Raw genomic sequence first — 53,767 nt, 5'->3', positions numbered from 1 at the left:
TGAGCTGTTTGTGAAGGTATATATTAAAGATTCTGGACGAGGGATTCCAGAGGAAGCACTTCCGCTCATCTTTGATCGATTCTATATGGTGGAAAAAGCGCGGAGCAGTGCCCTTAAAGGGAATGGACTAGGACTTTCCATTGTAATGAAGATTCTGAAAATACATGATTGTAATATTGATGTAGAGAGCAAAGTAGGAGAAGGTACTCAGTTTATTGTAACCATCCCAAGAACCTAAATCACATGCTAAATAAGTCCATAGAAATAGATAAGGCTGATAGCTCTCGCGAGAGAGCTGTCGGTCTTTTTTTATAAATATGATCTGACAAATTTACACGTAATATTAAGTCATATGAATAGTTAAGGACTGAATCAAAATATAAACTCTGAGAACAATTAAGAGAAGCAATTACATAAAATTCTTGCGTCTTCCTATCTAGATCATTATAATATAAGCGTTCGCTTATATAAGCATTGGAGGGAGGGGAAGAAGAAATGGATTCACTTACGAATATTGCTGATGACTTGAAGCTACTAGGAGATAAGACACGTCTCGCTATGCTTTCTCTTCTGAAGGAAAGGGAATGGTGCGTGTGTGAATTTGTTGATATTTTTGATATATCCCAGCCGGCGATTAGTCAGCATTTACGAAAACTGAAGAGTAGAGGGATCGTAAGGGAAAGCAAACGAGGACAGTGGGTACATTATTCGTTAAATGTAGAGGATAAACCGCATCTTAGAGCTGTTCTTCAAGAGATGCCTAGTTCTGAATCAATATTGGCTGCTCTGAATAAAGAACTTAAAGCAACGTGCTGCGACTAAAATTATTTTGTGGATTTTTTTAGACTATATATAACTATATAGTTATATGGTGATGTGTTATTCGTAGATTATAGGGGTGTTGAGAAAGATGTGGTTGTACAGTTCAGGGGGGATGGCAACGTGGCCCTTCTAGCCATACTTATATTTATAGTAACTTTAATCTTTGTGATCTGGCAGCCTCGAAATTTATCGATTGGATGGTCAGCCTGCGGCGGGGCTATCATCGCTTTATTAGTAGGTGTCGTCAGCTTTAATGATGCGCTCGAAGTAACACAGATGGTGTGGAATGCTACTTTGGCGTTTGTCGCAATTATCTTAATTTCATTAATTCTAGACAGTATCGGATTTTTTGAATGGGCTGCGTTACATATGGCGCGGGCGGCACGGGGGAACGGAACACGAATGTTTGTGTATGTTATCGTTCTTGGTGCATTGGTTTCTGCTTTTTTTGCGAACGATGGAGCGGCCCTTATTCTTACGCCTATTGTGCTTGCGATGGTAAGGGCGCTGAATTTTGATGAGAAAAAAGTATTTCCGTTCATTATCGCCAGTGGTTTTATAGCGGATACCACCTCATTGCCACTTGTGGTTAGCAATCTTGTGAATATCGTATCGGCCGACTTTTTTGGGATTACCTTTATGGAGTATGCAGGGAAGATGATCGTACCTACGTTATTCTCTTTGGTGGCGAGTATCGTGGTGCTCTATATTTTTTTTCGCAAAAGTATTCCGAAGCAATTTAATGACTCTCAGCTAAAAGAACCGCAAGAGGCTATCAAGGATAAGAAATTGTTCCGACTGTCATGGATGGTACTGGCTATTCTTCTAATAGGATATTTCGTCAGTGGATTTTTGAATATTCCAGTATCAGTGATTGCGGGAATTATTGCAATTTTGTTCCTGCTCCTTGCGAGAAGAAGCCCTTACGTCAAGGTGAAAGAAGTGATTACAGGAGCTCCTTGGGCAATTGTGTTCTTCTCTATCGGAATGTATGTCGTGGTATATGGACTTCGGAATGCGGGTCTAACAGATTTACTTGCTAAAGCGATTGGCGTAATTGCTGATCAGGGTCTGTTTGCTGCAACCATGGGGATGGGCTTCATTGCCGCATTGATCTCATCGATGATGAACAATTTGCCTACTGTAATGATTGACGCACTCGCAATTGATGCAACGCATACAACCGGAATCATTAAAGAAGCTTTAATATATGCGAATGTTATAGGTTCGGATTTAGGTCCTAAAATCACTCCAATTGGTTCATTAGCCACGCTGCTGTGGCTGCATGTACTGTCGGCTAAAGGTGTGAAGATATCCTGGGGAACGTATTTTAAGACAGGGATTATATTGACCATCCCGACGTTGTTTATTACGCTTCTAGGTCTTTATTTGTGGTTATTGGTTACCTAATTTGAAAAGGGGAAGATCATGATGAACAAAAAAACCATTTATTTTTTATGCACAGGAAACTCTTGTCGGAGTCAGATGGCCGAAGGCTGGGCTAAGCGATATTTAGGGAAGGAATGGGACGTGTATAGCGCTGGAATTGAAGCCCATGGTCTAAACCCAAAAGCTGTACAAGCCATGAGCGAAGTAGGAATTGATATCACCGGACAGACCTCGGATATGATTGATTCTAATCTGCTGAATAACGCTGATCTAGTCGTTACCTTATGCGGGGATGCTGCGGATAAATGTCCAACGACACCTCCGAAGGTGATACGGGAACACTGGGGCTTCGATGATCCGGCAAAAGCGCAAGGCACCGATGAAGAGAAGTGGGCAGTGTTCCAGCGTGTGCGTGACCAGATAGAGGAAAGAATCAAACAATTTGCGGAGTCTGGCGAATAGTTATTAGATGAAGCTTTCTTTTTAAGAAAATACAAGAAAGTATAAGTTTCACCCGATACCTTATCCTTATATTTCTCGCAAAAACGCTTACCGCCCTTTGGGGACACCGGAGGCGTTTTTGCTTGGCTTAGGGTATTTTACTACGGGCCATTTCACCTCCCTTAAGGCGTCTATAACCTCTCGTCCAACGTCTAGGTTACTTTGAACCAATTCATGAGGAGTGAGTGCCATCCATTGGTTTAGAGAAACGTCAGCAAAGCGGTCACTCTTAAACATTTCAAGAAACCATAAGGAATCTTCGCCTGTATTTTGAATATAATGTCCGAAAGCAAAAGGAACATACCCTACATCGCCTGCTCTGTAATTAAACGTTCGTGCTACACCGTTTCCGGCAAATACAGTCATTCGTCCTTTTCCGGTAAGATAATATTGCCATTCATCGTTATTTGGATGCCAGTGCAGCTCTCTCATCCCTCCGGGTTCAATTTCTACCAATGCGGCAGCTACGGTTTTGGAGATGGGAAAGTTACTGGAATCGACAATTCTGACGCTCCCGCCGGGAGTCTTCAGCGGAGGTTGAGCCAATAAGGAATGTTTAAAGGTTTGTGGGATCTCTCCGTATGGAGATTCTACCTTCTGACTTTGCAATGAACCCGGAACCTGATCCTGATAAATATAGACCTGTTCGGTGGGAATAGAGTCAAATGCAGCGGCAGGCACCCCAAAGTTAGCCGAAAGCACTTCTTTCGGAGTATGGGCAAACCAATCGGAAATGGACAAGGTGTTTAGATCAGAGAAACTTCCATCGTCGAATACAAGCAGAAACTCACAGCCTTCTTCAAGACCCTGTATTGAGTGGGGAATACCCGGAGGGAAATACCAAAGATCGCCTGGTCCCACATCGGCGATGAAGTTTCGGCCATTCTGATCCACGGCAGTAATTCGAGCTCGACCTAGCAGCATATAGGACCATTCTGCTTGTTGGTGCCAATGGAGTTCGCGTACTCCACCGGGGGTAAGGCTCATATTTACGCCAGCTAGTGTAGTGGCGATGGGGAGGTCCCTGACCGTCACCTCTCTCGACCAGCCGCCATGATTAAGCTGCATATGCGCATCAGAGAAAGAGAATTTTAAATTGGGGACAAGACCGGCATCGGTCACGGGAGGGACAAACATATCCGGATTCTCCAAATCCCGCATAATATCACGCGGTCCTTTATCTAATCCCCCTGCGCCATCGCTTCGAATGGGCTGGGGGATATTTGTCTTTCTTGGTGAATCCTGTCCAGCATCGGTCATCCATCGCACTCCTTTCTTGATTCTAAATAACTCAATGAAAATATATGCAGAATCCTGTCTTTTATGATGAATAACAAAAGTGGAACAAGTTGACATGCGCCAAGTGATCATTGATTATTACTTATATAGATTGAGGATCTAAACGGAGTAGAGAGGGAGAGGGGTTTAAGATGAATCATGTTAAGGAGTCCTTACAACGACTAGGAAAAATAAGAGCTTATGTCATCGGTCTGTTAGTGATCATGTTCGCCGCAGGTTCAGCGGTTACACCTACATCGGTGTCGGCGGCTGTCCAGTTAGGGACTCAGGTAATGCCACTGTCATACGGGGGGTATTACGTCCTTTTTCCGGGTAAACTCGCTCCTTATTTTAAATCAGGTAAATTAATGGTGCCGATTCGGGCTTTTTCGAGTGCGATTGGTGCAGATTTGCTCTATGACGCACTAACGAATAGTGTTACGGTTTCACTGCTTGACCGGTCGGTTGGGAAGATTAAAGCAGGACAGCTAGAGGCAGAATTTAATGGGGAGACAGAAGATTCATTAGGGATTGCCCCGGAGATCAAGGATGGAATCCTATTTGTTCCAGCATCTCCTATCCTAGAGGGTTTAAAGACATTTCGCTGGGAAACCCAATTCAATAACGTGAATAAACTAACCCTAGGCATTGGTGCGAGAAAAGGGGAGGAATGGGCGAAGCCTGAGGCAGATCGAGCGCTTGCTCCTTACCCAGTGGAAACAACAGCACATCCATATCCTCTATATCCCTGTACGCTGACACAGACTCCATCCGGGAAAGAATACAAACTAACCTTAGGTGTGCAAAATACCTCCGGCTTCGTCATCCCTAAAGGGAATGCGGAACTGGAGCTGGTGAGTGTGGACAGCAAAGGCAATTCTTACTACCAAACGTTAAAAGGACCTGATTCGTTAACCTCCAAAGCGGGATTATTGTCATTTTCCGTTTCCATTCCGGCAGAGGCCGAATACGTCCTTTTCAGGTCACGCACATTGAGAGCGGAATAAGTATCATAGGTGTTCTAACAAGATATACAGAGAGCAGGTTAAGAAATAGATGACAGGTAACGAAGGGCAGCACTATCGCTTCAGTGAAGCACCCATTTGGGAATTACAGCGGGCTTATTATGAAGAAAAGGGTTTAAAGGCTTGGAATAATGATCAGGTTCCGCAGTATATTACGAGTAATCCTATGATTGCGACTGCATATGCGGAAATGATCTTCGGATTCCTGCAAGATCGGGCTGGACAAGGACATCTCTCTGAAATAGTCACTATACTGGAATTGGGAGCGGGAGCGGGGCGGTTAGCGTTCCATATCCTTAAGAAGCTATGCGAAATCAAAGATTATGCGGGGACTCCGCTTCCTCCATTTCGTTATGTGATGAGTGATTTACCCGTTAAAAATATAACCAGCTGGCAGCAGCACCCAAGCTTACTTCCATTCGTAGAGCAGGGTATACTGGATTTCGCACGTTTTGATGCTGTACAGGATACTGAACTGTATTTAGTGCACGCTAAGCTCAGCATCAAACCTGGTGATTTACAGCAGCCGCTGCTGCTTGTGGCGAATTATTTTTTTGACAGTATCCCGCAGGAATTGATTTATGTGGATGAAGGTAAAATATTTGAATGTGAGATGTCGATTCAGTATTCTGAGGATGCAGATTCGGATAACCCCTCAGAGGTACTCGGTACAATTATCCCGCAATATCATTATCGTCGTGCGGCTGATTACGAAGCGGAAACTTATCCCTATCACGATGTTATAAAGCTCTATCAGCAGAAGCTGGAGGATTCGCATATTTTGTTTCCAGTGGTGGGGCTTACTTGTCTGGAGCGGCTAGCTAAGTTATCTACAGGAGGGTTTGTACTTCTTACAGCGGATAAGGGTGATCACCGAATAGAGAATTGGGAATTTGCGGAGCCGCCTATGCTAATTCATCATGGTAGCTTCTCCTTAACAGCGAACTATCATGCGATTCAGCATACGTTGGAGCAACGAGGAGCGCATTCCTTATTTACCTCACATCATTATAAAAACTTGAACATCGGATGTATTCTTATGCTGGAATCGCCGATGAGCTATACGAACACTCGGTTAGGCTACAAGCGGTTTATAGAGCGTTTTGGCCCGGATGATTTCTTCAGTATGAAGGAATGGATGGATCAGCAAATAGATACGATGGGACTTCAGCAGATTTTGGCTTTTTGGCGCTTAGGTGGGTATGATGCAGAATGGTTTATCCATAGTGCTGAACAGATTTCGGAGCTGCTGCCGGATGCCAGTGATGAAGAAATGCTGGATCTTCAGCGAGGGATTCAGCTCATGTGGACAGGTTATTATCCGATGGAACAGAGCTATGACCTCTCACTGGATGCTGGGTTACTGCTGTATGAAATGGATAAGTTCGAGGAGGCGTTAGTCTACTTAGAGCGGTCTATGCATGCCAATGCGGAAGAACCATTAGCATCGGTGCTCTATAGCATGGCGATTTGTAACTATGAGCTTGGAGCTGAAGGGGCTGCAATGGAATACGCGCGTAGAGCTTTGGCCGTAGAGCCGGATAATGAAGTGGTGCTGGAACTGATAACAGCTCTGAGCGAGGAATAGATTGTAAGCAGACAGAAGAGAAAGCACATCATTTACACAGGACCATCTATTTGGTATCCTATACAAAATAATTAAACGCGATGACGAGAAGAGTAAATAAAATCATTCCTTCACAGAGAGCTCTGGATGATGAGAACGGGGTAAGGAGGATTTTATCGAAACAAGCCTCTGAGCGGCATGTCGGAACCGGGTGACGGGGATGGTATGACGGGAGCTCCTGTTATAGAGCTAGAGTATAAGCACTGCGAAAGATGCATTGCCGTACTTGATGAGATTAATATGGCGACATATTAATGAACCTGGGGTGGTACCGCGAGAATTTCGTCCCCAAGACCATAAGTCTTGGAGGTGAGGTTCTTTTTATTTTGCAGATAAACAAGGCGGATATCACTAATATACAGGAGGTAACAACAATGAATAAGCCATCAGAAGTAGTGGCAGAAAGTTACATCGACAGATTTATTCAAGAAGAGCTTGAGGCTGAAACTTACAGTAGAGACATTTGTACCAGATTTCCACCGGAACCTAACGGATATTTGCATATTGGCAGTGCGTATGCCATTGACACGAATTATACAACTGCAAAAAAGTATGGCGGAAAGTTCCACTTGCGTTTCGATGACACGAATCCTTTAAAAGAGGATCTGGAATATGTAAATGCCATCATCGAAGATATTGAATGGATGGGCTACTCACCGGACCATATTTTCTATGGATCAGACTATTCAGAAAAAATTTACAATAGCGCAGTAAAGCTAATCCGAAAAGGAAAAGCCTATGTCTGCGATTTATCACCTGAAGAGGTGACAGCATATAGAGGGACGCTTACAGAGCCGGGAAGGAACAGTCCCTATCGGGAGCGTTCTGTGGAAGAAAATATGAAGTTATTCGCAGAGATGAGGGATGGCGTTTATCCTACGGGTGCCAGAGTATTACGCGCCAAAATAGATATGCGCTCACCGAATATCAACTTGCGTGATCCGGTGATTTATAGAATTATCCATGCGGAACATTATAGAACAGGCAACGATTGGTGCGTCTATCCGATGTATGATTTTCCCTGATAATACTAAGAGGAAATATAGTTCTACCCACAATCTACCCACATTATATGTTTTCCATAAACCTCTCGAACCGTAAAGGGGCTTCCTTTTTTCTTTTCTTGGTTACATGTGTATATATATCTCTAGTTATCTGGTCATTCTTATGGCCAAGTCTTTTCTGAATTACTTCTAAATCTTCTCCCGCTTCAGCCAAGAGAGAAGCGTGTGTATGTCGTAAAGAATGCGGGGTAAGCGTTTCGGATAACCCAGTCATTAAGAGATACTTTTTCATTCCTCGCTGAGCAACTTCATGAATCATAGGATAGCCAGGCTTATACTGATCATTTACAAATATGAATCCGCCCTTTGTATAGTATTTTTGTCTTTCTGCCATCATAAGTTGTTTTTGCCAAAGGGACTGACTATCTAAAACCTCAACTACCTTTTTACTTATTTCAACTTCACGAATAGATGATCTAGTTTTCGGGGTATTTAGTATATAATTTTCAACACCTTCCCTTACATAAAGCGTCTTGGTAATAGATATATAGTTTTCTATTTTGTTAATATCTCTCCATTTCAACGCACACGCCTCCCCAATTCGGAGTCCTGTGTAAGCTAGCAAGAAAAACAATGCATATTCCTGGACAGTTCCATTTTCCTTAACCGTTTCTAGAAATTCCAAAAGTTCATTCTTTTCGAGATACTTAGGCAAAGAGGTTCCTGATTCTAACTGATCAACAGTTTGCTGGAATGAGGGCAGTCTTGCACTGGCTGCTGGACTCGACTTTAAAATTTCTTGTTCCACTGCTGTATCGAATAACATTTTACACGAAATATGAACGAGATTAATTGTGTTATAGGATAATTTTTTTGATTTTAGATCATCTAACATGCTTTGGTATTGTTTTTTTGTTATATCGCACAATCTTATATGAGCGAAGTATTTTGTAGCTTTAAGAAGATTTACTTTCCTTAAGAAGACTGTCGAGTTTTTTACATTTCCATGCGCTTCATACATTTTCAACCACTCGTCAACATAAGTGGAAAATATAATATTTTTTTCCTCTACATAAGTACCTCGTCTTAATTCAGCCTCAATATCTATGCCAGCTTGAAATGCTTCCTTGGCGGAATTATAACCAGGTGTTTCTTTTTGTTTTCTTTTCCCTGTTTCTGGATTAGTGATACTGTAGCGATAATGATACTTTCCATTTCTGAATCTAACACCAGGATATTTAGGTTGTTCTTTTGATGACTTTGATTTTGTTGACACGTACCATCACCTCGCTATCATTATCAATAAAACTGATGAAATTCCATGGGTACTCCACAGCGATTAAGAAAGCCCTCACGCGTTTCATTGGTCAATGGAACTTCTAAAGCAACCATAAGTCGAACCGAGAAACTATGAGCTTCTCTTTCTATTTTGTCCAAAGAGAATAAAGTATTCTTTTTAAGAAAAGGAGTGTTTATATGGGGGTGTATAAAGTGGTGTCCCAATTCATGTCCAGCTGCAAACAAAATTTTTGGACTATCCAACCGATTGTTCAAGTGAATTTGTGGAATTCTATGTAGTTTGGTGTAATAACCCCATATATTTTCACCTAGATCTTCAAAATATAATGTAATGCCGGTTAGTTCAGCTAATTTTAAGGGGTTATTAGTTTCATGAGTACGAATCAACCTCTGGACAATGTCCATTCCAATACCTCCGAAGATCATCGATGTTTTTTAGGAGTGAATTTCTTCTTTGCCATTTGCTTTGATGTTCGTAAAGCATTTTCAAGCGATATACGAAGTAATTCTCTATCTTCTTCATCCATCGGTTCTCCCATAAAGGCCAGAGAATCATTTCCTTCGAGATCTGCCATCATGTTTTCTAGCTTTTTTGCAATATCAGTTTCTTCTTTTACCGTGAGGTTTTCTAAATCAGATTCAGAAAATATTTTGTCAATGTCCACTTGGTATACTAGAGCGAGTTTTCTGATTGTTTCAAGACCAGGCTTTCTGTTTTCGTTTTCGTAATGTGAATAGGTTTGCTTGCTAATCCCTATTTTTTTCGCCACCTCTTCTTGAGTCCAGCCTTCAATTTTTCTTAGTTCACGTAAGTTCCGACCGTACAATTTAATTCCTCCTATGTAGTACTCATTGAGGTAATAATATAACTTTTTTCATCTAATGTCAACAAATAAGCGACAAAACAGAGAATGCAAATGCAATAATCGGGTTGACATCGCCTTAATGTTGATTTATTGTTAAGTCAACGATTAGGCGACAAGTTAAGAGGGGGTGATAATTTGAGTCATAATGTGGTCGCCGTAAAAAGAAAGAAGCTAGATCTAACTCAAGAGAAATTAGCGACAATGCTCGAAATTTCTCGTCAGCACTACAACTCAGTAGAAAACTTTAAAAAGGCGCCATCGGTTGAATTAGCACAAGGAATTGCTCGGATTTTGGGTATTGAATGGACAATTTTTTTTGTTAATAAAGTCAACAGATAGGCGATTATTCGGGAGGTGATTGCCTTGACAGTAAACGATAAGCAGACTAGGAAAGAGGCCTTGCTCCGCAGTATCGTCTTAGAGCTATTAGCTGAGAAAGGAAAGGGTGAAGAAAATGATAGATCAGCGTGTGTCTGTAGGAATAAATAAACTTCCAGAATTTCTGAAACCTGATGAAGTCGCTGCTTATTTAGGAGTTTCAAGAAATACTGTCTATCGTTGGTGTAAAGCCGGTGAAATAGAGAGTGTTAAAGTGCGAAAGACGCTTCGCATTCAAAAAACAACACTACTAGGGTGGATAGCCAAACAAGAGAGGGCAAGCGTTGAATCACTGGACTAACCGCCCTCTAACTGCAATCATAACCACATCATATGGCTTTATACCTGAAAGTGAGGTAAACAACAATGCTGAAAAGTAAATTCACTTATTCGCTCCTATCAATCCGCAACATGTTAAGCCTCAGTCATTTAGACGTGGTTGACGCGGTAGCAAACGACCATGTACCTACAGTATGCAGAGGTGATGAGAATAACATCGATAGCTATTATACCAATAGCAAAGGGTTATCTCACTTCAAGTCTCTTGCGAGAAATGGTGCAGGCGGCGTTGGGGTTCAATACTGAATCTAAGCGATGTTGACGTAAACGGCTCATAGGCAGGGAGGAGGGATAACGATTGAACAGACGACAAGCTCAAAAAAAGAAGACCGCAGAATGTTCAGCGGTCATTGATCAATCAAAAGGTAATAAGGCTAAGGTAAATCAAGTTTCCTCTTTACGGATGGATCCTCAGGGCTCCCCGGAATCTTTGGATGAGCAAGAAAATCAGCAGATATCCCATAAAGAAGAGCGTTCTGATACAAGCGAAGTTCATCTACACCCAAATTCGGAATCAGCGCTTGCTGAATCTCGAATTCGTATTCAACATTTGTTACCTCCCAATGATAATTTGTAATGTAATCCAAGGCCCTTATTTTAGCGCCTTCCTTATCTTTGGAGATGACCCAAATGTGAACTCTCGCACCGGCAATATCATCACAGTCTTTATTTGACGGGGCGGGGATGGCATCAATTGCAAACATATACGGATTCAATGTACACCTCTTCCTCAGAATTTGTAGTCTGGACAACTCTTATTCTATAGGCAGAGGAGAAAAATGGAAAGGAGTGCAAGCATGGGTAACGGATCAGATAACAAAGCTATCCACGAATCTCAACGTAGGCTCATTGGCAATGGGAGAATGATTGGTTTACCTAATTTCAAACAAAGCAATGACATGTACAGCATACAAGTGACCATGCAATCTTGTTTAGATGCTGGAGCAAGAGCGGATCTACTCAATCAGATTATTGCTATGTACCGTCGGCATTATGCAGGAAGTGAAGAAATGCAAGTATTTATAAATGACATGGAAGTTCGTTATTTGACATCACTTTAATCCGACGAAAAATTCGTCACTTTGGGGGGGCACCATGGAAAATCAACCAACAATATTTAATCACCCTGAGTTTGGAGATGTTCGCACGATCGAGATTGACGGAAAAACAAATTTTGTTGGAGTAGACGTCGCGCGCGCTTTGGAATATGCAAAACCAAGCCAAGCCGCAATCGATCATTGCAAAGGTATCCGTAAGTTGGGGATACCTTCTGGAGGTGGCATTCAAGAAACGAACATTATCACCGAAGGCGATGTATACCGTTTGATTGTTAAAGCAGCAGATCAATCCCGTAATTCTGCGATTAAGGCTAAAGCTGAAAAATTTGAACACTGGATCTTCGATGAGGTGCTCCCATCAATCCGAAAAACTGGAATGTATGCTGCGGACGAACTTCTGGACAATCCGGATCTGCTCATAGAAGCTGCAACCAGGCTGAAGGAAGAGCGCTCTGCCCGCCAAGCACTTGAAGCGAAAGTTGAGCAGGACAAGCCTAAGGTACTGTATGCCGAATCGGTTGAAGTTTCATCGACAACCATCTTGATTGGCGAGTTAGCGAAGCTGCTGAAGCAAAACGGTATTGATATTGGTCAGAACCGGTTATTCAAAATTCTCAGACAGCGCGGTTTCCTCGGTTCAAAGGGTGAGTATTATAACATACCTACACAACGGGCAATGGATCTGGAACTATTCGAGATTCGCACCAGGACCATTATTAATCCGGACGGTAGCAGCCGGATCACTCGTACGACCAAGGTAACAGGTAAGGGTCAGATTTACTTTATCAATAAGTTCAAAGGTGAGGGTTGGGTATGAAGGACTTAAGAGAGTGCCGTTATCAAATGCGTTATTGGCTTGAAGCCAGTAAAGACGCAAAAATGCGGGGGGATGAAACCAATGAGCAGCATGCCATCCAAATGTTCCGCCAACGTCGTGACGAATTACTCGCTACCTGGAGCAGTCCTGCTGAACGCGGCGCACAGTGTGGATAGTTTGTGGATAAACGAAAAACAGCCTCACGGGGTAGGAGCCGTGGACTGTAGCTTTACAAATAATTATTTACGGTCAGTTTATCAGGGATCGGAGGAAAAAGCAATGAAAACAGATGATAAGGAACAATTTGTAATTGTGGGTAGATGCGCCGCTCCCAACTGCGGCCGTTTTATGCTCTTTGGTCAGGACGTAGTTCGTCATGGAAATGCACGGTGCTGTAATTACACTTGTCTTAATCACTACATGTTTAGTGGTGCGCGTCGTGCTTAGCTTTGGGTTTCATCCTGTTCCAAAACCAAAACACAAGCGTAATAGGCCCACTGCCAAGCAACGGGGGGCAATCAGTAAGGACGTTTATGCCGCAGCGCTGGAGAGATCCGGCGGCCGTTGCGAACGCTGTGGGCTTATGAGAGAACTGCAGTGTGCTCATTTGGTTCGCCGTTGGCGGATAGAAGAGAAAACCAGTGTTAACGATGTCGCTATGCTTTGTGGTCCATCAGTTAACACTGGGACTTGTCATAATATTGTCGATTATTCAGCCGAAGGCCGAAAATGGGCAGAACAGAAAAGGCGCGAACAGCATGAAGGGACTGAAAAAGATGTCAAATATTGAGGGCAACATAGCGTTTGAAACGGGATTCTTTATTGGACCAAATGAAATATTCGACCGAGACGACGCTGGAACACATGTAAAAATTGTATTTCTTTATCTCTGCCGCTGTGCCAACAACTCGACCGTGGCCTTTCCGAGCTATAACACAATCGCCGCTAAATGCTCCATGAGCAGACGTAAAGCCATCGAGTGTGTGGAGTGGTTGGTTGAGAATAAATTGCTCGAAAAAATAATTCGCCGCGGTGAAGAAAAGAACGGTAGCAACCTTTACAAAATTATCCGTGGTGGTGCACCTCATGCACTAGGTGGTGCACAGCATGCACCAGATGTGGTGCACAGCATGCACCAGGGTGGTGCACCACATGCACCAGATGTGGTGCACAGCATGCACCAGGGTGGTGCACCACATGCACCCTATAAAGAACTATATATAAATAACCATAATATAAATAACCACTTAAATAATACATTGTCAGGCAAACCTGACGAGGGGATCCCTGAACAGGTCATTGCCTATCTAAACGATAGGACAGGCAGTCATTATAAATCGAGCACGGGAACTACAACAAAGCTAATCAACGCACGGGTAAAAGAAGGTCGTAGCCTGGAGGACTTCAAAACCGTGATTAATAAAAAGGTTGCCAGTTGGAAAGGGACTGATCGGGAACAGTACTTGAGGCCATCAACATTATTTAGACCGGGAAATTTTGAAGCGTATCTCAATGAGCCATGGCCGAAGGGAGTGAACAGAGGTGCAACCGATCAACCTAGCCGAAGCGATTCCGGCCTTAACCAATTCGTCATTGAATAAAAAGCCGGATAACCCAGTTTTGGGCTGCTGCATCTTCTGTAGAGCAGAGCTCAGGCATGGAGAGTACGAGGTGCTCGGAAAAATGTTTTACCCGCTCCTATCATGCAAATGCGAAACAGATATTCTAGCAAAGCAGCGAGAAGAAGAGGAGTTAAAGAAAGACCGAGAGGAACGGCGAAGAGAGATACTAAAGTCATTCAGTCGCCACATCATTAACGACTCCATCCGGGATGCAGGCTTTAAAAACTTCCTCCAGCGACCTGGAACTGAAAAGGTGCTGGAAAAGAGCAAGGAATTCTATCGAGAATTCAAAAGCAGACAGTTAGGCTTGTTGTTCTTCGGAGCAGCTGGCAACGGAAAGAGTCACCTTGCTAGAGCAATCCAACGTTCGATAGACTCAGACGGTTGGGCCACTCTTTATCTAGACTGGCCACAACTTGTAGAGATAGCAAAAGCCACCTTTAACCGCAGCTCTTATTCAACTGACGGGGCTCAACGGGCATCATCCATTGACGGTATTGTCAGAGCGGCAATCAATGCTGATCTGATTGTCCTAGATGAAATCGGGGCTGGAAAATTAACTGATTGGGAATTCAAAACACTTTTATTTCCGATTATCAATGGCCGGCAGGGTAAGAAGACAATTTATACGACCAATCTCGACCTAGATAGACTGGAACAATGGTTTGCTTGGGACAAGGATAATAAGCCACTAGACGAGGATGGACGTTGTATAGATCGCATCCTTGGGAACTGCGAGGTCATCAAGAATAACGGTACCAGCAAACGCCGAGAAGATGCAATGAACCGCATGAACGGAGGGAACTCATGAAATGCTCAGTGCCCTCCTGCAAACTTGAAGCTACCGTAACATGGACTACCGTCCCGATCTGCCGGCACTGCCGTGGCATCATTATGCATGAACAACATGAATACTATGGCGGAAAGATTAAGGAATATGAACGTTGTCGTTATATCCGCATCCGTCATATGACTCCGCTCTGGCCGATATTGAAGCGGGAGTTGATGGAAAATGCCTGATCGTAACGGATGGCTGACCCGAGATGAGGTATAGAATTACGGAAAACCAGTGTACATCACCGGCGGTATAGGATGGCGTCCCGCTCGTCCAGAAGGATGGATACTACTACCTCGTTATCGCTGTGCTGAACTAGGAGCGCATGTCGGACCTGGTGACCATCCCATAGCATACTTACATGTTCGTAATGCTATCCCGCCTCATAGCTATGCTCCGCTATATGTCAGGGGCATGGAACAGATCAATGTATATATGCTTTCAGAAGCAGAAATGACAGCAGCGGAGCAACATCTATGATACTACTCTGGATAACACATGAGGGACGAGCTCCACCGAATTGTCTGAGGTGCCACTATCCCCTAAAAAACGAATGGAGGAAATAGAATGAATGAAATAAGCATTGAAAACTTGGCTGGCGGAGCTGTCGGCGAGCGTATCAACATCGAATTGAACAAGGTAGCCGACAATATTATGGATCCGAACACCGACTGGAAGAAAGCTCGTAAGCTTACCGTGACCATTACCATCAAGCCGGATGAACAGCGGGAGATCGGATTGGTCAGTGTGGATAATAAACCAACATTGGCACCAGCACATGGCATCGCTACAAAGTTGGTATTCGGTAAGGACAGAGAAGGAAAAGCAGTTGCAGAGGAACTTGTCTCTGGAGTTAAAAATCAGATGATGATTGATGACGAAGGTGATCTTGCGGACGATCGTGGCAAGAAGGTAGAACCAGAAGCAATTGCTAGCACAGGTAATGTATCGTACTTACAACGTAAATCCCAAGGAGGAAACTAATCATGATTAAAGAAGCCCTGCAATATATCACTGGACTGGCGAGCCAAAAAACGCTTGAAATTAACGGACAGCAATATTCCAATCATACACTTACTCTTTTGCGTCAGCCTACTCCAGCACCACTGGTGATTCGTAGTCTTTCCGGATTTGTGGATTACCTCAAATCTCGATACGATGCACCTGGGAAGCTAATGATTCACATCGAAAGCCCTACTAAAGTGTCAGCATTTGGCACGTTTAACGAAGATGTTGCCCGCTCCACATTTGCAGTAGCAGACGCCTTGCTTCCGACAATACGCTTTGACAATTTCATGGATGTTGAGACGTTCAATATTATGCTTCAGTCACTTTTCGTTCCATCAGAAACCCGGGCTACTCTGCTCAAGGTTGTCGGTAATATCAAAGAAGAGAACGTACAGAATACCGGAGATGATGGGGTAGCCCAGCAGATCACAGCGAAAACAGGTGTAGCGACCGTAGGAACAGTAACCATTCCGAATCCCGTCACCTTGCTCCCTTACCGCACTTTCGTTGAGATTAAACAGCCTGAATCTCTGTTCGTGTTTCGTATGCGGAGCGGCCCTGCTGCTGCTTTGATTGAAGCGGATGGGGGAGCTTGGAAGGTCGAAGCCATGGACACAATCAAGGCTTATCTGGAAGAGGCGTTGAAAGAAGAGATTTCAGCTGGTGATTTCGTAATTATTGCTTAATTTCACTCAAGTGGGGCGGCTTCGGCTGCCCCGTTTTAAAAGGTGTGATGATATGAACTGGAAAGCAGCTACAAGACAGGAATTACACACTGTCTTACAAGAAACTAGAGCTCATCCATTGGACAAGCAGGAAGCCCAACAAGAGATACTTCGGCGCTGTCGTCCTAAGTGGGGAAGGGTGCAGTATAAGATCAAGAGAAACGATGCCAGAAAGCTAACTTGAAGATTTGCTAGTTCGTATAACAACGATAATTAGGTGATTAATACAGGGCATAGCCCCATAAGGAGATAACCAGTATGAGCGATAAAACAGGCATTGAATGGGCGGACGCAACTTGGAACCCGGTCACCGGATGCAGCAAGGTAAGCGAAGGTTGTCGTAACTGCTACGCTAAGACATTCACTGAGCGGTTCGAGGGTACGCCAGGGCATTACTTTGACTCTGGATTCAAGGTGACACTGCGGCCGGAGAAGCTAATGCAACCGATTCGATGGAAGAGATCTCGGAGAATATTCGTCAATAGCATGAGTGACCTATTCCACCAAGAAGTGTCGCAGCAATACATTGATCAGGTTTTTGGCATTATGCTTGCTAGTCACATGTTGGAGGGAATCGGTAAGCACACCTATATGCTGCTTACAAAACGGCCTGAGCGGATGCAACAATACTTCTCTGCTGGACCAGAACGACTTCTGGAGCGCTGGAGCAAGGCGCTGGACGGCATTCTGATCATGGATGACGCAGACGTTTATTTCTCGGAGTACATTAGTGGCTTTCCAGTTAAGGAGATGTGGCCGTTACCTAATCTCTGGATTGGTGTCAGCGTTGAGAACCAACAGGCAGCAGACGAACGGATTCCATTGTTACTGGATACACCAGCAGCCGTTCGGTTTCTAAGCTGCGAGCCTTTGCTAGGGAATGTTGATCTGAGTAAATGGCTGTTCGTAGACGAGCAAGGGGATTCGGCACAATCTCCTGTAAATTGGGTCATAGTCGGTGGAGAGAGCGGACATAAGGCACGGCCAATGCATCCGTGGTGGGTACAGGAGCTTCGGGATCAGTGCCAAGCTGCAGCTGTTCCATTCTTCTTCAAGCAATGGGGCGAATGGAAAGAGACTCACGCATTGCGGTGCAATGAGCCCGGAATTAAGGGAAGGCCTTGGCATACTTTTGACCCCGACACCTCGGTATGTAGGATAGGCAAGCAGGCAGCAGGAAGGGAACTAGATGGACGGACATGGGATGAGTTTCCGGAAGGAGTGCAGTAATGAGTGAATCAGGAAAAGTTTCCTTACCAATGACACCAGAACAGATAGAAGCATATAAAGCCTACTCACAAATTAATCGGGGGTTGCCTCCTGAGATGGCTATTGAGTTGCTGGCTGCTCTAGAAGAGTCACAACAACAGAACGCGCGTTGGAAAGAAGCTGTAAACGCATTGATGATGGGTGACACTGAGATTCAGCGCGAGTTAGCAGAGGCACAGCAGACCATAAGCACGCTAAATGAAGAATTAAACTATATACGCTCTATTGCAGATATATCACTTCCTGCTGTGCGGGAAGAACTTGAGGTAGCACAGCAGACCATAGCCCAGCAAGGCGAGATCATTCACGGAATTGACCGTGACCTTACAAAGCTAAGGCTAGCTCTTATAGCCATTGCTGGCATGGACGTTATAGGCAGCTCCGCAATAAGTATGAAGGCTATTGCAAAAGAAGCGCTGAAGGAAGGGAGTGATAAGGCATGAATAGCATCGAGGAAGTGTTTGAACGAATCACAGCCACACAGGACCCTAAATGGAATGGGAACTGCTCTTGTACGGATTGCTATTGGAATATGTGGGCTCCTGATCGCGCAGACACCAACACTTGTGTATCTGAGAGTTTGGGAGATACCAAGATGATGCCGGATACCACAGATTGCCCTTCCTACTGGTCTTATGAGGTAGCTTGTGGAGTTGGTAAAGGCAAATGGGCATCTGAACAGATCGGGGAGGCACAGTCATGACAAAGGAAAACTCCAATTATGACCGACCTACTACCATCCTCAAATTAGAAAGCATTACTGAAATGTCTCTGGTAGAAATTGCGGCTGCTGACCCCGAATGGATAAAAAAGATTGCCATGTCTGCAATAACTCATATAAAGACGCTACAGAGGCAAAGAAACGATTTGAAGCGCAAGGAGGGTAAGTCATGACACAAGTAAAGGATAAGACAAACATTTGCCCCCGAGAGAGGGCAGAGGCGGAATATATCACACTACAGGGGGCGTTTACTAGCTCTAAGGAGGAATGAAGTATGATCCTGCAAGGTGACAACATGAAGATCATGCCGACACTTGCGGCTGAGTCATTTAACACTTGCGTTACTAGTCCTCCATACTGGGGCCTACGTGATTACGGCATACCGCCGACAGAATGGCCAGAAGTAACTTATACACCAATGCTGGGACTAGCACCTGTAACTATGCCAGCATGGACCGGATGCTTAGGGTTAGAGCCTTCACCTGATATGTTTGTCGCTCACTCGGTACTCGTATTTAGAGAAGTATGGCGACTACTGAAGTCAGATGGAACTCTCTGGATGAATTACGGGGATAGTTATGCGGGAAGTGGCAAAGGAGCTTGGAAAAACAAAGATGCTCAAAAGGAAGTCTATGTTCCTGATCCAGACAGTGAATTATCAAGAATACAAAAGAATCCTCATGGATTAAAGAATAAAGACCTAATCGGTATTCCGTGGCGTGTAGCCTTTGCCCTCCAAGCTGACGGCTGGTATCTCCGTATGGACAATATCTGGAGCAAACCAAACTGTATGCCAGAGAGTGTGCAGGACAGACCAACGAAGGCACATGAATACTTTTTCTTTTTCTCGAAGTCCGAGAAATATTACTACGATAAGGACGCAATCATGGAGCCCTTAGCAGAATCGTCCATCAATAGAATATCTCAGGATCTAGAGCGACAAAACGGATCAGTAAGAGCGAATGGCGGGGCAAAAACAAACGGGAATATGAAAGCGGTGTTCACGGTCCGAGGATCAAAAGGAGTTATAAATAACCCACTTAATCAGGGATTGAGAGAAGAAGTTAAGCCTTTTGAATTGCCACAAATGAGGAATAAGAGATCAGTTTGGACGGTGCCAACAGCTCAGTTCTCAGAAGCTCACTTTGCTATATTCCCCGAAAAACTTATAGAACCGTGTATATTAGCCGGAGCTCCGGTAGGCGGTCATGTATTGGACCAGTTCGGAGGATCCGGAACAACATTAAAGGTAGCACTAGAAAATGGCCGTGAATGTACAATTATCGAAATGGGGCCGCAGTATGTTGAAATTGCCGAGCGACGGACAGCCATCATACAACAGCATTTATTTTAGGGAGTAGGAGTATCCCTCCTCTCCCAAAGGAAGAGTAGACGCATATAGCAAAGGAGTGAATCAAATTGAAAAAGTACGAATGTATAAAAGGTTTTTCGATTGATAAATGTGACGGAGATGGTTTCACGATAGAAGAAAGCGGAATGCTTATTGAAAAAGGTTCACAGTGGTTCGATTATACAGAAGACTACCGTATAGTCGGTGGTGAAGTTCGGTTGGAGAACGAGGACGGAACATGGATAGAGATTTCGAAAGGTGACGTTTCAGAGAGTTTCAAAGAAATAGCTTAATGCGCATTCCAAAGATACAGGGACAGAGAGGGTTAATAGCCCTCCTCTCCCAAAAGGAGGATATAAACGATGGATATGACAAATATGAAGGTAGTTCACTATTGCTGGACATGTGGTAAGGCACACGAGGCAGCGAATACGCCATATGATTTCATGGCCTCTGATAAATCAGTTAAGTGTGAGTGTAACGGGTATGTAGTTTCTCCTTCTGGAAAAGTGCAGTTATCCATTATGCCGGCCATTCCAGTGTGGAAGATTGATGACGGAGCAGAGACATTCCGTGTGTCTGCCAACAGTTCAGAAGAGGCACTGAAATGTTTGATCGAGGAATTTGGGTTGGATGAATTGGAGGATCCGGAGGTAACTGAAATTACCGACTTAGAAGAACTTCGGAGAAAGTTTATCACCCTTGAAGAAGGCGGTACTCAGAAAACGTCGATTATCGAAATCGTCAATCGGACGGAGAAATTTCCAGCAATCATCAGCACATCAATTTGGTAGGGGAGGAAGCCCAATGACACAAAGGGACTGGCAAAAGGATATGGAGATGTGCGAGGCGGCAACACCGGGTCCGTGGAAGGCTAGATCTTGGACTGTGCCCACAGCTGACCAATATAACGTCACTTCTGAACATGATGCATCAGAAATATTTACAGCATGGCAAGGCGCACGTTACCCAGGAGGACCAGAGGTAAGTGCAGATCAAGCAAAGCTAAACGCGATAGTTGCTGCCGAAGCCCGTACTGCCCTTCCCTACTGGCTCCAAGAAGCCAAAGAGCGCGGAGAACGGGAACAACAACTGAGAGAGCTTATGAAAGACGCACTTGGCTGCATGGTTATGTTTGCGGGAAAAGAAGACGATCATGTCCAGCGCATTGTAAAGGCATTTCGCACCCTTTACCCAGATACCCCAGCACCCAAAGAGGAAGAAGAGAACAAGTGCCGTGGCTGTGGATCTCACATGGTTCCACAGTGGGGCGGTGATGAAGGTCCTGAATCTCATTGGGAAGAATGTCAAAACCCAGATTGCGATTATGAGGAAGGAGATAACCAATGAGCACATGGAACAAATTAACGAGAGTCAATAAGACTCGCAAGGATCACAAATGTGCCGCGACAGGACGCACAATCCCATCAGGTTCAAGTTGTTGGAATTACAGGGGCGAGTATGAAGGAGAGTTTCAAAATTGGCACATGTGCGATGAAGCTAAAGAATTTATGGATGCCAACCCTTCTCTATTTAATGATCCAGATGGATATGAATGTGCATATGTAGGTGAAATGTTGGACGAAGCAAAACATAGAGGGGATAGGCCGAAGGGCATCGTTACGACCGCAATACTTAGCGTAGCGGAGGCCGCAGGGTTGGCTGTACTGAACTTATAAGGGGGCTGAGACCCCAATCAAAGGAGACGATAACGGATGAGTATAGTACCTAAATACCGAGCATGGTATAAGCCACTCGGTCAAATGATCCAACCTGATAGACTGGAGCACATCAATTTTGAAGTGAAGGTACTAGGCGTGTATATCAAAATGGAAGATCGGGGATTCCACAAGCTTCGGATGTCGGACTTTGAACTCATGCAATATACAGGAGTACATGATGATGGAGATGACGAAGAGGAAATTTGTGATGGTGATATCGTTGAACTTCAATACGAGAATGAAGCCCATATTTGCAAGATTAAGCGCGAGGGATGCGGATTCATGTTTGTGGCAGACAGCTTACCAGATGGATTTTTATGGATGACCGAAGTGCTTGAATGCGATAGAAATTACTGGTGGGTGGAGGGAACTCGAAAAGTCGGCAACATCTACGAGAATCCAGAACTAATAGAGGTATAAGGGGGAGAAGAGGATATGAGTGAAAGATTAATATCTGCTGATAAAATCAAACAACATGTACTGGATAATTGGTTAATGGAACGTCATGCGGGAACTAATGATTCAGTGATTCGTGCGGAAGTGTGGGCAGAACTAAGTGACTCATTGCAGTCTGGTATGTTTAATCCCGCTCCAATACAGAAAGATACCCATTCGGAGGTAAGGTAATTGAGAGTTAAGGAAGTACAGGCAGCGTTAAAGTCGGGAGAACGTTATTTTAAAGACTGGAAGCTAACCGAGCCGGTTGAAGTTCTATCTTGGGGAATGACTTGGGTTCGTTACACAACGCCAAGCATGAAATATTTCATATCAACTAATATCAAGACGTTTGCACTTAGCATAGACAGCGTGTACAAGCCAACAGGATGAAATTATTGGCCGAAGGCCTTCGAGACCGACCGAATTACCCAGCGAAGCGGGGGCCGCCTGCTTGTCTATTAATCCTTATAAGAGGAGGAATACAACTAATGATCATTAAAACAACTCAAAACCTCTCAGCTCCATCAGGTAGCATAGTATCAGGAGTAACCTTTAGAGCAATAAGGGAGCGGGATGGATATCGCATAAACTCTGGTGAACACAATGGCATCTACGTTCCTGATACATGCGCAATGGTACTCAGTGACGTACAGGTAGATGAAAACGGAAATCGTAAACGTGGCAGCCGTTATGATTGAGAAAACTATAAGCCAGTCACAGATCATGCCAAGCTGGACTATTATTGACTTAGGAGCGGCTACAAGCATTAATTACGAACGATCAAGACTCTTAGCTGAACGGGCATATCGTAGAGCTGATGCGGATGATAAGAAAGTAATATCGGGCATGGTATCTGATTGCAAGTTTGTAACTGAATGGTTATCAACTGGTAGGCGGCCAGGAAATAAGCGTGGGATTGAACGAAGAGCTGCTTATCAAAAGGAAAAGCCAATGGACCCGCTCCACATGCAAGCCTTCATTTCCAAAAGCTCAGCAGGTAGTCCAAGTAATCTCAGTGATTGGGAGATGTTCCAGCTCGAAGATGCGCTGTCCACATTGAGCCCACGGGAGCGGGAGTGTTATATACTGGCGCACGGAGAATGCTTCAGCTTCAACGAAATAGCGAATATGCTAGGAATTCAAAAGGGTACTGTTCAACACTATGTAGAGACAGCTCAAGAGAAGATATCAGAAGCATTGAGGAACAGCCTCTTTTTACTCTAAAATCCCCTTACGGTTGCCACCTATAGGTATAACCTATAAACAGATATTGGTTTATAAGTTTGTGACGGGTAGAGAGTCGCTGTAACGCGGCTCTTTTTTATTGGAGGATTGATCATGGAGAAGATGCCGCGGCAGTTATATGTTCCACCTCGGCAGCCTGAGAAATGCAGAAGCTGCTTGTGGGGAGAGTGGACCGGTACGAAGCAATTCTGTAGTCGCTTGGAATGCCAGAGGAATGATATGAAACGGGGGGACGAAACTGCAGCGCAACCCGGATACCTGAAAAAGGCGAAAAACCTTTAAAATCGTCCCAAATTTAAAGCTTTGGGTCCCTCTGGGAAATAAAAAAGAATGCGGGTGCGCGTGAGCCCGATTTTCGGCTAGGTTTATTTTCGAAATGGTCGCTTCGTTTCTGTATTCAGGCGGTTGCATAAATAACCGTATATGGTGAATAAACCAAAAGCCCTTGATACATAAGGGTTTTTAGTCGTTTTCAGGATTTTATGAGGTCATTTTGAGGGGAGGGGAAGGCATTTAATGGCGAAATCAGGGGATACACAAAGCGAAATGATATTTACCACCAATCAGATGGCGGAATTGCTTGGCTTGACTCCGCGCAGGATTCAGCAGTTGGCGGAAGAGGGCGTAATCGTAAAGAGCAGCCGGGGCAAGTATGTGGCAGCTGAAAGCATCCAAAATTATATCCAGTTTCAGTCTGAAAGCGGCGGCGGAGCTTCTGAAGTCGACTATTTTGATGAAAGAGCCCTGCATGAGCGGGTAAAACGGCGCAAAGCGGAGCTGGAATTGGCTGTAATGGAGGGTGATTTGCACCGTTCCGACGATGTAAGGCTGGTCATGAATGACATGATTGTGACCTTTCGTTCCCGGATTCTCGCCATGCCCTCCAAACTGGCCCCTCAAATGCTTGGGCAAAGCGAGCTGCCGGTAGTACTGGACCTTCTTACGAAGGAGGTAAAGGAGGCGGCAGCCGAGCTTTCCGAGTACGATCCAGAGAAATTCTATGCTGTCAGTGAGGAATATGTGGGGTTGACGGCCGATGCCGAAGATACCAGCTAAACTTAACCAACTATTTAAGGGATTTGCGAAGCTGATCGCCCCGCCTCCTGACCTGACGGTATCCGAATGGGCAGATGCTTACCGCAAACTATCCCGAGAGGATTCATCGGAACCAGGACAATGGCGAACCAGTAGAGCGCCATTCCAAAAAGAGCCGATGGACGCAATCAATGATCCGCATGTTGAAACCATTGTTCTCATGTGGGCTTCGCAGACCGGAAAAACAGCGCTGATGATGAACGTCATGGGCTTCTTTGTCGATTATGACCCGGCACCGATAATGTTGGTGCAACCGACGATCACAATGGCCGAAGCGTTTTCCAAGGATCGACTCGCGCCGATGATCCGGGACAACCCAACCATCAAAGACAAGGTTCATGACGTGAAAAGCAAGGATAGCGGCAATACCATCCTGCATAAGCGATTCCCAGGTGGCAGCATCACCATGTCCGGGGCTAATTCTCCGGCTTCGCTGGCTTCCCGCCCGATACGCATCGTCATGATGGACGAAATTGACCGGTTCCCGGAATCGGCCGGCACTGAGGGTGATCCGGTCAACCTGGCGACGGCTCGCAGTGAAACCTTCTGGAACAAAAAACGGATTCTTATCAGCACGCCAACAGTCATGGGGGCATCCCGCATTGATTTCGCTTATGAGAATAGCACGATGGAGCAATGGCATTTGCCTTGTCCGGAATGCGAAGAGCCGCAGCCGTTGATCTGGAAGGGAATCGAATATGATTTTGATGAAAAAGCCAATCGACTCAAGAGTGTCGCCTACCGGTGCCAGCACTGCGGTATGCTCTCCACAGAACACGAATGGAAGGCCGGGGCAGGAACTTGGGTTGCCCGCAAAGATCATGCCGACACTCGGGGCTTCCACCTCAATGCCTTGGCTTCGCACTTTGTTTCCTGGTCGCGGATCGTAAACAAATTTCGGGAAGCAACCAGGGGCGGCAAGGAAATGCTCAAGACCTTTTTCAATACGGTCATGGCAGAAGCCTGGGAAGAAACGGGGGAGAAGCTGGATGATGAAATGCTGTATCAGCGCCGGGAGGATTATGGCGAGGAAATAGATGTGCCCAGCGAAGCCGTGCTGCTGACGGCAGGAGTGGATACCCAAGACAACCGGTTAGAGGTGGAGGTCGTCGGCTGGGGGGCGGGCAAGGAGAGCTGGGGCATTCAGTATCACATTATCCCCGGTAATCCTGCGCTCCCTGAGATATGGCAGGAGCTGGATGCTTATTTGGACCGTCAGTGGAAACGGGCGGATGGTTCTTCTGCCGTCATTTCCGCGGCATGCATCGACTCCGGTGGTCACCATACTACCGAGGTCTATAAATACTGTAAACGCCGAGAACACCGGCGTATCTTCGCGATCAAAGGGGAAGGCGGACCCGGAAAACCAATTATCGCCGGACACAGCCGGACAAAGCGGGAGAAGTGTCTGCTGGTCCGCGTCGGTGTTGATGCCGGTAAAGAGCGAATTACCTCTAACCTGAAGCTGGAAGAATGGGGGCCAGGGTACTGCCACTTCCCGGACGCGGCAGACAAAGGATATTCTGAGCAATACTTCCGCGGTCTAACGGCTGAGCGCAAGGTGCTGCGCTATTACAAAGGGCAGCCGCGCTACGAATGGCAGAAGACGACAGCCCGAAATGAACCGTTAGACTTGCGAAATTACGCTATGGCTGCACTGGAGATCGTGAAACCGAACCTCGACGCGCTGCCTCCGGCTTCAGGGCAGCCCATGGGAGGGCCAAAGAAACCTAAGCGGAAGCGCAGCACAATAAGCAAAGGCTTGTAGCCTGAAAGGGGGTGAAGGAACGTATGCCAATGACATGGCAAGAAGCAGAAGTACATTTGAAGGCATGGCAGGCGGCGGATCTGGCGGTTTCGACTGGTCAGTCCTATTCCTTGGGAAGCCGGAGCTTGACGCGGGCCAATATCGCTGATATCCGGCAGCAAATTGCGTATTGGGAAAAGAAAGTGCTGGAGCTTCAGACCGGACGCCGGGGCGCACGGGTGATGCGTGCAGTTCCGCGTGACCTATGAACCTTGTCGATCGAGCAGTAGCGGCGGTATCCCCTGAGCGAGGTCTGAAACGGCAGGTAGCGCGCCGGAAAATGGAAGTAATGAACTCTGGATATGCCAATCATGGAGCCAGTCGGACAAAGAAATCTTTGCTCGGCTGGCTTTTTCGTGGGGGTTCGCCGGATGAGGACATCATTGATAACCTGGAGACGCTGCGGCAGCGGTCCCGTGATTTGTACATGGGTGGGGCCACACTGGCAACCGGAGCATTGAAGACAGCGCGGACCAATATCGTTGGTACCGGCCTACGGCTGAAGCCGGCGCTGGACGCTGATTTTCTGGGCCTAAGTGAGGATGAAGCCCAGGACATAAAACGTACCATTGCCCGAGAATTTTCAATGTGGGCAGACTCTCTTCACTGTGATGCTAATCGAATCAATAATTTCTATGAGCTGCAGCAGCTCGCCTGTCTGTCCTATCTCATGAGCGGCGATGTGTTCGGCCTGCTGCCGATGGTTCCGCGCAAGCATTCCATTTATGACCTGCGCATTCGCCTAGTTGAAGCAGATCGCTGCTGTGACCCGAGAGACAAGGGCGGGAAGGACATTAAAGGCGGGGTTGAAGTGAATAGTGACGGCGAGATTGTGGCTTATCACTTCGCCAACAAACACCCCTTAGCCAATGGAGTGTATGACATTAGCGGATGGGCTAGAGTCGAGGCGTTTGGCGAAGAGACCGGCCGCCGCAATGTCGTTCACATGATGGAGTCGGAGCGGCCAGAGCAGCGGCGCGGAGTACCATTTATCGCGCCGGTGATCGAATCGCTGAAGCAACTCGGGCGTTATACGGAAGCCGAACTGATGGCTGCTGTAGTGTCCGGGATGTTTACGGTCTTTATCCAGTCCGAAGCTGCCGGTAATCCACTAGCGGACGGCATTGACCTGGACGATCAGGTGGATACCACGGACGATAGCAGTTACGAGCTTGGAAACGGCGCAATTCTCAGTCTGGGGCCGGGAGAGACGGCCAACACGGCTAACCCTGGCCGCCCAAACACCGCCTTCGATGGTTTCGTGACCTCTATCCTCCGTCAAGTGGGGTCAGCGCTGGAAATTCCGTATGAGCTGCTGGTGAAGAACTTCACCTCGTCGTATTCGGCCAGCCGGGCGGCACTGCTGGAAGCCTGGAAAATGTTCCGAATGCGCCGGAGCTGGATCGCAAATGATTTTTGTCAGCCCATATATGAAGAATGGTTCGCAGAAGCCGTGGCAAAGGGACGTATTCCAGCGCCCGGCTTTTTTGATGACGAATTAATTCGCCGGGCTTACACGAAGGCGGAGTGGCATGGTCCGTCACCGGGTCAATTGGATCCGCAGAAGGAAGCGACAGCTGCAGTCACCCGAATTGAAAACGGATTGAGCACGCGGGAGCGGGAAGCTGCAGAAATCAACGGTAGCGACTTCGAACAGAATCACCGGCAACTGGTCCGCGAGGAACGCATGCGCCGGGAAGATGGTTTAACCGCAACGCCAGCAACGGAGGGAGGTGAAAAAACGAATGCCGAAAATGACGACGACGATCTTCGCCGCGAAGAAGATCAATAACAGCGCGGAGCTGACGATTTACGCACCGATTGAGGATGAGGAGTCCTGGTGGTACGACTCCGTGACGCCGAAGGGGGTCATGCGGGCCGTTGCCAACCTGGGAAATGTGTCTGAAATCGTGGTCCGGATTAACAGTAACGGCGGCAGTGCCTTTGCAGGGCTTGCGATTTATCAGTATCTGAAGGACCACGCCGCGAAGATCACGGTGAAAGTGGATGGCCTGGCCGCCTCGGCCGCCTCCATTATCGCAATGGCGGGCGACAAGATCATTATGGGTACCGGCGCCATGCTGATGATTCATAATCCATGGACCGTCACCATGGGGGAATCCAAGGACATGCGGCAGACGGCGGATATGCTGGACAAAATCAGTCAGTCGCTGGTGGCCGTGTACCAGGAGCGTACCGGCAAAGCCCCGGATGAATTGCAGACAATGCTGGATGATTCCACATGGCTGACTGGAGATGAAGCGGTTTCCATGGGCTTTGCGGATGAAGTAGACCGGCAGTTCCAAGTATCTGCAGCCATTCGCGGTGGAATCGCCGTGTTCAACGGTCAGCGCTTTGACTTGCGGGCTTTTGCTTCAGTGCCAAAGCTGCCGGAAGCTGCTGAAGACCTTAATGTCCGTGACGAAGCCAACTCCCTGCCACTCTTTGATGTCGGAGAGCGCTGCGTAATTGTAGGCACGCCGCATGATCCGTCTCATACAGGCGGAGAGGTCCGGGAAGCTGTCCTGACCTGGACCTATGGTCTGCTGCTGGATGGGATGGAGGATATGGGCGTGCATCACTGGTATGTCGAGTCGGAGCTTGGGCCGGACGAATCAAGTAGTGACGACGATGAGCCGGACATGAGTTATATGAATAAAACCAAAACACCTGGAGGTGCTGAAACTGTGAAGGACTTAGGAGAATTGAAAGCTAAACACCCGGATATTTACCAAGCGGCCATTCAGGCGGAGCGGGACCGGATCAAGGCGCTGGATGATCTGGCTTCCCCTGCGAATGCCGCGATTATTACTGCCGCCAAAGAGTCGGGAGCTACGCCAGAAGCGACAGCGATGGAGATCATCAAGGCAGATAATGCCCGCCGCGCCGCGATGGCCGGAAAGTTGAAAAACGATGCTGATAAATCGGGGATTGATGATCTGGAGCCGGATGCTCCGGACGATCTGATTCCTGCAACGAAGGAAATCAAGGACCAGAAGAAGACTGAGGCACAAGCTGCGGGTATTGCAGCCTTCGCCAAGAATCTCAGAGGAGGTACACGCTAATGCCAGAACAGTACACAGACGTTTTTGCATATGACAATCTCTTTGCTGGACCGCCGCATGTTATTGCCAAGGGAGTCATCTTCCAGGGTTCTGGCACCTTCAAGCGCGGTCAACTTGTGCAATATGTCAGCACGAATGCTGCAGGGGTCGATACCGTCAAGCCATATGTCGGCGGGGAAACAGATCAGCCCTACGGTGTCCTGGCGGATCCGGTGGTTATCGTGACCACGACGCAGCTGGCTTCCATCTATCTGAGCGGGGAGTATAATTTGGCTGCCCTCAGAATTGACGGGACGATTGCTGTCAAAGACCATGTCGAAAAGCTGCGCCAAGTCGGACTGATCGTGAAGACAGTCGTAAAATAAGGAGGATAACCATGGGATACTATGATACACGAACATTGCTTACTGCCATCCGGCAGATTCCACCGATGCAGACCTTTCTGCGGGACCGATTCACGGTTAAAGGGAAGACCTTCCCTACCAAGACGGTGGAAATTGAATACACCAAGGGCAAACGCCGCCTTGCGCCGTATGTCTCGCCTCTGCTGCCGGGTAAGGTGGTCAGCCGGGACGGGCGCTCTGTGAAGGTGATCGAGCCTGCCTTAATCAAGCCGGCACGTAGCATCACGGTCATTGATATTGAACAGCGCGGATTCGGGGAAGCTCTTTATTCAGAGAAGACACCGGAGGAGCGTGCGCAGGAGTTGCTGGCTAGCGACTTGATTTATTTGGACGATATCATCACCCGCCGTGAAGAGGTGGCCCTTGCGGAGCTGATTTTCACAGGGAAGGTTACGCAAATCGGGGAAGGCGTCAATCAGGTCATTGATTACGGCCTGACCAATAAAGAAATCCTGACGGGGACCAATTTGTGGAGTAACGCCGCGAGCAAACCTGTCGGCAATCTGATTAACTGGAAGCAGTTTGTCGGTAAGGCTTCAGGTGGAACTGTCGGTACCGTGCTCATGGCTACAGATGTCGCGCAGGCCTTCATCGAAAATCCACAGATTTTGAAACTGCTGGATAACCGCGGGTTCTCGCTGGGTAGCATTGCGCCGAAGGATAACCAAAACGGCGCCAGTTACATCGGGTACCTGAACTTCCCTGGCGTAGAGTTCTGGAGCTATGACGATTGGTATCTGGACGACACGGAACTGGACGGCAATGGCGACCCTACGCTGAAGCCTGTCATTCCAGCCGGTCATATCGCTTTCCTGCCGAATAGTCCATTCATCCAATTCAATTATGGGGCGATCACGCTGATGGGCGACGACCACAAGCATAAGACCATTGAAGGTTCCCGCGTGCCGGATGTATGGTCTCAAAAGGACCCAGCAGTTACTTGGTTGAATATCCACGCCAAACCGCTGCCGGCTCCGATGAACGTCGATGGCTGGTTCGTCGCTAAGGTCCTGTAGAGGAGGGAACGACATGCCAATTATTTCCGATTGGATATTCAACACGCCGGACGGAATGATTCCTGCCGGTGAAGTGGTACGGCTGACGGATGAAGAAGAAGCGGATTTGGTGCAGAAGGGGCTTGCGGTTTGGGCGGATGAAGAATCCGTAACCGGCGCAGCCCCTTCGGACGTTCCTCCGGAGGATCAGGAAGAGGACGAGGAGGAATGGCCCACGGTTGAAGCTTTTGCTGCGGCCAAGGCGGAAGAACAGAAGGAGTTGCTGCTTGAGGCCGGGATCGAGCCGGCTTCCAACGGTCCGGAGCGGCTGAAGCAGTACGAAGCCTGGCTGCAGGAGGATGGTGGAGCGGAATGAATATGCCCGTTCCCAATTTCAAGGACTTCCTAGCTACCGACATTCAGAACGTCTTCCTGAATGTAAATGAGTTTGCGGAAACGTACACCATTGACGGGAAGCCAGTTAAGGCCATGCTTGATTCGGCCACAGACAGCAAGCACCCCCTGGCTTATGCTGAGGGGGTTTCGCTTGTTGCCGATGTGCTTTACGTGGATGCGCAGGAGTTAGGCCGTGTGCCGAAGCAGGACGGCTGGATTACGATCAACGATGTAAAGTACCACATTATTCGAGTGGCTTCTGAGCGGGGCATGCTTGCGCTCTACTTGGAGGTTAATGCCGGATGAAAATTGAGGGATTAAGCGATGCAATCAAAGGGACTAAATCTCTGCGGAGCAAGATGCAGCCCGCTGCGTCCCTCGCCTTAAACCGTGTCGGCCAGGGTATCGTGACCGAATCCGCCCGCAAGGTGAAGGAGACGTATAACATCAAAGCAGCTGACGTGAAGGCGGGGCTGCGGCTGGTGTTATCTTCTCCGGATGCTGGGGAAATCTTCATCAAAGCTCGCGGCCGTAACTTGCCAATTACACGGTTTAAGGTAACGCCAAAGGCTCCGGCCAAAAAGCGTAAGGTGATTAAGGCTGCGGTCAAACGTGGTGATACCAAAACTCTTGGGCCGGCTTTTATCACCTTCCGGCGTGGCGAGAACAGGGTCATGAAACGTAAATTCCCGACTGGTCAGAGCGGCCGCCCCCGTGTTGTTAACCGATTGGGCCAGCGGCCGGAATTGCCGATCGAGGAACTGCATGGCCCAGCCATACCTCGCATGCTGAATGAGCCCCAGGTGCTCGCCCACATCCAAGATGAAGCTGAGAAGCGGATGGATAAACGCCTGGAGCATGAAATCAAACGAATTTTGAAATGAGGTGAGTCCGATTTCCACGCCCTTGCTGCTACTGCAAGCACTGAAAGACCACCTGCAGGCTTTGGTCAGCGATAATGCCCAGGTGAAGCCGACGATTCACGTTGGCTTCCTGCCGCCGAAGGACAAGGATAATGAGAACATTAGTGAATTTCCGTTTATCATTATTCGGCCGCATGTCGGGAAAGACCAGCAGGACAATTCCAAAATCACGGTCAAACTCGTGTTTGGGACTAAATCGGAGGATCCGGAAGGCTTTATGGACTTGTTCGGCATCATGGAGCAGGTCCGTTTTGACCTGCAGAGTAGGCGAATCATTAACAGGCGCTTCAAGATGGACCTTCCGTATGATTGGGAGTTCTTCGAGGAACAGCCTTATCCAGAATGGTACGGACAAGCGACTACGATCTGGACGCTGCCAGCAATACAAGAGGAGGGATTACTTTGAACGTGAAAAAAGTTAAAGAAGAAGGGTCAGTCGGACCGAATGCCGGAACGCTCGATATTGTGCCTGAAGGAGAAGTTGTAATTCCAAAGGGAGAGGGCGAAGCGCTAACGCCGGAAAAAGTTGTTTCCCGGATTTACGTGGGACCCAATCTCCGCGCAGGTCGCCTGCTGCAATCCACGGTATTCCGGGGAGGCATTCCGGCTTATTTGCAGCCGCTGCTTGACGAGCTGCCGGACGTTGCGTCTTTGATTGTGCCGGTGGACGAAATGTCCGGGGTTCAGGAGAAAATTGTCCAGGTTGGCACGCCGGAGTATGGAGCTTACAACGCGATTTTGAAAGGAGGGTTTTAGACGATGGCTTTTAAACACGGCGTTACAATCATCGAACAGGCAACATCCGTGCTCGCGCCGACAGAGGCGACAAGCGGCATACCGTTTGCCGTGGGTACCGCCCCGGTCAACTTGGCGTCCGCCCCGGTGGCGGTGAATACGCCGGTGCTGGTGTATACCTATGCTGAAGCGGTAGCTGCACTCGGCTACTCGGACAATTGGGAGGATTACACGCTCTGTGAACTGATTTATTCTCATTTCGCGCTGTATGCCAAAGCTCCAATGATACTGGTCAATGTGCTTGATCCAGCAACGAACAAAACAGCGGTCGAGCCTGCGGAGCTTCCGGTCAGTAACCGTGTGGCAACCCTGGCGGTAGAAGGTGTGCTGCTTCCGTCCATCGTTGTTAAATCTTCGGATGGCGTGACCACTTATAGTAAGACCACAGATTACACGGCTGCTTTTGACGAAGACGGCCATGTAATGATTACAACCAAGCCCACCGGGGTTATCGGCAGCAGTGTTGCGCAGCTGCAGGTAGGATATGATGTGCTGAATCCTGCGGGTGTAGACGCTGACGATATCATCGGCGGTGTGACTCAAGACGGAGCCTATACTGGCTTTGAGCTGGTCAACCAGGCATACCCTCGCTTTGGCATCCTGCCGGATCTGCTACTGGCTCCGGGCTGGTCGCACTTACCGACAGTAGCGGCGGTCATGAAGGCCAAGGCCGGAAATATTAACGGTAACTTTAAAGCTATTGCGTTGACGGACCTTGACCCGGAGCAGGCCTATACTGACGCGGGTGCCTGGAAGTCGAACAACAGCTATACGGGACCTCTGCAAATTGTGACATATCCTATGCTGACCCTGGGAGATAAGTTGTTTCATTACTCCTCACAGCTGGCCGGGGTCATTGCCACAACGGATGCGGCCAATGGCGGGATTCCATTCGCTTCTCCTTCTAATAAGGCCTTGCAGGCAGATGGCACGGCGCTCGCAGATGGCACGGACCTGTATCTTGGCGCAGATCAGGCGAGCTACTTGAACAGCCTGGGCATCATGACAGCCCTGAATCTTGGAACAAGCGGTTGGAAGTCATGGGGCAATAGCACCGGGGCGTTCCCCGGAAACACGGATCCAAAGGACAGTTTCATTCCGATACGCCGGATGTTTAACTGGATTGGCAATAGCATCATTCTGACGTATATGCAGAAGGTCGATGATCCGATGAATAAACGGCTGATCACAACCATTACGGACAGCCTGAACATTTGGCTGAATGGTTTGACCAGTTCGGGCGCTCTGCTGGGTGGCCGGGTGGAATTTAACGATTCTGAAAACCCCGTTACGGATCTGATGGCTGGTAAGCTCACTTTCCACCTGCATATCACGCCGCCAGGACCGGCACAAGAAATCTCGTTCTTGCTTGAATACGACACATCATATCTGACCGCGCTGTTCGCGTAGAAAGGAGTTAAACATGCCACAAGTACCTGAAAGATTAGCAGGCTATAGCGTGTTCAGAGACGGCACGGAGCGGGTCGGTACAGCCGACATTGAACTTCCGAGCTTGGAGTCCATGAGCGATACCGTTTCCGGAGCCGGGATTGCGGGTGAAGTTGAAAGCCCGACAATCGGTTTCTACAGCAGCCTGGGTGTGACCTTGAACTTCCGGACCTTGGATGTTCCAATGATCCGTCTAGCTGCCCCGAAAGCCCATGCCCTTGATTTCAGAGGGTCGCAGCAGGCGTATAACTCGACTACGGGTGAATATGAAAGTATCCCGGTGCGAGTAAGCGTCCGTGCAGTGCCTAAGAATACCACCTTGGGTAATTTCGAAGTCAATGCGGGTACCGGAAGCTCTATCGAAATGGAGTGCAATTATCTGCTGATCTTTATCAATAATGTAAAAATGCTTGAGCTCGACAAATTTAATAACATCTGCTGGATTGACGGAGTCGATTACTTAGCTCAGTACAGACAGCATTTGGGACTGTGAGGGATTAGATCATGCCAACAAACGAAAAAAATACTTCCGTGGAGGCCGGAGAGCACGTTTATACGCTCAGTCGGCCTTATGTTTTTGAAGATGTGGAATATACGTTCCTGAATTTGGATTTCGATGCTTTGTTCGGGGATGATCTGCTGAAGATTAACGCTAGATTTGATGCGGAAGCGAGGAATTTCTCCTTCGTGAAAGCTCTCTCGCTGGCGTATCAACTTGAGGTGGCCGCAGCTGCTGCAAAGATTCCTGTACAGTTCTTTAACAGATTGCCAGCGAAAGACGTGCAGAGAATCGGCCAGAGGGCACAGAATTTTTTGCTAGTTTAGGCCTGGCAGACAAACAAGGCCCGCGCAAGCTGAAAAAGCTGGCTGCGGGTCTTTCTTCTGCATATTTCACTCCAATTCCGTTTTGGCTTAACATGCCGCCGAGAGAAATGTACGAGTGGATCGAGGATGCCAATGAAATGGCAAAGGAACGAGATAAACCTCAGCAGAAAAAGCCAAAGCGGAAAAAGAGGTGAACTAGCTCATGGCAGGCAAAGAGTACAAAATAGCGTTTGAATTACAGGCAAAGCTCGAGTCCAGTTATAACACCGTAACGCATAAAGTCCTGGACAACCTTGAGAAGATTAACGATACCGCCCGGGCTATTGAGGCGATCCGCATATCCGGTGATATGGTTCGGCCACTGCGCGAAGGGCTTCAGGCAACGGAACGGGAGTTTGATCAACTACGCCGGATCCCGCGGATTGACGGAATCTTTACTGAAACCGTCAAGGAACTCAAAGAGGCGGTCAAGGAATCTGCGCAACTCGCTCGTAACCTGCAGGAGATTGCCCGGATCCGGATGCCGTCGAATATGTTCGGCAATGATTTGCAGCAGTATACCCGGGATATGCAAGATCTCGAGCGCCGCATGCGGGAAATTAACGACATCCAAGGACCGCAGCCGGGAGATCCTGGCGGAGGAGGCGGGGGCGGTGAAGGTGATGGAGGTAGTTCTGGGGCTTGGGCCTTAGGTGGTGCCGCGATTGCTGGAGGCATCGGAGTTGCTGCCGTGGCGGGGCTTGGGTTAGCCGGCCATGCTGTGTTCTCTTTCTCTGAGGAATATCAAGAAGCTTTGAATCAAATAGATTCTGCTACAAGTGCTTCTGATCTTGAAATGGTTGGTTATAGTAAGACGCTGGTTGATCTCTATAATCAGAATTTAGGCGAGAACTTATATGATGTTGCAGAAGGTATGAGTACAGTTCACCAGGTTACTAAACAAACAGGAGAGGCTCTCAAAGCAGCGACTAAGAGCGCGATTGTTTTTAGAGATGCCGCAGGGGAAGATGTTCAGGAATCTGTGAAAGCAACGGATACTATGGTTAAGAACTTCGGTGGAGATTCTGTTCAAGCATATAATTTGCTTGCGCAGGGATGGCAGAAGGGATTAAACAAGTCAGGAGAAATGCTAGACAGTGCAAATGAGTATAGTGTCTATTTTGACAAGATTGGCTTTAATGCTAACCAAATGTTTGATACTTTTGCAGCGGGCCTTGAAGCCGGGGCGTTTAATCTCGACAAAATCGGTGATAGCGTAAAAGAATTTGGAATTAGATCAAAAGATGGTTCGAAAACAAGTATCGCTGCATACCAGATGTTGGGTTTAAACGCTGATAAAATGACTGCAACATTCGCAGCCGGTGGACCTGCAGCAAAGAAAGCATTTGATCAGGTTGTGGCTGCTATCGCTGCTGTAAAAGATCCAGTTAAACAATCTGCTGCAGCTGTAGGGTTATTCGGTACTCAAGCTGAAGACATGGAAATAGGTGTTATTACATCTCTCGGAAATGTGAAGAGTCAATTTGATTCTACAAAAGCCACTATTGATGAGATCGCAGCAACAAAGTACAACACTATAGGTCAGGCAATGGGTGGAATATGGCGTACCTTGAAGACAAGTCTCATCATTCCCATTCACGATGAAATGCTTCCGTTATTTCAGGATTTATCTGGGAAAATGACCGAATGGGTTCCAAAGGTAATGGGTGCATTCGGCAAGGTTGGCGGAGCAGTGAAAGAGGCGGCATTAAATATCCAATGGCTCTATGAGAATGGTTTTGATGGCGAGATGAGAGGCGTCACGGAAAATTATTTGACAGCCTTCGGTATGGACAAGGGAACTGCTGAGGAAATAGCACTTAGCATTCAAAGTGTTTATGATTCCGTGGCAGGCGTTGTCGATGATATTAAGAGCCTATTTACTGGAAAAATTAACATCACTGAAATGCTCGGCTTTAAGAAAAAGGACATGAAGGGCATCACATCAGGTTTCAAGGATATTGTCGGTGGGCTCATGGGCTATTGGGCTGATTTCGGGAAAAACCTGCTGGGGTTGTGGCCGAACATCAGAAGTATATTCGTATCTTTGGGAACCATCGTCAAAACGGTTGCTCCGATAGTGGGGGCGCTGGTTACTACGGCTGTCGCTGGCTTCCGGGCGATATATAACGCTGTGCTTCCGATTGCGACTTATCTCGCGGGGAAAATGTGGCCTATTGTGCAGAACATCTTCAATTTTCTCAGCACCCAGGCATTCCCGCAGGTTGCCCGGTTAATTGCCGCCCTTATGCCGCAGATCATGGGCATTGCATCCAAGGTGCAGGAGGCATTCGGTGCAATCGGCGGATGGATCAGCCGGACATTCGAAGCATTGAAGCCCACGCTGGATAATCTGTTCGCAACCTTCGAGTTTGTTTGGGGAGCGATTAAAATCGTGATATCCAATGCCATTGATGCTATTGGCGGCGTAATTAGCGGCCTCCTGACATCCTTGGGCGGAATCATCGACTTTGTCACCGGCGTATTTAGCGGGGATTGGGGTAAAGCATGGCAAGGTGTTCGGGAAGTATTCGAGGGGATCTTTACCGGCATTGGAGCCGTTCTTGTTTTCCCGATAAATGTGGCCGTCGATGCTATTAACGCAGCTATTCGCGGAATAAACAAAGTCAAATTCGATGTTCCGGATTGGGTACCTGGTATTGGAGGGGATACATTCGGTTTCGACATACCCACCCTTCCGCATGTTGGCGGTTATGCGAATGGTGGATATGTGGACAGTCCAGAGTTGGCCTGGATTGGTGAAGGGCGTTCTCCGGAATGGATCATCCCCGAAAACAATTCGGCTCGATCTCAGGCGCTCCTGCAGGCTGCCAATCGAAGTATGGGCAGCGGAGACAATGGAAGTACCACTGTTGGTGATTTCATTTACAAACCGGTATTCAATTTTTACGGTCCAGCAGATCAGGAGGCTGTGCAGCAGATGGAGCAGCGGAACCAGCAGGAGTTTGGGAAGCAGTTTGCAGATTATAAACGTCAGGCTATGAGAAGGAGCCTATCGACATGATCTATACCACAGTACAAGGCGACACCTGGGATGGTATCGCCTTTAAAGTTTATGAGCAGGCAAGTCTTATGACACTGCTAATCAATGCCAATCCAGAGTATGTTTCGACTGTCGTATTCTCAGGGGGCGTCTCTTTGAATGTGCCGGATAAACCTGCTGACGCTGCCGACACGCTGCCACCATGGCGGAGGGAGGAATAACGTGGAGAGCATGCAGGACGCACGCAGGGCGCTGCTGGTGATCACATACAACGGCAAGGACATTACCACTGATATCGCCAAGTCGCTGATTGACTTTTCTTATAACGATGCGGCGCCGGGTGATGCTGATGATATTGCTATTAATCTCGAAGACCGGGCGTTGAACTGGTCCGGTCCCTGGTCTCCTGGGGAAGGCGATAAAATCAAAGCGGAGATTCGAACCGTTAACTGGGGAAAGCCGGGAGAGATCAAAAAGCTGCCACTCGGATCTTTTGAAGTGGATACTGCTGATTTTTCCGGTCCTCCGGATGCGGTATCCATCAAGGCATTATCTATTCCGGTAGGCGCGGACATTCGGCAAGAAAAACGCTCCCGGAGCTGGGAAAAGACCAATTTAAAGACACTGGCCACTCAAACCGCGAAGAACGCCGGGCTGAAACTGCTATATGAGACCAAGGATAATCCATCCTATGACCGGCTGGAGCAGAGTGATATGTCTGACCTCGCGTTCCTGGTTGAGACAGCCAAGAAGGAAGCGATAGCGGTCAAAGTGGCGGCGGGAAAGCTGGTTCTTTTCGATGAAGCGGAATATGAAAAGGCGGCTGCAGTTACCACAATCACCAAAGGGACAGACAATGTCCTGTCCTACGCATTTAATTGGAGCACTACGCTGGTCGCGTATCGGGCCTGTGAGGTCAGTTTTACCGATGCTAAGAAAAAAAAGACTTACAAGGCCATATACTCTCCGCCTGGCGCCCCGAAGTCAGGACCCATCCTCAAAATAAACGAGCAGGTTGATTCGCAGTCAGCAGCAATCCGTCTTGCCCAAAAGAGACTCCGAGAGAAGAACAAGGAGGCCGGCAAAGGAATGCTTGGGCTTATGGGTGATATCCGTATGGCGACTGGCCTGACGATCAACATCAAAGGATTCAAGAGGTTTGACGGGAAGTACATCATCGAGTCTTGCTCCCACAGCATCGGCAGCGGGGGATATACAACGAGCCTCGGTATCAGAAAAGTATTGGGGTGGTAGTATGATTCGAACAGGCATTGTATCGACAGTAGACACAGCAGCACGAACCATCCGTGTTACTTATCCGGATAAGGATGATCTTGTATCCGGCGAGTTGCCGGTTATAGGTCCGTCCATGATTGGACTTACCCCCGTGGATCTGCCGGCAGTCGGCCAGACGGTGCTTGTTGGCTATCCAGATAACGGCACAGACGGTTACTGCCTAGGTGTTATCCCTGGAGGTGAATCCTAATGGCAATGAGCAAGATTGGCAGCCTGGGGCCGGTGGTGTTTGTCGTGTCTCCGGAAGCCATTCGAACGTTTCAGGACTTTTCTCGCAGCGCCGCCAGCAGGTTTGCGAAGCACGACATTATTATGCAAAAGCCTAAAACACAGTTTCTTGGCCCGGGTCTCGATACGATCTCGTTTAAAATGTGGTTCGATGTGCGGTATGGTCTCAAGCCTCGGAAAGAGCTGGATAAACTGACGGAGCTTGAGCGCAAGGGGAAAGCAATACCCCTTATTATCGGCGGGAAGGGGCTTGGAACAGGATTATGGGTGATTACGGGCCTTAGCCAGACCTGGGACAAAATCGACAGTGCAGGCAATGTGCACCGCGCCACTGCTACAGTGAGTCTGGAGGAATACGTAAAATGAGCACATTTACCGTCGATATGACGAAAACGGCAAGGGTTGATTTCTCTCCGTTAACACTCGCGGATGAAGTTGGCCAAAACATCAGGTATATCCTGTCTACAGCGTTAGGGAGTTCGCCACTATCCCGTGAAATCGGGATAGATTTTGGAATGATTGACGATCCTTATCCGGTTGCTGTAGCCCGGCTAACCGCCGAAATCTACGCGGCTGTCGGTGAGCAGGAGCCCCGCGCCGTTATTACCGAGGTATCTTTTAACGGCACAATAACAGACGCCGTCACGGGGCGCATAGCGGCTGTAGTGAAGTATTCATTATCTGAGGAGATGGGGTGATATGGTGAAATATGTTGATCTGCCAGACATTATGTTTGCAGAAGAAGATGCAATTGCTATTCAAGAGAACATTATAACCGTATATGAAGTCCTAGCAGACCGCACATTACAGCCCACTGATCCAGTGAGGCTGTTTTTAAATTCATTGGCGGCCATTATTGTGCAACAGCAGGTACTTATTAACCGGACAGCCAAGGGGAATCTACTGAGATATGCTTCAGGGGAGTTGCTGGATCATATTGGGGCGTTTCAAGGGTCAGAACGATTGCCAGCATCTGTAGCAATTACCACGCTACAATTTACCCTCTTCATTCCCCTTTCATCTGCTACGCCTGTTCCAGCAGGTACAAGAGTAGGCGTTCAGGGTGGTGAGGGTTCAATATACTTTTCCACCACAGAGTATCTAGAAATTCCAGCAGGAGCAACAACTGGCGTAGTGACTGCAGAGTGTTCTGCTGCCGGCACAGTGGGCAATGGTTTCATCCCTGGTCAGATCAATGTCCTGATGGATCAGATGCCCTTTGTGCAAGCTGTAAGCAATCTGACAGCAAGCAGTGGGGGGGCGGAAGTAGAGACAGACGAAGCCTTTAAGGAACGAATCCGGACAGCCCCAGAGTCATACAGCACGGCTGGCCCAAAGGGTGCATATGAATTTTGGGCTAAGTCAACGTCTGCAGCAATACAGGATGTTTATGCTTATTCTCCTGAAGCAGGCATGGTAACGATTGTGCCTTTGCTTGCAGGAGGACAGATTCCTGGACAAGATGTGCTGGATGCAGTTGCTGAGACATTGGAGGACAGAGGCATCAGACCTTTGACGGATCAAGTGACGGTAGAGGCGCCGGCGCCCGTCGAATACAATACAATTTTAACCTATTATATCAGCCGCAGAAGAGCTGCAGAGGTGCCTACTATTCAATTAGCTGTGACAGCAGCAGTCGGCGCCTATCAAGCCTGGCAGCGATCAAAGCTTGGCCGGGATATTAACCCATCTGAGTTAATTGCACGAGTCATGGCGGCAGGAGCACTAAGGGTTGTGATTAACGCTCCGACGTACACCGAATTAAACATGACGCAGATTGCCCAAGACAATCCGGCAACTGTTACGTATGGGGGCCTAGCCGATGATTAGTATCACCAATGTAAGCCTTCTTGATCTGATGCCACAGTCCATCCGAAATGATCCTAATATATCAGCTGCAGCTTCAGCACTAGACGCACAGTTGCAGCAGACAACATCAATGATCTCTGCCCTAGATATATTTGGTCGGGTTTCAGGATGGACGGAAGAGGAAACAGATGAACTGGCGTGGCAGTATAATCCACCTTATTATGATCCTGATTTGCCTTTGGAACAAAGAAGGTTGCTAGTGCAAAACGCTATACCATTTCACCGACATAAGGGCACTCCGGGGGCTGTAGAGGATCTGATTGCAATCCTATTTGGCGAAGGGGCTGTAGAGGAGTGGTGGCAGTACGGCGGAGATCCATATCATTTTCGAGTGATTACGAATAATGCGGATATCACAACAACACGGGCCCAAGAATTTTATGCAGCGGTGGATGCGGTAAAACGCCTGTCCACTGTGCTGGACAGTGTAACAATTACACAAGCAGAGGAGCTGCCGTTATATTTCGGCGGTTATTTGCATTTTGGGGAACAGATAACGATTTAAGGAGGGACACATGTGGCTGTATTTGACGGTATGAAATTAACGAATAAAGGACTTGTGCTGCAGGGAAAAGCACAGGCAGGAACTCGTCTTAACTATACTCGTTTTGCTGTAGGGGACGGGAACATCAGCGGACAATCCATACCAGCGCTTAATGGGTTGATCTCCCATAAAATGAACCTGCCGATCAGTCGTATTGCTGCTCAACCTCCCAATAGAGTGGCAATTGGAACGGTATTATCTAACGCTACCGTAACTACAGGGTTCTTTTTCCGTGAGGTGGGCATATTTGCTCAAGATCCGGATGTAGGAGAGATTCTCTATGCTTACGCCAATGCTGGGGCCACAGCGGATTACATCGGAGCAGGTGGCGGGACAGACGTTATAGAGAAGTCTTTTAACGTTATCGTAGCTGTAGGGACAGCGTCTAATATTACGGCTACAATCGACGATTCACTTGTGTTTGCATTGAAAAAGGACACAGATGCCAAGTTCAATCAAACTAGTGGTCACAAACATACTGGAGCGCCTGGTGACGGACCCAAAATTACAGGCGATGGACTGGCTGCAGGAGCAGTTGGAACAATCCATATTGCAAGTAAAGCAGTCACTTTAGAAAAGGTATCAGATGATATTGCATCAAAAGAGTATGTAGACAATAAATCTACGAGAATCTTCTTGTCTTCCACCCCTCCAGAAAACCCAGAAATCGGTACAATCTGGTATGACGATAAGGGCGAAGATTACGATATTGGAGACGGTCTAGTGGTAGGCAATGCGAGTTTTGATGCCTCTACAGATATATGGTTTGAAGAGATATAAGGGAGGTGCCTGATTTGGCAGATATCAATATACAGATGAAAAATAAGATTGGGGAGACTTGGAACAAGCTCTTCCCGAAGACGAAAATCAGTTTGGTGGAGGGTCTGCCGGCTAAACTGGACGATGTAGATACTCGCTTAAATGCGGCTGCTACGAAGACAGAAGTCAACGCAAAAATAGGAGTCGTTAATGAACAGTTGGCGGATATTGCGCAGGATGTTGCTATCACAGTAACGGTCGGAACTGGCGGCAATTACCCCACGATAAATGCTGCGCTCGCCTATCTGAGTCGTAAAACATTGAAGTATGTTAATAGAGGTTTGAAGGCTGAGATTAAATTGCTAAGTGGTTTTGTGATGGCAGAACAAGTTATCATTAGCGGTATTAATCTAGGGTGGATTATCATATCATCCGAAGACGCTACTGTAACGATAAATAGGGCTTCTTTAGTAAGTCGTGTTGAATTCCCATCATACGCAGGATCTTCGGGAGCAATCGGTATGAACTCAGCTTTCATGGGAGTAAATAACGCTGTTTTACCCGTAATAAATACGTTATTTACAATGAATGAAACTGGAGCCAGCGGATCGTATGGTGGTGTATTTGTAATAAACAACTCCAGCGCAACAGTAATGAAGGATTGTGGCGTAAGGAACGCGGGTGGCACGACCCTTTACGCAGCCCAAACATCACATATCGTTGCAATGGGCGCTGACGCAAGTTACTCCAAAGGAAACGCATTATCTGTTTTTCGGGGTTCGTGGATATCTTTCCGAGGTGGTAACGGTTCGTACGCAGGCGTTAACGGTATGTATGCTGACAGCAACTCGCATATTGAGGCGTCAGGAGCGAACGTTAGTCATGCTACACAAGCCGCAATTTGGTGCGACAGTGTGTCTAGTATAGCGATACCCGATGGCGATGCCTCTTACGCCGGAACGAACGGTATTGTTTGTAATGGTGCGTCCAACGTGGATGCTGATAAAACAATCCTAGATAACGCAGGGCAAAGAGGGGTTAGTTGCACGGATGGATCAACTGTTACGGTATGGCAGTCCAGTATTAAAAACGCTGGAACACAGGGAGTATACGCAGAACGTGGCGGATTTATTAATGCTACCGCAGCGGTAGTAACCGGGGCAGCAGATCGCGGGGCTTATGCGGTAAATGGCGGCCGAATCAACGTTCAAAATGCAAATTGCCGAAAAGGTGCTGTGGACTCTACTAGTGATATTGTCGTTAATAATGGCGGAGAGATTTTAGCTATCGGTGCAACAGGCGGACTTAACAAAGTCGCTAACACAGTAACGGCAGCAGGACTTATTATTGGCGCTGATGTTGTGGAACAAATCACAGCAACTCTTCAAAACGGTTGGACAGGGACATTGTATTACGGGAAAAACGGTCAAGGTCAGGTGTGGGTTAGAGGCACAATAGTTGCAGGAAGTGTAACCGCAGATACAATTGCTGCGGTGCTACCAGGTGGATACAGACCTGTAGGAGCGCCGTTTCCAGTGTTAGCCTTTGCGAACAACTCCGTTATTCCAGCATTTACAATCTCAGTTGGCGGAAGCTTACAACTACGTACAAGCTCAATAACTGCTGGGATGAGTGTAGATATAAATTGCACTTTCCAAACATAGAGGGGGAATTAAAGTGGCATTAGCATTAGAAAAACTAACATTAGACAGCGGTATTGATGTTGAGTCGTCCTATGTTCGCATTGATACAATAAACGGAAATAAAAACTCACTTACAATAGGAGTGAGCTACTACGTGAGTCAAGAGTCCTTCAGCGAAGGAAAACCTTTCTTTGAAATGGAATGGCATACATTCCAACCTTCCGTGGCTGATGGATCACTGAACTATCATAAACAAGGATATGAATACCTTAAAACCCTACCTAAGTTTGAAAATGCTATCGACGTACTAGAATAGCCGTATTAAAATCTTAGTTTTCAAAGGGGATCGAGTAGAATTTTGACTCTACAATCAATGCGAGTATGGGTGTTAAAAATAAAACATTTGCACATAAAAAGAAATTAAAGGTAACCTCTCTTTGTTGTCGAAATAATGTGACGAAGGGAGGAGTAATTTTGCCAACATTTGATGAATTAAAATTCTTAACACAGAGAAGACTTAACGCAGCAGAATTATTGAATGATAGTGGGTTTCATGATATCGCGTATCAGGATTCAGGCTATATAATTGAGTTCGGATTAAAAGCTGCAATTTGTAAAAGTTACGAAACAGATCAGTATCCTGAAGAGGAAAAAAAGTTTAAAACACACCATTTTGATTCGCTTGTTTATTTAGCGGGGTTGTCTGAAGAATTATCTATAAAGAAGGCGAGAGACAGAGCATTTATGAAAAATTGGTCACTAACAACGAAATGGTCTGTACATTTACGCTACAAACCTATAGGTGATCAGGAAAACACCTCGAATTCATTTCTAAAAGCTGTTAAGTCTGAGGACGGGGGTGTTCTTCCTTGGATCAAGAGTCATTGGTGAAAGAGATTAAAAGAGTGAATAACATGATTATTGAAGACCATAAAGAAGTATCACTCATTATGCTCCTGGGAAATGGTACGGAGTCGTACACTGACGCGTTTGATTATGTAATTAGTGCAAAATGGCTAAATGATTATGAACAAGACGAAGGAATAGATATTATCCTAGATTATCTTTACGGAAATCTCTCTTTTGAATACCTGAAGCATATATCTAGGGTGACAATAATCCACACAGATGATTCGATAGTAAAAAACATAACTAAAGCAACATATGTAAGTGACTCTCTTATAGTTGGCTCAGATATGATTCTTGGGGATTTAGTTGTTGTTCCTTATACTATTATTATGGAAGCCCGCAGCTAAGTTGGACCATACTGCGCAACACTGGACAACCGAATATGGTCATAAAAAAGAGCCTGCCGGATCACTCCAGCGGCTCTTTTGTTAATTTCAAAACATCTAATATTCCACAATCCAGGACTTCGCATATTTTGGCTAGGTTGTTCAATGGGAGGCGATTAGTTTGATTGTGAACCATTTCGTTTATCGAAGGCGGCCGGATTCCAGTTAGTCGAGATAATTCTCGCTGTGACATTCCTCGTTCCTCGAGTAGTTGATCAAGGGTTATTTGCACTCTCATAAGTACCTCCTAATCGTGTTACGTTTAAATTAACATTTTTCTATTGATACGTAAAGCGTAATGATATATAATTACGTTAAACGTAACACTGGGAGGCGCTGCTTGTGAATAATGCTAGCGAACAACTGCTGTCCGATGTCGTTGCCGTCATATACGAAACATTCCCAGACTTGAACGCAGAGCGGACTAAATCAGTTCTCTCTGCAATCGTTGCAAAATACCATATCCAAAAAGTTGAAGAAGACGAACCGCATCCAGACTCAGAAGAAAAGATTCGTATGTTCTTATCATCTAAGCGCCTAGAGGGTCTGAGTCCTCTTACGTTAGATGGATATGCATTAGACCTAAATATATTTTTCAAACACGTACGCAAGCGCACAGACGCTGTGACAGCGGCAGATATTCGTGCTTATCTTGGTCAGTTTAATCACCTTAAGATGAGCACGATCGGCAAGAAGCTGTCTGTTCTAAAAAGCTTCTTCGGATGGCTCACCGCCGAGGAGATTCTGCCTAGGGATCCTTCAGCCAAGTTGAAGACACCGAAGCTAGAGAAACGTATGCCGAAAGCACTGACCATCCCAGAACTTGAAATGTTAAGGGAAGCCTGTAAGACTGTCCGCCAACGTGCGTTTATCGAAGTTATGTATGCTACTGGCTGTCGGCTTTCAGAAGTATATGGCATGGATAGAGATGCGATTAACCATCAATCTATGAGCTGCCGAGTAATTGGTAAGGGAAATAAAGAGAGAGAGGTATATTTTAGCTTTAAGGCAATGTATCACTTAACCAAGTATCTTAAAAGCCGAACCGACGATTGTGAGGCACTCATGGTTACTGAGCGCAAACCTCATCGTCGCTTAACCAAACGTGGCATACAGCGAGAGATTGCAGTAATCGCTCGGGCAGCAGGTTTACAGGACAAGGTTAGTCCTCACGTACTTAGACATACCTTTGCCACTTTAACCCTTAATAACGGTGCGGAGCTTGTAGCGGTGCAAGAGCTCATGGGTCATTCAGATCCTCAGACAACATTGAGGTATGCGCGAATCACTGAAGATCGGAAGAGAGAACAACACAAGAAATATCTGGTTCAATAGGAGGTAAGGTTCATGTCAAAAAACGTTCTTCAAAAAATATTTAATGGATCCACATTTGACGAGATACACCCCATTACTAAGGCTTCTAATGTATTTACTTCAAACGGCAAGTCTATGGAAGACGTGTTTAGGGACAGGTTAGCATATGGAGTTGCTTCGGGATCTGGTACAACTTTGAGTATCAGTTTAAATCCAGTACCAACGAAATTAGAACCTGGCTTTAGGTTGACGCTGAAGGCTAGTGTAGGTGGCACAGGACAAACGTTAAACGTAAATGGCATAGGAGCCAAAGCAATTAAAAAGCCAAACGGTAATCCTGCCACGCTTGTTACTGGCGGTGTATATACATTGGTTTACGATGGCACGGATTTTATCTTACAAGCTGAAGGAGGTGGTGGAGGAACAGCGGCAGCTGGTGATATTCGGGCTGGCAAAACGGCAGATACTGACACAGGACCTGTGACAGGATCGTTACCAGTAAGGGAAGGTGGAGTAGTTACACCAGGAGTATCTCCCGTCATTAAAGGAGCAGGTATTTACGACGATCCAATTACTATAGCTGCGGTATCAGTACCAGCTGATAAGTTACTGATAGGTAATACGGTAGCAGGAACAGCAGGAACCATGCCAAATAGGGGTGCTGTAACAATTACCCCGAGTGCTTTAGCACAAACTATACTAGCGGGGTATCACAATGGGTTTGGTGTTGTAGCTGCCGTTACATTTGACGCATCAAAACTACTGATAGGGACATCTATTGCTGGAACAGCAGGAACTATGCCAAATATCACAGCAAATGATGACGTGGCGCAAGGAGTAGGTAAGTGGCCAGATGGTGGATTAGCGGTATATCCACGGGCCGGATATCGAAAAGGCGGATCGGGCGCTGGGGAAATCAAAGTAACTGTAGATCAAATAAAATCTGTTAACGGGTATCTGCAACCAGAGTACATCAAGTCCGGGGCAGAAATATTCGGGGTTCAAGGTACGTTGCAACCATTATCATACATCCAAACAACCGCAACTTCTAACGGTGGGTCTAAAGCAACCGTATCAGGTTTACCATTTAAACCTAAGTTTATCTCTATGACTTGTGATACAGGATACGCAAGTTATAACTATATGACCGATGTGCTCAGACCCACAGGTCAGAATATTTCAGGTAATCTAAACAACTCAGGCACGGCATATATAAATTTCACGGGTAATGATTTTGAAGTAAACGGATTTTTTTGGAGCGGTACGATTCGTGTAGATGTTTGGGGCTAGTAGAAAAGGAGAGTGAGACAATGAAAACACTATTAATTTATGATAATACGGGTTTTATTTATGTACAAATGACGGGGGATTATCGCAAACCGGAAGGGTTAAAACATTTAGAAATAACGATTCCTGACGGTAAAATGATCGACAGCATTAAGCTAGATCCGAAAGGTGACAGCGTAATATTCAAGGATGTACCTAAGTCGAGCCTACAGCTAATGCAAGAGCAATTGGAAACAGTACAGGGTGCACTCGATGCACTCTTGATGGGCGGTGTTTAATAATGGCAAAGTATCTAGCAATGCGTATTGAGATGGGTAAGCTGGACTTTGATGAAGTGATTACACGTTATCCCAAACTAGAATCCGAAATCAAAGGATACTTGTCTGACGGAGATGTACCAAACGCCGAATAATGGCGTTTTTATTTTGCCCTCGTAGCATTACGGGGGCTATTTATATTGAGGGGGAAGGAATTTGACAAAATCACAAATCGCTGCATCTGGAGTGGGGGCGGTAGCTATTCCAGCATTTGATTTTTTATATGGGGAGGCGGATGCTGTTGTAACCATCATGACCGCACTTTTATTTTTTATTATCATGGATTGGTTATCTGGTATTAGAGCCGCCAAAAAGGACAACACATATGCCAGCAAGTATGGGATTGATGGGGTTTTTCGAACATTCTTCATGCTGCTTCTACCAGCAGGAGGACATTTGTTAGATATGGTTTTTGGTTTACCTGGTGCGATATTTGGTGCGTTAGCAATCGGCACGCTATATCACGTTTTACAGAGTATGACTGCAAATTCAATTCGGGCAGGATGGGGCGATTCACTTCCATTGCCGGTTTTAGATGTAGTGCTTAAGTGGGTAGGCAGCGAGCTAGATAAAAAGGTAAAAAGGGCTGCAAGTAGAAAAGGAGATGAAGAGTAATGGCAATTACTTTGGAACAAGTAAAGGCTAAGTCCTCCGTGCGGATCTCAGGGCTGGATCCGGTTGTTAAAGCGGCTACCGTAGCACTGATTGAGCGGTGTTATGCCAGAGGAGTAAATATAGTCATTACCCAAGGGCTACGGACAATCGCTGAGCAAGATGCTCTCTACGCGCAGGGACGAACGAAACCAGGTAGTATCGTCACTAATGCCAAGGGAGGTACCAGTTACCATAACTATGGACTAGCTATAGATTTCGCCTTGTTACTACCAGATGGCAAACAGGTATCGTGGGATTTAAAACGAGACGGTGATGGTGACAAGGTAGCTGACTGGACGGAGGTAGTTCAGGAGGCTAAAGCTCTCGGCTTTGAGTGGGGCGGTGATTTTGTCTCTATTAAAGATGCACCGCATTTTCAAATGACCTTTGAACTGACAACCTCACAATTACGTGCGGGTAGTAAGCCATCAGAAATAGCTATGGCGAAAGCATTGGCTGTTATAGATCGATACTTGAAGGAGTGTGAAGACGTGAGAGTAGATAAAGCAAATACAGTAGTTAACGGTAGTAAGTTAGCAGATGGTAGTGTTTTGATCGACGGGAGAGTATATGTACCACTTGCTGCAATAGGCAAAGCGATAGGTGCTGGTGTAACGTGGGATAATGTGACCAAAACGGCTACACTGACTACTAAAAAGTAAAATCCCAAACGTTTGGGAATATGATAAAGCCCTACTAACCTAATACGGGTTGGTAGGGCTTTTTTTGTTTGATGAGTCCTTGTTATATGAATATGGTCTTATTTGTTAAAGTCTGTATTTAATTACCGATAGACGTTTCGACATATAGTGACATAAATATTCCCTTAAGCAGTATAGAATGATTTTGGGAACATTCTGTTCCAAAAGAGAGTAGGGAAGTGCGAAAAAATTCGCACAGCCTACTCCTCTTTTAAGTACTCGACGGTCCAATCGTGCAATTCTTCAATTTTGCAACCGAATATGAGAGAGGCCGCATATTCATCCTCCGGTTTCATTACTCTCTCGTCGTTACAGAAGTGAGAAATCATACGTTTGGGTCGACCAGACATTTTAGCGTAATCCGTTTGAGTCCAGCCTCTACTGTCGATCCATTCTTGGAGTAGACATCTTCCGCGAGTCACATGCACGCGCAAGCTGTCAATCTCCTCTCTCAGTTAGGTTGCCATTCGAGCGAATTATAACACATCAAGGAGGTTTATTGTTTAATGATGAAGATTGATATGAATGATTTATCACTAATTGCCAGCATCAAATCTGAACTGATGTTTATCATCGGCCAACTAGAAGACAAAAGTAACGATTATAAAAAGGATGAAGTTGCAAGGAGCATTCAGAAAATAGTTATAGATATTTTTGATTTCGAAAAGGGAGTTACTGAAGAGTTCTTCTCTGGAAAAAGGTAACTTGTAATGTAGCTTTGGATCTCTAATTCTTCCCACACTTTTCCCACGAGGAATAAAATAGTCATTGTTTTTTGTTGTTTTTTTAGGTTGTTGCTGATACAAAATGAATGAATGAAAAACGCGCTATACAAGGAATAAGCATATCTTTGGTTGTTGTTGAGAAAATTAGTATTGCACCTATCCGATGTACGATTTTGCACATCCTATACAAGATGCGATCGAAGGGATTACGCATTCCCTATGCTCCATTGAGTTTAAGGATCATCGGCCCCTGTATGAGTGGGTACTAAATGAGCTGGATACCCCCGAAGCTCCAAAGCAAAGGGAGTTTGGACGCGTAAACATCACCGGTGTCGTTACTAGCAAACGGTACATTAGACAATTGGTTGCAGGACATTATGTGGATGGTTGGGATGATCCAAGGCTTCCCACGCTTCGCGGACTTCGGAGAAGAGGATTTACGCCGGAGAGTATTCGGAATTTTGTGAAAGAAATCGGATTTGTCCGACATAGCACCATTGTAGATATAGCCATGTTAGAGCATTCGCTTAGACAAGATTTGAAGGCGAAGGCACCTAGCGTAATGGCTGTTCTAAAGCCGCTAAAGGTGGTTATTACTAACTATCCCGAGAATCAAAGCGAATGGCTTACGATTGAGAATAACAGTGAAGATAAGACGCTTGGGGATAGAGAGGTTCCTTTTTCACGTACGCTTTATATTGAACAAGAGGATTTCATGGAGGAGCCGCCTAAAGGTTATCACAGGCTGACTATAGGGAATGAGGTAAGGTTAAAAGGTGCCTACTTCATTAAGTGCAATGAGGTGATCAAGGACGAAGCAACCGGAGAAGTGATGGAGCTTCGCTGTACCTATGATCCGAGAACGAAGAGTGGAAGTGGATTTAATGAACGTAAGGTCAAAGCGACCATCCACTGGGTATCGGCAGAACACGCAATCAAGGCGGAAGTTCATCTATATGAGCGGCTGCTAAAAGAGAATGACGGTCCTAAAGAAGACGATGAGCGCTGGGACGCGTATCTTAATCCAGATTCTTTAACGATTCTGAAGAATTGTTTGCTGGAGCCTTCCATGGATAGTGCACTTCCAGAAGATAAATATCAATTCATCCGCCATGGATTCTTTTGTGTGGATAAGAAGCATACGACAGCAGATAAGCTGGTACTGAACCGGATTGTACCGCTGAAGGATACATGGAAGAAGAATTCGTAATTCACAGCACATCCTTTCTCCACAAGTATTCTTTATGATATAGAGGTCATAAAGAATTTCTAGGAGGTAAAGCTATGAATTGGTCTTGGTTAATTACATTGATCTGCCCTTTAATGATGATATTTATGATGTTTGGACTGGGCGGGAAGCATGGACACGGGCATGGGTCGAGAAAGCAAGCGTCACCTGATTATCAGGAGCTTCAGAAAGAATTGAATGAGCTGAAAACACAGAATGAACAAATGAGAAGAGATATTCAAAGTCTCACACCATAAGCAATGCGGAGTAATTGGCTTAAGCCGGGCAAAGATCGGGTAATTCCTGATGTTGTCCGGTTTTTTTTGTCGATCAGAAGTGTACAAGCATATGAAAATTCCTAATGAAACATATTTACATTTTTCAGAAATGAGCATATACTTTAAATATAAGTTGCACAGAGGAAACTTTCGTGTATATAGACAACTTTTTTTGGGCAAGAGGAGGAATTGACATGTTGGAACAAACTTTAATAGAAAAACCACATATAGAACAACCGCATATGAGACAACATAAAAACTCCATTTCGGCGCAAGCCGTACTTAATGGGGAGACCAAAGGAATTAAAAGATTACTGCCTTTCTTAGGTCCAGCGTTTATCGCTGCGGTTGCTTATCTGGATCCAGGTAATTTTGCCACCAACATTACGGCGGGTTCAAAATATGGCTATCTCTTATTATGGGTCATTGTAGCCTCGAACTTAATGGCTGTTCTTATTCAGGCGTTGTCCGCTAAGCTTGGTATTGCTACAGGGAAGAACCTTCCGGAGATCGCTCATGATCGTTTCCCGAAGAGTGTATCGATCTTCTTATGGATTCAAAGTGAACTGGTAATAATAGCTACGGATCTGGCGGAGTTTATCGGGGCAGCATTAGGACTTTATTTATTGTTTGATATCCCTATGCTGCCTGCAGCAATGATCACTGCCGTGGGTTCTTTTGCTATCTTAGAGCTTCAGCGTAGGGGATACCGCTCACTTGAAGCCGGAATTGCTGCAATGATTCTTATTGTCGTTTTAGCCTTCGCCTTTCAAGTTATTGTAGCTAAACCGGATATGGGTGCGGTTGCTGTAGGCATGTTTACACCTAAGTTTGAAGGGGTGGACAGTATCCTTTTGGCTGCAGGAATTCTAGGCGCAACCGTGATGCCACACGCCATTTATCTACATTCATCACTTACTCAGAACCGCATCGTAGGGGTGAATGAAGCGGAGAAAAAACAAATTTTTAAATTGGAATTCATAGATATTATTATTGCGATGATTATTGCAGGTGCGGTTAATCTGGCGATGGTCATTGTCTCCGCGGCATTGTTTTTCAAAAATGGTCTTGTAGTTGAGGACCTGGATGTCGCGTTTCAGCAATTTAGTCACTTGGCTGGACCTGTAACGGCGATTTCGTTTGGCTTAGGACTACTTATCGCGGGACTATCGAGCTCTTCTGTAGGTACTATGGCTGGTGATGTGGTGATGCAAGGCTTTATCAACAAAAGAATTAATCTGTACTTACGCCGTGCGATTACGATTATTCCGCCATTGGCGATCATCGGTTTTGGTGTAAATCCAACGAAGGCACTCGTTATCAGTCAGGTGGTCTTATCCTTTGGGATTGCATTTGCTCTGGTACCACTGGTTATGTTTACTAGCAATCGTCAGATTATGGGCGGGTTAGTGAATCGTAAGATGACAGCTGCTCTCGGCTGGCTTATCTCCGGACTGGTTGTATCGTTAAATTTATTTTTGGTCTATCAAATGT

At 46.5% G+C, this 53,767-nt stretch carries 78 protein-coding genes, 2 pseudogenes and 1 other annotated feature (2 of these 81 running past the window's edge); of the genes and pseudogenes, 73 read left to right on the top strand and 7 right to left on the bottom strand.

What is annotated here, in order from left to right; all coding sequences use genetic code 11:
* The 4 genes from ACDZ28_RS04295 to arsC all read left to right on the top strand — a co-directional run.
* On the top strand, positions 1-238 hold the end of the coding sequence (locus ACDZ28_RS04295) for a sensor histidine kinase (protein WP_375104103.1). The gene continues 1,088 nt to the left of window position 1, outside the view; only the last 238 of its 1,326 coding nucleotides appear in the window; its start codon lies off the left edge, out of view; its stop codon occupies positions 236-238.
* Positions 239-495: 257 nt separating this feature from the next.
* A complete protein-coding gene (locus ACDZ28_RS04290) occupies positions 496-822 on the top strand; it encodes a metalloregulator ArsR/SmtB family transcription factor (RefSeq protein WP_042131110.1) in 327 nt (108 codons plus the stop codon).
* Positions 823-942: 120 nt separating this feature from the next.
* Entirely contained in the window at positions 943-2,232 is a 1,290-nt protein-coding gene (locus tag ACDZ28_RS04285) for an arsenic transporter (protein ID WP_042131109.1), read from the top strand.
* Positions 2,233-2,253: 21 nt separating this feature from the next.
* The gene (gene arsC / locus ACDZ28_RS04280; protein WP_042131108.1) at positions 2,254-2,673 is read left to right on the top strand and encodes an arsenate reductase (thioredoxin); all 420 of its coding nucleotides are present in this window, start codon (positions 2,254-2,256) and stop codon (positions 2,671-2,673) included.
* 87 nt (positions 2,674-2,760) lie between these two features.
* Here arsC and ACDZ28_RS04275 read toward each other — a convergent pair whose 3' ends face one another.
* Positions 2,761-3,972, bottom strand: coding sequence for an oxalate decarboxylase family bicupin (locus ACDZ28_RS04275; RefSeq protein ID WP_339288191.1), 1,212 nt, complete (start codon positions 3,970-3,972; stop codon positions 2,761-2,763).
* Positions 3,973-4,142: 170 nt separating this feature from the next.
* Here ACDZ28_RS04275 and ACDZ28_RS04270 point away from each other — a divergent pair, with 170 nt between their 5' ends.
* From ACDZ28_RS04270 to ACDZ28_RS04260, 3 genes and pseudogenes are all read left to right on the top strand, one after another.
* A complete protein-coding gene (locus ACDZ28_RS04270; protein ID WP_076120315.1) occupies positions 4,143-4,997 on the top strand; it encodes a copper amine oxidase N-terminal domain-containing protein in 855 nt (284 codons plus the stop codon).
* A gap of 49 nt (positions 4,998-5,046) precedes the next feature.
* Positions 5,047-6,603 carry a M48 family metallopeptidase gene (locus ACDZ28_RS04265; protein ID WP_042131104.1) on the top strand — a complete coding sequence of 519 codons (1,557 nt, stop codon included), beginning with the start codon at positions 5,047-5,049 and terminating at the stop codon, positions 6,601-6,603.
* A gap of 71 nt (positions 6,604-6,674) precedes the next feature.
* Positions 6,675-6,935: a binding site (T-box leader), on the top strand.
* 81 nt (positions 6,936-7,016) lie between these two features.
* Positions 7,017-7,661 (top strand): annotated as a pseudogene (locus tag ACDZ28_RS04260) (glutamate--tRNA ligase family protein); the annotation flags it as partial.
* A gap of 49 nt (positions 7,662-7,710) precedes the next feature.
* On the opposite strand, the gene ACDZ28_RS04255 reads toward ACDZ28_RS04260, so the two are convergent.
* The 3 genes from ACDZ28_RS04255 to ACDZ28_RS04245 are packed head-to-tail and all read right to left on the bottom strand — an operon-like array spanning position 7,711 to position 9,772.
* A complete protein-coding gene (locus ACDZ28_RS04255) occupies positions 7,711-8,922 on the bottom strand; it encodes a tyrosine-type recombinase/integrase (protein ID WP_375104102.1) in 1,212 nt (403 codons plus the stop codon).
* A gap of 23 nt (positions 8,923-8,945) precedes the next feature.
* Positions 8,946-9,350: an ImmA/IrrE family metallo-endopeptidase gene (locus tag ACDZ28_RS04250; RefSeq protein ID WP_375104101.1), complete on the bottom strand. Its 405-nt coding sequence runs from the start codon at positions 9,348-9,350 to the stop codon at positions 8,946-8,948.
* 17 nt (positions 9,351-9,367) lie between these two features.
* Entirely contained in the window at positions 9,368-9,772 is a 405-nt protein-coding gene (locus ACDZ28_RS04245; RefSeq protein ID WP_375104100.1) for a helix-turn-helix transcriptional regulator, read from the bottom strand.
* 174 nt (positions 9,773-9,946) lie between these two features.
* Here ACDZ28_RS04245 and ACDZ28_RS04240 point away from each other — a divergent pair, with 174 nt between their 5' ends.
* From ACDZ28_RS04240 to ACDZ28_RS04230, 3 genes are all read left to right on the top strand, one after another.
* Positions 9,947-10,150, top strand: coding sequence for a helix-turn-helix transcriptional regulator (locus ACDZ28_RS04240; protein WP_375104099.1), 204 nt, complete (start codon positions 9,947-9,949; stop codon positions 10,148-10,150).
* A gap of 115 nt (positions 10,151-10,265) precedes the next feature.
* Complete coding sequence (locus tag ACDZ28_RS04235; protein ID WP_375105306.1) at positions 10,266-10,490, top strand: helix-turn-helix domain-containing protein; 225 nt, start codon at positions 10,266-10,268, stop codon at positions 10,488-10,490.
* 65 nt (positions 10,491-10,555) lie between these two features.
* Complete coding sequence (locus ACDZ28_RS04230) at positions 10,556-10,774, top strand: hypothetical protein (RefSeq protein WP_375104098.1); 219 nt, start codon at positions 10,556-10,558, stop codon at positions 10,772-10,774.
* Between the two features lie 128 nt (positions 10,775-10,902).
* On the opposite strand, the gene ACDZ28_RS04225 is transcribed toward ACDZ28_RS04230, so the two are convergent.
* A complete protein-coding gene (locus ACDZ28_RS04225; protein ID WP_375104097.1) occupies positions 10,903-11,232 on the bottom strand; it encodes a hypothetical protein in 330 nt (109 codons plus the stop codon).
* A 93-nt stretch (positions 11,233-11,325) separates the two neighbouring features.
* On the opposite strand from ACDZ28_RS04225, the gene ACDZ28_RS04220 reads away from it, so the two are divergent.
* The 53 genes from ACDZ28_RS04220 (at position 11,326) to ACDZ28_RS03960 (ending at position 45,730) form a co-directional block, all read left to right on the top strand.
* Positions 11,326-11,589, top strand: a complete 264-nt coding sequence (locus tag ACDZ28_RS04220; RefSeq protein WP_375104096.1) for a hypothetical protein — start codon at positions 11,326-11,328, stop codon at positions 11,587-11,589.
* Positions 11,590-11,623: 34 nt separating this feature from the next.
* On the top strand, positions 11,624-12,403 hold the full coding sequence (locus tag ACDZ28_RS04215) for a phage antirepressor KilAC domain-containing protein (RefSeq protein ID WP_375104095.1): 780 nt from the start codon (positions 11,624-11,626) through the stop codon (positions 12,401-12,403).
* Positions 12,400-12,579 (top strand): hypothetical protein, encoded by a 180-nt coding sequence (locus ACDZ28_RS04210; protein ID WP_375104094.1) that lies wholly within the window; start codon positions 12,400-12,402, stop codon positions 12,577-12,579. The genes ACDZ28_RS04215 and ACDZ28_RS04210 overlap by 4 nt, the downstream gene beginning before the upstream one ends.
* A gap of 251 nt (positions 12,580-12,830) precedes the next feature.
* Positions 12,831-13,193: a hypothetical protein gene (locus ACDZ28_RS04205; RefSeq protein ID WP_375104092.1), complete on the top strand. Its 363-nt coding sequence runs from the start codon at positions 12,831-12,833 to the stop codon at positions 13,191-13,193.
* On the top strand, positions 13,162-14,004 hold the full coding sequence (locus ACDZ28_RS04200) for a conserved phage C-terminal domain-containing protein (protein WP_375104090.1): 843 nt from the start codon (positions 13,162-13,164) through the stop codon (positions 14,002-14,004). The genes ACDZ28_RS04205 and ACDZ28_RS04200 overlap by 32 nt, the downstream gene beginning before the upstream one ends.
* Entirely contained in the window at positions 13,946-14,836 is an 891-nt protein-coding gene (locus ACDZ28_RS04195; protein ID WP_375104088.1) for an ATP-binding protein, read from the top strand. Before ACDZ28_RS04200 ends, ACDZ28_RS04195 begins: the two co-directional genes overlap by 59 nt.
* Complete coding sequence (locus tag ACDZ28_RS04190) at positions 14,833-15,045, top strand: hypothetical protein (RefSeq protein WP_375104087.1); 213 nt, start codon at positions 14,833-14,835, stop codon at positions 15,043-15,045. Before ACDZ28_RS04195 ends, ACDZ28_RS04190 begins: the two co-directional genes overlap by 4 nt.
* A gap of 49 nt (positions 15,046-15,094) precedes the next feature.
* The gene (locus tag ACDZ28_RS04185; protein WP_375104086.1) at positions 15,095-15,340 is read left to right on the top strand and encodes a hypothetical protein; all 246 of its coding nucleotides are present in this window, start codon (positions 15,095-15,097) and stop codon (positions 15,338-15,340) included.
* A gap of 87 nt (positions 15,341-15,427) precedes the next feature.
* The gene (locus ACDZ28_RS04180; protein WP_375104085.1) at positions 15,428-15,844 is read left to right on the top strand and encodes a replication terminator protein; all 417 of its coding nucleotides are present in this window, start codon (positions 15,428-15,430) and stop codon (positions 15,842-15,844) included.
* 2 nt (positions 15,845-15,846) lie between these two features.
* Positions 15,847-16,554: a hypothetical protein gene (locus ACDZ28_RS04175; protein ID WP_375104084.1), complete on the top strand. Its 708-nt coding sequence runs from the start codon at positions 15,847-15,849 to the stop codon at positions 16,552-16,554.
* Positions 16,555-16,851: 297 nt separating this feature from the next.
* Positions 16,852-17,823 carry a DUF5131 family protein gene (locus ACDZ28_RS04170; protein ID WP_375104083.1) on the top strand — a complete coding sequence of 324 codons (972 nt, stop codon included), beginning with the start codon at positions 16,852-16,854 and terminating at the stop codon, positions 17,821-17,823.
* Positions 17,823-18,305 (top strand): hypothetical protein, encoded by a 483-nt coding sequence (locus ACDZ28_RS04165; protein WP_375104082.1) that lies wholly within the window; start codon positions 17,823-17,825, stop codon positions 18,303-18,305. The genes ACDZ28_RS04170 and ACDZ28_RS04165 overlap by 1 nt, the downstream gene beginning before the upstream one ends.
* Positions 18,302-18,565, top strand: a complete 264-nt coding sequence (locus ACDZ28_RS04160; RefSeq protein WP_375104081.1) for a hypothetical protein — start codon at positions 18,302-18,304, stop codon at positions 18,563-18,565. The genes ACDZ28_RS04165 and ACDZ28_RS04160 overlap by 4 nt, the downstream gene beginning before the upstream one ends.
* Positions 18,562-18,756, top strand: a complete 195-nt coding sequence (locus ACDZ28_RS04155) for a hypothetical protein (protein WP_375104080.1) — start codon at positions 18,562-18,564, stop codon at positions 18,754-18,756. Before ACDZ28_RS04160 ends, ACDZ28_RS04155 begins: the two co-directional genes overlap by 4 nt.
* Positions 18,757-18,857: 101 nt before the next feature.
* The gene (locus ACDZ28_RS04150) at positions 18,858-19,937 is read left to right on the top strand and encodes a DNA-methyltransferase (protein ID WP_375104079.1); all 1,080 of its coding nucleotides are present in this window, start codon (positions 18,858-18,860) and stop codon (positions 19,935-19,937) included.
* Between the two features lie 65 nt (positions 19,938-20,002).
* Positions 20,003-20,227 (top strand): hypothetical protein, encoded by a 225-nt coding sequence (locus ACDZ28_RS04145; RefSeq protein WP_375104078.1) that lies wholly within the window; start codon positions 20,003-20,005, stop codon positions 20,225-20,227.
* Between the two features lie 69 nt (positions 20,228-20,296).
* Complete coding sequence (locus ACDZ28_RS04140) at positions 20,297-20,728, top strand: hypothetical protein (RefSeq protein ID WP_375104077.1); 432 nt, start codon at positions 20,297-20,299, stop codon at positions 20,726-20,728.
* Positions 20,729-20,741: 13 nt separating this feature from the next.
* Positions 20,742-21,284 (top strand): hypothetical protein, encoded by a 543-nt coding sequence (locus tag ACDZ28_RS04135; protein WP_375104076.1) that lies wholly within the window; start codon positions 20,742-20,744, stop codon positions 21,282-21,284.
* Positions 21,281-21,613: a hypothetical protein gene (locus ACDZ28_RS04130; protein WP_375104075.1), complete on the top strand. Its 333-nt coding sequence runs from the start codon at positions 21,281-21,283 to the stop codon at positions 21,611-21,613. Before ACDZ28_RS04135 ends, ACDZ28_RS04130 begins: the two co-directional genes overlap by 4 nt.
* Before the next feature lie 36 nt (positions 21,614-21,649).
* Positions 21,650-22,075: a YopX family protein gene (locus ACDZ28_RS04125; RefSeq protein WP_375104074.1), complete on the top strand. Its 426-nt coding sequence runs from the start codon at positions 21,650-21,652 to the stop codon at positions 22,073-22,075.
* A 15-nt stretch (positions 22,076-22,090) separates the two neighbouring features.
* Positions 22,091-22,282, top strand: a complete 192-nt coding sequence (locus tag ACDZ28_RS04120) for a hypothetical protein (protein ID WP_375104073.1) — start codon at positions 22,091-22,093, stop codon at positions 22,280-22,282.
* A complete protein-coding gene (locus ACDZ28_RS04115; RefSeq protein WP_375104072.1) occupies positions 22,283-22,483 on the top strand; it encodes a hypothetical protein in 201 nt (66 codons plus the stop codon).
* A gap of 98 nt (positions 22,484-22,581) precedes the next feature.
* Positions 22,582-22,791, top strand: a complete 210-nt coding sequence (locus ACDZ28_RS04110; RefSeq protein WP_375104071.1) for a hypothetical protein — start codon at positions 22,582-22,584, stop codon at positions 22,789-22,791.
* Positions 22,784-23,317 (top strand): sigma factor-like helix-turn-helix DNA-binding protein, encoded by a 534-nt coding sequence (locus ACDZ28_RS04105; RefSeq protein WP_375104070.1) that lies wholly within the window; start codon positions 22,784-22,786, stop codon positions 23,315-23,317. Before ACDZ28_RS04110 ends, ACDZ28_RS04105 begins: the two co-directional genes overlap by 8 nt.
* A 114-nt stretch (positions 23,318-23,431) precedes the next feature.
* Positions 23,432-23,620, top strand: a complete 189-nt coding sequence (locus ACDZ28_RS04100) for a hypothetical protein (protein WP_375104069.1) — start codon at positions 23,432-23,434, stop codon at positions 23,618-23,620.
* A gap of 234 nt (positions 23,621-23,854) precedes the next feature.
* Positions 23,855-24,394: a hypothetical protein gene (locus ACDZ28_RS04095; RefSeq protein ID WP_375104068.1), complete on the top strand. Its 540-nt coding sequence runs from the start codon at positions 23,855-23,857 to the stop codon at positions 24,392-24,394.
* Positions 24,375-26,201 carry a phage terminase large subunit family protein gene (locus tag ACDZ28_RS04090; protein ID WP_375104067.1) on the top strand — a complete coding sequence of 609 codons (1,827 nt, stop codon included), beginning with the start codon at positions 24,375-24,377 and terminating at the stop codon, positions 26,199-26,201. Before ACDZ28_RS04095 ends, ACDZ28_RS04090 begins: the two co-directional genes overlap by 20 nt.
* A 23-nt stretch (positions 26,202-26,224) precedes the next feature.
* Positions 26,225-26,449, top strand: a complete 225-nt coding sequence (locus ACDZ28_RS04085) for a DUF6148 family protein (protein WP_375104066.1) — start codon at positions 26,225-26,227, stop codon at positions 26,447-26,449.
* Complete coding sequence (locus ACDZ28_RS04080; protein ID WP_375104065.1) at positions 26,446-28,032, top strand: phage portal protein; 1,587 nt, start codon at positions 26,446-26,448, stop codon at positions 28,030-28,032. Before ACDZ28_RS04085 ends, ACDZ28_RS04080 begins: the two co-directional genes overlap by 4 nt.
* Positions 27,986-29,305, top strand: a complete 1,320-nt coding sequence (locus tag ACDZ28_RS04075) for a head maturation protease, ClpP-related (RefSeq protein WP_375104064.1) — start codon at positions 27,986-27,988, stop codon at positions 29,303-29,305. Before ACDZ28_RS04080 ends, ACDZ28_RS04075 begins: the two co-directional genes overlap by 47 nt.
* Positions 29,305-29,670: a hypothetical protein gene (locus ACDZ28_RS04070; protein ID WP_375104063.1), complete on the top strand. Its 366-nt coding sequence runs from the start codon at positions 29,305-29,307 to the stop codon at positions 29,668-29,670. Before ACDZ28_RS04075 ends, ACDZ28_RS04070 begins: the two co-directional genes overlap by 1 nt.
* 11 nt (positions 29,671-29,681) lie before the next feature.
* On the top strand, positions 29,682-30,725 hold the full coding sequence (locus ACDZ28_RS04065) for a major capsid protein (RefSeq protein WP_375104062.1): 1,044 nt from the start codon (positions 29,682-29,684) through the stop codon (positions 30,723-30,725).
* A gap of 13 nt (positions 30,726-30,738) precedes the next feature.
* Complete coding sequence (locus ACDZ28_RS04060; protein WP_375104061.1) at positions 30,739-31,080, top strand: hypothetical protein; 342 nt, start codon at positions 30,739-30,741, stop codon at positions 31,078-31,080.
* Positions 31,081-31,082: 2 nt separating this feature from the next.
* Positions 31,083-31,406, top strand: a complete 324-nt coding sequence (locus ACDZ28_RS04055) for a hypothetical protein (RefSeq protein ID WP_375104060.1) — start codon at positions 31,083-31,085, stop codon at positions 31,404-31,406.
* On the top strand, positions 31,403-31,984 hold the full coding sequence (locus ACDZ28_RS04050; protein WP_375104059.1) for a phage tail protein: 582 nt from the start codon (positions 31,403-31,405) through the stop codon (positions 31,982-31,984). The genes ACDZ28_RS04055 and ACDZ28_RS04050 overlap by 4 nt, the downstream gene beginning before the upstream one ends.
* A 22-nt stretch (positions 31,985-32,006) precedes the next feature.
* Complete coding sequence (locus tag ACDZ28_RS04045; RefSeq protein WP_375104058.1) at positions 32,007-32,429, top strand: hypothetical protein; 423 nt, start codon at positions 32,007-32,009, stop codon at positions 32,427-32,429.
* Positions 32,426-32,779, top strand: a complete 354-nt coding sequence (locus tag ACDZ28_RS04040) for a hypothetical protein (protein WP_375104057.1) — start codon at positions 32,426-32,428, stop codon at positions 32,777-32,779. Before ACDZ28_RS04045 ends, ACDZ28_RS04040 begins: the two co-directional genes overlap by 4 nt.
* A gap of 3 nt (positions 32,780-32,782) precedes the next feature.
* A complete protein-coding gene (locus ACDZ28_RS04035; protein ID WP_375104056.1) occupies positions 32,783-34,228 on the top strand; it encodes a phage tail sheath family protein in 1,446 nt (481 codons plus the stop codon).
* Between the two features lie 13 nt (positions 34,229-34,241).
* On the top strand, positions 34,242-34,760 hold the full coding sequence (locus ACDZ28_RS04030) for a phage major tail tube protein (protein ID WP_375104055.1): 519 nt from the start codon (positions 34,242-34,244) through the stop codon (positions 34,758-34,760).
* A gap of 11 nt (positions 34,761-34,771) precedes the next feature.
* Complete coding sequence (locus ACDZ28_RS04025) at positions 34,772-35,092, top strand: hypothetical protein (protein ID WP_375104054.1); 321 nt, start codon at positions 34,772-34,774, stop codon at positions 35,090-35,092.
* Positions 35,093-35,294: 202 nt separating this feature from the next.
* Complete coding sequence (locus ACDZ28_RS04020; RefSeq protein ID WP_375104053.1) at positions 35,295-38,156, top strand: phage tail tape measure protein; 2,862 nt, start codon at positions 35,295-35,297, stop codon at positions 38,154-38,156.
* Positions 38,153-38,356 carry a tail protein X gene (locus ACDZ28_RS04015; RefSeq protein WP_375104052.1) on the top strand — a complete coding sequence of 68 codons (204 nt, stop codon included), beginning with the start codon at positions 38,153-38,155 and terminating at the stop codon, positions 38,354-38,356. The genes ACDZ28_RS04020 and ACDZ28_RS04015 overlap by 4 nt, the downstream gene beginning before the upstream one ends.
* A gap of 10 nt (positions 38,357-38,366) precedes the next feature.
* Positions 38,367-39,389 carry a phage late control D family protein gene (locus tag ACDZ28_RS04010; protein ID WP_375105305.1) on the top strand — a complete coding sequence of 341 codons (1,023 nt, stop codon included), beginning with the start codon at positions 38,367-38,369 and terminating at the stop codon, positions 39,387-39,389.
* A gap of 1 nt (position 39,390) precedes the next feature.
* Complete coding sequence (locus ACDZ28_RS04005) at positions 39,391-39,621, top strand: hypothetical protein (RefSeq protein ID WP_375104051.1); 231 nt, start codon at positions 39,391-39,393, stop codon at positions 39,619-39,621.
* Entirely contained in the window at positions 39,621-40,025 is a 405-nt protein-coding gene (locus ACDZ28_RS04000; protein ID WP_375104050.1) for a phage tail protein, read from the top strand. Before ACDZ28_RS04005 ends, ACDZ28_RS04000 begins: the two co-directional genes overlap by 1 nt.
* A complete protein-coding gene (locus ACDZ28_RS03995; RefSeq protein WP_375104049.1) occupies positions 40,022-40,357 on the top strand; it encodes a lysozyme in 336 nt (111 codons plus the stop codon). The genes ACDZ28_RS04000 and ACDZ28_RS03995 overlap by 4 nt, the downstream gene beginning before the upstream one ends.
* A 1-nt stretch (position 40,358) precedes the next feature.
* Entirely contained in the window at positions 40,359-41,489 is a 1,131-nt protein-coding gene (locus ACDZ28_RS03990) for a baseplate J/gp47 family protein (RefSeq protein WP_375104048.1), read from the top strand.
* Positions 41,482-42,033: a phage tail protein I gene (locus ACDZ28_RS03985; protein WP_375104047.1), complete on the top strand. Its 552-nt coding sequence runs from the start codon at positions 41,482-41,484 to the stop codon at positions 42,031-42,033. Before ACDZ28_RS03990 ends, ACDZ28_RS03985 begins: the two co-directional genes overlap by 8 nt.
* Positions 42,034-42,045: 12 nt before the next feature.
* Positions 42,046-42,852 carry a phage tail protein gene (locus ACDZ28_RS03980; RefSeq protein ID WP_375104046.1) on the top strand — a complete coding sequence of 269 codons (807 nt, stop codon included), beginning with the start codon at positions 42,046-42,048 and terminating at the stop codon, positions 42,850-42,852.
* Between the two features lie 14 nt (positions 42,853-42,866).
* Positions 42,867-44,495 (top strand): right-handed parallel beta-helix repeat-containing protein, encoded by a 1,629-nt coding sequence (locus tag ACDZ28_RS03975; RefSeq protein ID WP_375104045.1) that lies wholly within the window; start codon positions 42,867-42,869, stop codon positions 44,493-44,495.
* A gap of 13 nt (positions 44,496-44,508) precedes the next feature.
* Complete coding sequence (locus ACDZ28_RS03970) at positions 44,509-44,790, top strand: hypothetical protein (protein WP_375104044.1); 282 nt, start codon at positions 44,509-44,511, stop codon at positions 44,788-44,790.
* 158 nt (positions 44,791-44,948) lie between these two features.
* Positions 44,949-45,365, top strand: a complete 417-nt coding sequence (locus ACDZ28_RS03965) for a hypothetical protein (RefSeq protein ID WP_375104043.1) — start codon at positions 44,949-44,951, stop codon at positions 45,363-45,365.
* Complete coding sequence (locus tag ACDZ28_RS03960; protein WP_375104042.1) at positions 45,344-45,730, top strand: hypothetical protein; 387 nt, start codon at positions 45,344-45,346, stop codon at positions 45,728-45,730. Before ACDZ28_RS03965 ends, ACDZ28_RS03960 begins: the two co-directional genes overlap by 22 nt.
* Positions 45,731-45,791: 61 nt before the next feature.
* On the opposite strand, the gene ACDZ28_RS03955 is transcribed toward ACDZ28_RS03960, so the two are convergent.
* The gene (locus ACDZ28_RS03955; RefSeq protein WP_375104041.1) at positions 45,792-46,007 is read right to left on the bottom strand and encodes a helix-turn-helix domain-containing protein; all 216 of its coding nucleotides are present in this window, start codon (positions 46,005-46,007) and stop codon (positions 45,792-45,794) included.
* A gap of 104 nt (positions 46,008-46,111) precedes the next feature.
* Here ACDZ28_RS03955 and ACDZ28_RS03950 point away from each other — a divergent pair, with 104 nt between their 5' ends.
* From ACDZ28_RS03950 to ACDZ28_RS03925, 6 genes are all read left to right on the top strand, one after another.
* The gene (locus ACDZ28_RS03950; protein WP_375104040.1) at positions 46,112-47,104 is read left to right on the top strand and encodes a tyrosine-type recombinase/integrase; all 993 of its coding nucleotides are present in this window, start codon (positions 46,112-46,114) and stop codon (positions 47,102-47,104) included.
* 12 nt (positions 47,105-47,116) lie between these two features.
* Positions 47,117-48,373, top strand: coding sequence for a hypothetical protein (locus ACDZ28_RS03945; RefSeq protein WP_375104039.1), 1,257 nt, complete (start codon positions 47,117-47,119; stop codon positions 48,371-48,373).
* A gap of 20 nt (positions 48,374-48,393) precedes the next feature.
* The gene (locus tag ACDZ28_RS03940) at positions 48,394-48,648 is read left to right on the top strand and encodes a hypothetical protein (RefSeq protein WP_375104038.1); all 255 of its coding nucleotides are present in this window, start codon (positions 48,394-48,396) and stop codon (positions 48,646-48,648) included.
* A gap of 2 nt (positions 48,649-48,650) precedes the next feature.
* Positions 48,651-48,782: a hypothetical protein gene (locus ACDZ28_RS03935; RefSeq protein ID WP_375104037.1), complete on the top strand. Its 132-nt coding sequence runs from the start codon at positions 48,651-48,653 to the stop codon at positions 48,780-48,782.
* Between the two features lie 61 nt (positions 48,783-48,843).
* Positions 48,844-49,302: a phage holin family protein gene (locus ACDZ28_RS03930; protein WP_375104036.1), complete on the top strand. Its 459-nt coding sequence runs from the start codon at positions 48,844-48,846 to the stop codon at positions 49,300-49,302.
* Complete coding sequence (locus ACDZ28_RS03925; RefSeq protein ID WP_375104035.1) at positions 49,302-50,003, top strand: M15 family metallopeptidase; 702 nt, start codon at positions 49,302-49,304, stop codon at positions 50,001-50,003. The genes ACDZ28_RS03930 and ACDZ28_RS03925 overlap by 1 nt, the downstream gene beginning before the upstream one ends.
* Positions 50,004-50,242: 239 nt before the next feature.
* Here the strand turns inward: ACDZ28_RS03925 and ACDZ28_RS03920 are convergent, their stop codons facing one another.
* Positions 50,243-50,476 (bottom strand): helix-turn-helix domain-containing protein, encoded by a 234-nt coding sequence (locus ACDZ28_RS03920; protein WP_375104034.1) that lies wholly within the window; start codon positions 50,474-50,476, stop codon positions 50,243-50,245.
* 72 nt (positions 50,477-50,548) lie between these two features.
* On the opposite strand from ACDZ28_RS03920, the gene ACDZ28_RS03915 reads away from it, so the two are divergent.
* From ACDZ28_RS03915 to ACDZ28_RS03900, 4 genes and pseudogenes are all read left to right on the top strand, one after another.
* Positions 50,549-50,746 carry a hypothetical protein gene (locus tag ACDZ28_RS03915; RefSeq protein ID WP_375104033.1) on the top strand — a complete coding sequence of 66 codons (198 nt, stop codon included), beginning with the start codon at positions 50,549-50,551 and terminating at the stop codon, positions 50,744-50,746.
* Positions 50,747-50,915: 169 nt separating this feature from the next.
* Positions 50,916-51,977 (top strand): annotated as a pseudogene (locus ACDZ28_RS03910) (glutamate--tRNA ligase family protein); the annotation flags it as partial.
* 74 nt (positions 51,978-52,051) lie between these two features.
* Positions 52,052-52,252 (top strand): DUF2933 domain-containing protein, encoded by a 201-nt coding sequence (locus ACDZ28_RS03905; RefSeq protein WP_042131102.1) that lies wholly within the window; start codon positions 52,052-52,054, stop codon positions 52,250-52,252.
* A 263-nt stretch (positions 52,253-52,515) separates the two neighbouring features.
* A protein-coding gene (locus ACDZ28_RS03900) for an Nramp family divalent metal transporter (protein WP_076120331.1) crosses the window boundary here: on the top strand, positions 52,516-53,767 show its 5' portion. 8 nt of this gene lie beyond the right edge of the window; 1,252 of the gene's 1,260 nt are visible here — the first part of the coding sequence; the start codon lies at positions 52,516-52,518; the stop codon falls past the right edge of the window.

Source organism: Paenibacillus sp. RS8 (assembly GCF_041956825.1).
Lineage (GTDB): Bacteria > Bacillota > Bacilli > Paenibacillales > Paenibacillaceae > Paenibacillus_AQ.
Note: the sequence above shows the minus strand (reverse complement) of the source record. Positions and strands in the feature narration are given on the sequence as shown.

Excerpts from the sequence above, each read along its gene's own strand:
- ACDZ28_RS04290 (WP_042131110.1), top strand. The coding sequence starts at position 496 with ATGGATTCACTTACGAATATTGCTGATGACTTGAAGCTACTAGGAGAT.
- arsC (WP_042131108.1), top strand. The coding sequence starts at position 2,254 with ATGAACAAAAAAACCATTTATTTTTTATGCACAGGAAACTCTTGTCGG.
- ACDZ28_RS04275 (WP_339288191.1), bottom strand. The coding sequence starts at position 3,972 with ATGACCGATGCTGGACAGGATTCACCAAGAAAGACAAATATCCCCCAG.
- ACDZ28_RS04270 (WP_076120315.1), top strand. The coding sequence starts at position 4,143 with ATGAATCATGTTAAGGAGTCCTTACAACGACTAGGAAAAATAAGAGCT.
- ACDZ28_RS04265 (WP_042131104.1), top strand. The coding sequence starts at position 5,047 with ATGACAGGTAACGAAGGGCAGCACTATCGCTTCAGTGAAGCACCCATT.
- ACDZ28_RS04250 (WP_375104101.1), bottom strand. The coding sequence starts at position 9,350 with ATGGACATTGTCCAGAGGTTGATTCGTACTCATGAAACTAATAACCCC.
- ACDZ28_RS04235 (WP_375105306.1), top strand. The coding sequence starts at position 10,266 with ATGATAGATCAGCGTGTGTCTGTAGGAATAAATAAACTTCCAGAATTT.
- ACDZ28_RS04230 (WP_375104098.1), top strand. The coding sequence starts at position 10,556 with ATGCTGAAAAGTAAATTCACTTATTCGCTCCTATCAATCCGCAACATG.
- ACDZ28_RS04225 (WP_375104097.1), bottom strand. The coding sequence starts at position 11,232 with ATGTTTGCAATTGATGCCATCCCCGCCCCGTCAAATAAAGACTGTGAT.
- ACDZ28_RS04220 (WP_375104096.1), top strand. The coding sequence starts at position 11,326 with ATGGGTAACGGATCAGATAACAAAGCTATCCACGAATCTCAACGTAGG.
- ACDZ28_RS04215 (WP_375104095.1), top strand. The coding sequence starts at position 11,624 with ATGGAAAATCAACCAACAATATTTAATCACCCTGAGTTTGGAGATGTT.
- ACDZ28_RS04210 (WP_375104094.1), top strand. The coding sequence starts at position 12,400 with ATGAAGGACTTAAGAGAGTGCCGTTATCAAATGCGTTATTGGCTTGAA.
- ACDZ28_RS04200 (WP_375104090.1), top strand. The coding sequence starts at position 13,162 with ATGAAGGGACTGAAAAAGATGTCAAATATTGAGGGCAACATAGCGTTT.
- ACDZ28_RS04190 (WP_375104087.1), top strand. The coding sequence starts at position 14,833 with ATGAAATGCTCAGTGCCCTCCTGCAAACTTGAAGCTACCGTAACATGG.
- ACDZ28_RS04180 (WP_375104085.1), top strand. The coding sequence starts at position 15,428 with ATGAATGAAATAAGCATTGAAAACTTGGCTGGCGGAGCTGTCGGCGAG.
- ACDZ28_RS04175 (WP_375104084.1), top strand. The coding sequence starts at position 15,847 with ATGATTAAAGAAGCCCTGCAATATATCACTGGACTGGCGAGCCAAAAA.
- ACDZ28_RS04170 (WP_375104083.1), top strand. The coding sequence starts at position 16,852 with ATGAGCGATAAAACAGGCATTGAATGGGCGGACGCAACTTGGAACCCG.
- ACDZ28_RS04165 (WP_375104082.1), top strand. The coding sequence starts at position 17,823 with ATGAGTGAATCAGGAAAAGTTTCCTTACCAATGACACCAGAACAGATA.
- ACDZ28_RS04160 (WP_375104081.1), top strand. The coding sequence starts at position 18,302 with ATGAATAGCATCGAGGAAGTGTTTGAACGAATCACAGCCACACAGGAC.
- ACDZ28_RS04155 (WP_375104080.1), top strand. The coding sequence starts at position 18,562 with ATGACAAAGGAAAACTCCAATTATGACCGACCTACTACCATCCTCAAA.
- ACDZ28_RS04150 (WP_375104079.1), top strand. The coding sequence starts at position 18,858 with ATGATCCTGCAAGGTGACAACATGAAGATCATGCCGACACTTGCGGCT.
- ACDZ28_RS04140 (WP_375104077.1), top strand. The coding sequence starts at position 20,297 with ATGGATATGACAAATATGAAGGTAGTTCACTATTGCTGGACATGTGGT.
- ACDZ28_RS04135 (WP_375104076.1), top strand. The coding sequence starts at position 20,742 with ATGACACAAAGGGACTGGCAAAAGGATATGGAGATGTGCGAGGCGGCA.
- ACDZ28_RS04130 (WP_375104075.1), top strand. The coding sequence starts at position 21,281 with ATGAGCACATGGAACAAATTAACGAGAGTCAATAAGACTCGCAAGGAT.
- ACDZ28_RS04125 (WP_375104074.1), top strand. The coding sequence starts at position 21,650 with ATGAGTATAGTACCTAAATACCGAGCATGGTATAAGCCACTCGGTCAA.
- ACDZ28_RS04120 (WP_375104073.1), top strand. The coding sequence starts at position 22,091 with ATGAGTGAAAGATTAATATCTGCTGATAAAATCAAACAACATGTACTG.
- ACDZ28_RS04110 (WP_375104071.1), top strand. The coding sequence starts at position 22,582 with ATGATCATTAAAACAACTCAAAACCTCTCAGCTCCATCAGGTAGCATA.
- ACDZ28_RS04105 (WP_375104070.1), top strand. The coding sequence starts at position 22,784 with ATGATTGAGAAAACTATAAGCCAGTCACAGATCATGCCAAGCTGGACT.
- ACDZ28_RS04100 (WP_375104069.1), top strand. The coding sequence starts at position 23,432 with ATGGAGAAGATGCCGCGGCAGTTATATGTTCCACCTCGGCAGCCTGAG.
- ACDZ28_RS04095 (WP_375104068.1), top strand. The coding sequence starts at position 23,855 with ATGGCGAAATCAGGGGATACACAAAGCGAAATGATATTTACCACCAAT.
- ACDZ28_RS04090 (WP_375104067.1), top strand. The coding sequence starts at position 24,375 with ATGCCGAAGATACCAGCTAAACTTAACCAACTATTTAAGGGATTTGCG.
- ACDZ28_RS04085 (WP_375104066.1), top strand. The coding sequence starts at position 26,225 with ATGCCAATGACATGGCAAGAAGCAGAAGTACATTTGAAGGCATGGCAG.
- ACDZ28_RS04080 (WP_375104065.1), top strand. The coding sequence starts at position 26,446 with ATGAACCTTGTCGATCGAGCAGTAGCGGCGGTATCCCCTGAGCGAGGT.
- ACDZ28_RS04075 (WP_375104064.1), top strand. The coding sequence starts at position 27,986 with ATGCCGAAAATGACGACGACGATCTTCGCCGCGAAGAAGATCAATAAC.
- ACDZ28_RS04070 (WP_375104063.1), top strand. The coding sequence starts at position 29,305 with ATGCCAGAACAGTACACAGACGTTTTTGCATATGACAATCTCTTTGCT.
- ACDZ28_RS04065 (WP_375104062.1), top strand. The coding sequence starts at position 29,682 with ATGGGATACTATGATACACGAACATTGCTTACTGCCATCCGGCAGATT.
- ACDZ28_RS04060 (WP_375104061.1), top strand. The coding sequence starts at position 30,739 with ATGCCAATTATTTCCGATTGGATATTCAACACGCCGGACGGAATGATT.
- ACDZ28_RS04055 (WP_375104060.1), top strand. The coding sequence starts at position 31,083 with ATGCCCGTTCCCAATTTCAAGGACTTCCTAGCTACCGACATTCAGAAC.
- ACDZ28_RS04050 (WP_375104059.1), top strand. The coding sequence starts at position 31,403 with ATGAAAATTGAGGGATTAAGCGATGCAATCAAAGGGACTAAATCTCTG.
- ACDZ28_RS04035 (WP_375104056.1), top strand. The coding sequence starts at position 32,783 with ATGGCTTTTAAACACGGCGTTACAATCATCGAACAGGCAACATCCGTG.
- ACDZ28_RS04030 (WP_375104055.1), top strand. The coding sequence starts at position 34,242 with ATGCCACAAGTACCTGAAAGATTAGCAGGCTATAGCGTGTTCAGAGAC.
- ACDZ28_RS04025 (WP_375104054.1), top strand. The coding sequence starts at position 34,772 with ATGCCAACAAACGAAAAAAATACTTCCGTGGAGGCCGGAGAGCACGTT.
- ACDZ28_RS04020 (WP_375104053.1), top strand. The coding sequence starts at position 35,295 with ATGGCAGGCAAAGAGTACAAAATAGCGTTTGAATTACAGGCAAAGCTC.
- ACDZ28_RS04015 (WP_375104052.1), top strand. The coding sequence starts at position 38,153 with ATGATCTATACCACAGTACAAGGCGACACCTGGGATGGTATCGCCTTT.
- ACDZ28_RS04010 (WP_375105305.1), top strand. The coding sequence starts at position 38,367 with ATGCAGGACGCACGCAGGGCGCTGCTGGTGATCACATACAACGGCAAG.
- ACDZ28_RS04005 (WP_375104051.1), top strand. The coding sequence starts at position 39,391 with ATGATTCGAACAGGCATTGTATCGACAGTAGACACAGCAGCACGAACC.
- ACDZ28_RS04000 (WP_375104050.1), top strand. The coding sequence starts at position 39,621 with ATGGCAATGAGCAAGATTGGCAGCCTGGGGCCGGTGGTGTTTGTCGTG.
- ACDZ28_RS03995 (WP_375104049.1), top strand. The coding sequence starts at position 40,022 with ATGAGCACATTTACCGTCGATATGACGAAAACGGCAAGGGTTGATTTC.
- ACDZ28_RS03990 (WP_375104048.1), top strand. The coding sequence starts at position 40,359 with ATGGTGAAATATGTTGATCTGCCAGACATTATGTTTGCAGAAGAAGAT.
- ACDZ28_RS03985 (WP_375104047.1), top strand. The coding sequence starts at position 41,482 with ATGATTAGTATCACCAATGTAAGCCTTCTTGATCTGATGCCACAGTCC.
- ACDZ28_RS03955 (WP_375104041.1), bottom strand. The coding sequence starts at position 46,007 with ATGAGAGTGCAAATAACCCTTGATCAACTACTCGAGGAACGAGGAATG.
- ACDZ28_RS03945 (WP_375104039.1), top strand. The coding sequence starts at position 47,117 with ATGTCAAAAAACGTTCTTCAAAAAATATTTAATGGATCCACATTTGAC.
- ACDZ28_RS03940 (WP_375104038.1), top strand. The coding sequence starts at position 48,394 with ATGAAAACACTATTAATTTATGATAATACGGGTTTTATTTATGTACAA.
- ACDZ28_RS03935 (WP_375104037.1), top strand. The coding sequence starts at position 48,651 with ATGGCAAAGTATCTAGCAATGCGTATTGAGATGGGTAAGCTGGACTTT.
- ACDZ28_RS03925 (WP_375104035.1), top strand. The coding sequence starts at position 49,302 with ATGGCAATTACTTTGGAACAAGTAAAGGCTAAGTCCTCCGTGCGGATC.
- ACDZ28_RS03915 (WP_375104033.1), top strand. The coding sequence starts at position 50,549 with ATGATGAAGATTGATATGAATGATTTATCACTAATTGCCAGCATCAAA.
- ACDZ28_RS03905 (WP_042131102.1), top strand. The coding sequence starts at position 52,052 with ATGAATTGGTCTTGGTTAATTACATTGATCTGCCCTTTAATGATGATA.